Below are 57,671 nucleotides of genomic sequence, written 5' to 3'. Positions count from 1 at the left end.
CATTTCGCTGGCCACTTCTGAGAAATGGCGCGACCGTCAATCCAATGAGCTCAAAGAGCATGCGGAATGGCATCGGGTTGTTTTTCGAGATCGTGGTGGATTTAAGTTAGGGCTAAGGGCAAAAGATTTGATCCAAAAAGGAGCGAAGCTTTTTGTTCAAGGGCCTCAGCGCACGCGCTCATGGGAGAAAGATGGCATTAAGCATCGATTGACCGAAGTGGACGCGGACGAGTTTCTGCTTCTTGATAGTGTGAATAAAGCATCTGAGCCATCACCGGCGGATGATGCGAGCTCCCAAGCTAATTGGGCACAAACTTATCCTGAACCAGATTTTTAACCGAGCGAAAACGCTTTAACCCAGCCGGGAGTACTTTCCCGTCAGGGGCAGACTCCCACTTTGATTGTCGGAGTCCACAATGGAAAAACCAAAGCTAATCCAACGCTTTGCTGAGCGCTTTAGTGTCGATCCAAACAAACTGTTCGATACCCTAAAAGCAACAGCATTCAAGCAACGTGACGGTAGTGCACCGACCAATGAGCAGATGATGGCGCTCTTGGTGGTTGCAGATCAGTACGGCTTGAACCCTTTCACCAAAGAGATTTTTGCGTTCCCTGATAAACAAGCTGGAATTATTCCAGTGGTAGGTGTCGATGGATGGTCTCGCATCATCAATCAACACGACCAGTTTGATGGCATGGAGTTTAAGACTTCAGAAAACAAAGTCTCCCTAGATGGCGCGAAAGAATGCCCGGAATGGATGGAATGCATCATCTATCGGCGCGACCGTTCGCACCCAGTCAAAATCACTGAGTATCTGGATGAAGTCTATCGACCGCCTTTTGAAGGTAACGGCAAAAATGGCCCTTACCGGGTAGATGGTCCATGGCAGACGCACACTAAGCGAATGCTAAGACATAAATCCATGATCCAGTGTTCCCGCATTGCGTTTGGCTTTGTGGGAATTTTCGATCAAGACGAAGCTGAGCGAATTATCGAAGGCCAAGCAACACACGTTGTTGAGCCATCGGTGATTCCACCTGAGCAAGTTGATGATCGAACCCGAGGGCTTGTTTACAAGCTTATCGAGCGGGCGGAAGCTTCAAACGCTTGGAATAGTGCATTGGAATATGCCAATGAACATTTTCAAGGTGTTGAGCTGACGTTTGCGAAACAAGAAATATTTAATGCACAGCAACAAGCAGCCAAAGCGCTCACACAGCCTTTAGCTTCTTAGCGCCACGCATTTATTTTACTAACCCTGGCGGGATTATTCTCCCGTCAGGGGGAAGGTCTCGTCTTTTTTTGGAGATCTTCCATGACTAAATCAGCCTCACTTTTTCGCTTGGTATTGGTTGTTGCCCTTGTCTTAGGTTCGATTCAAGCCGGTAAAGCGGCAATTGATTCGGTTCAAGCAAGTGTTGTTCAGCACCAAACAGCGTTAGCACAAGCTGCAAAGTAACCACTTAACCCTGAAGGGGAGTTCTCTCCTTCGGGGGAGTCTCCCCTCAAAGGAGGCAATATGAAGGTTATCGACCTATCACAACGTACTCCTGCATGGCACCAGTGGCGCATTGCAGGGGTTACGGCATCTGAAGCCCCAATTATTATGGGGCGTTCACCCTACAAAACACCTTGGCGATTATGGGCAGAAAAAACCGGATTCGTATTACCGGAAGACCTGTCGAATAATCCAAATGTGCTTCGCGGTATACGGTTGGAGCCTCAAGCAAGGCGAGCATTTGAGAATGTGCATAATGACTTTCTTCTGCCGCTATGTGCAGAAGCCGATCATAACGCAATCTTTCGAGCCAGCTTTGATGGCATCAACGATGCGGGCGAACCCGTTGAATTGAAATGTCCTTGCCAGTCAGTTTTTGAGGATGTGCAAGCTCACAGAGAACAAAGCGAGGCGTATCAGTTGTATTGGGTGCAAGTACAGCATCAAATACTGGTCGCCAATAGCACGCGAGGTTGGTTGGTTTTCTATTTTGAGGATCAACTGATTGAGTTTGAAATACAACGAGACGCGGCGTTCTTAGCTGAATTGCAAGAAACGGCGCTTCAGTTTTGGGAGTTAGTACAGACTAAAAAAGAACCGTCAAAATGCCCTGAGCAAGATTGTTTTGTTCCCAAGGGTGAAGCCCAATACCGCTGGACATCGCTGTCTCGGCAATATTGCTCAGCACATGCTGAAGTTGTCCGACTGGAAAATCACATCAAATCTTTGAAAGATGAAATGCGAGAAGCTCAGTCAAAATTGGTCGCCATGATGGGTAACTACGCTCATGCCGATTATGCTGGGGTCAAACTCAGCCGCTACATGATGGCGGGTACGGTGGACTATAAGCAATTGGCCACCGATAAATTAGGCGAGCTGGACGAACAGGTTTTAGCCGCTTACCGAAAAGCGCCACAAGAGCGGTTGCGCATCAGCACCAATAAGCCAGATCAGCCCGTTGAAACACCAATCAAAATCAGCCTTGAGCAAGAGAACTTGGTTCTGCCAGGTGACTCGCCGAGCTCATTTTATTTTTAACGTTCACTTGGAGCCGATTTCGGCTCCTTTCTAATGCGCTTACATCGAGTGCATCATAAAGCAGTTTCACTCGTAGCCAATGCTGGATACGAATGATAGAGCGAGCTGAACTCTAACATACACAGCCATACCACAATCAACACACCACCCGACGGGGACTTCAGTCCCTGTTGGGGCATGGGGCCTCGTCAAAACAGATGAGGTTTACCATGACTGAACAATCCCCATTTTTGGTTCAAGTGAATCAAGCGTTTAATGTCCCGGCTCCTGATGCTTTCGTTCTGGAAGGATTTAGTGCCGACACTACCCATCCAAACATTCCCGTTCGCAAGGACGAGTATGTTTTTAGAAAAGAAGACTTACGTGACGTATTGGCGTTTTTGTCTAACCCAGACGGTGACGGTTTGTATATTACAGGCCCCACTGGATGCGGTAAGACCTCGCTAATTTGCCAAGTTGCTTCTCGATTGAATTGGCCTGTTCAGCAAATTACTGCTCATGGTAGATTGGAGTTGTCCGATCTTATCGGTCACCACACGCTGGTTAATGGCAACATGACCTTTGTGTATGGACCGCTGGCACTGGCTGTCAAGCATGGCCATATGCTGATCATTAATGAAATGGATCTTGCTGAGCCTGCTGAACTGGCTGGACTCAATGACATTTTGGAAGGTGCCCCGTTGGTCATCGCACAAAATGGCGGTGAGATCATCATGCCACATAACAAGTTTCGTTTTATCGCAACCGGCAACAGTGCGGGCAGCGGTGATCAAACGGGCTTGTATCAAGGCGTGCTTCAACAGAATTTGGCTTTCCTTGATCGCTTTAGAATCATTGAAGCGACCTATGCAGAGCCATCTGTAGAGGAAGCCATTCTGGAGAACGTTGCGCCGGGCTTGCCAGAAGTCTTTCGCCAAAAAATGGTGAAAGTAGCAGGTGACATCCGTCGTCTTTTTATTGGCGGCGCGGATGGCGGTGCTGAGCTTAGTATCACCATGTCCACAAGGACCTTGGTGCGCTGGGCAAAGTTAACACTTGCTTTCAAAGGTGCTCCTAACGCAGTGGAGTATGCACTGGTTCGGTCTTTGACGGCTCGTGCTGAGTTGGAGCAACGAGAAGCCATTCACCGTATTGCCGCTGATGTCTTCGGTGACCACTGGGAGGATTGATGATGGAAAAGTGCTTTGCTCTTTACCGTTACAGTCATTCTGATGGGACAGCCAAAGAATGGGCCATTTACGTTGGATCAGATTCCCGGACGATTGAAGTTCGGTTTGGAAAAGCTGGTCAATTGTCGCAGCAGCGATTGATTGACTCGACTGATCCTAACGCAGAAGCAGACCGAAGAATCAATGAGAAAATCAACAAGGGTTATCGATTGGTTGGACACGTCGGCATTGATCATCAAGGGCGGCCATTTGAACTCTCAAATGCGCTAGATAGTGTCGCGTGCGCCAATAACGTCAGTTGGGAGTTTCGTACTCGCAAGGACGTCAATGGCCAAATCTCGCTGGCGCAAAAAGCGTTGTTCGATATGGCAAAGCTGCTTGAAGCCTATGGCTTGGCTGTCATTGATGATAACCAGGTCAGGATTGGAGAATGGTCATTAGGGTTTTGCAAAAGCGGATTACCTAGTACCAATCAAATCAGCATGGTGTCAGGTGAAGGCGCTGGCATTGTTAACACTGATGATGGCCCTTGGCCGTTGTTGCTGTTACTGGCCTTTAAGCGTCAATTACCACCACTGTGTTCGCTCACAGTAGCGAGTCCTGAAGGGATAGAAGTATCCGACCAACTGAAGTTGGAAAAAGATGTATTGCGGTTGCTAGGCAGTGATTTAGAGCGGGTTCGCCCGATAGCTGAAGCACTGGACTTAATGCCTGCGAAAATCGATCTCAACCAATCGTCGCCTGATTCGCAAAATTACTATTTCTGATAGTGGTATTGCCATTAGCGCGTCAACTACTTCCACCCAAACGGGGGCCATTGCTCCTGTTGGGAGTGGTGTGTCCCCATCTCGCATGAGGATGCACTATGAGTATTCAAACCCTCGACAAACTTTTGATTTGTCACATCGACTGTTCCATCTGGAGCGGTAGAAAAAAACTAAGGCCTGAAGATTTCAGACTAGCCAATGGCAGCCAACTTCCACCGAAGGATGTTGCCAGCTTAGGGAGTAAAAAAATTTGCGACCCTGAGGCATTGGCGAACTTTGAAAGGCTTAAGAAAGAAGCGCAGCGCTTGTGTGAGCAAGTCGGTGTGCGGTTTTTAGGTGGCTATGCCGTCCCTGAAGACCGAATTGATCAGATTGTTCCAGAGCTTGACCGGATCGGTCAGGAGTTTGCGCAGTGCAAGCAGTTGTTCTTGGACAACTATGATCAGGTGACTTTTGACTGGGTTGCAAAACACCCGGATTTTGCAGATGCAATCCGGCGTGCATTATCACCCATCGAAGACGTGGAACAACGGCTTCAGTTCGATTATGCCATCTATCGAATGCAACCGGCTGAACAAGCTGGCGGCTTAGATGACAAGGTCAATGGCATGGGGCACACCCTCTTTAGGGAGGTGGCTCGTGATGCCAATGAACTGTTTGAGCGTTCCGTTGCAGGAAAGAATCAAATCAGTCAGCGTGCCCTTAATCCTCTGAAGCGGTTAAGAGACAAGTTGGATGGTTTGTCATTCCTGGATCACCGAGTTCAGCCAATGGTTGAAGCGATGGACAATTTATTTGTTCGTCTGCCGAAGGCCGGCCCTGTGACAGACAATCTCTATCACGAACTGATGGCGACCATTTTAATTTTGTCTGATCCAGACAAGATGAGAATGCACGGTGAAGGTCAATTGGATATCAGACAACTGATGCCCAAACCTGAACCTAAACCCGCACAGCCAGTATCTGCTCAGGCAGATAACTTGCGTGCAATACCCCAACCAACCGTCAGACCAAACCTTGGTTCGACTGTACCAAACTCATTTTATTTTTAACGTCCTTGAGGGCATGTTGCCCTGAAGGGCGCTTGTCCTCTGAACTAAGTAAGAGGAAATTATGCAATCAACCATCCATTACCCCAGCCAACTGAACCAGTTTGAACCGCATTTTCGTGGTGTGACTGATGCTGTTGAAAGTGAATCAATACCAGAAGTGGCGTGTTGTCGAATGTTAGTACAACGGTCGTACTCAACACATAGTGTCGTGATCCCCAAGAACCCTGTGCTGATCGCAGATGCGGACGCACAAGGAGCTTGGGTAACGGCCATGGTGTTTGTTCCAAACATGGCATTGCAGCAAACCGCTTTTGAGCGTGCCTGGCTGCAATATCAACACGAGGTGTCTACTCAGTTACAAGACCAGTACGGTCTGACATTGGATGACATCCTGAGTTTAGACCAGCTTAAAACGTCATTTGAGCAGCACGAGAGTCCAGCTCAATTGGTGGCTTGGTTAGGTCAAAAATACGACCTGGATAAGCTAAAAGCACAGGTTTAAACACTTACATTCCCAGCGGGGAAACGCTCCCGCTGAGGGAGTATTCCCCCTAATGATTAGGAGACTCCCATGAATCATCCATTAAAAAACGCACTGCCAATCGTTGCCGCAGCTTATGGCGAAAAGTTTGGTGTGAAGGTGCTTATTCAAGGACAAGATGCGTTTACCGATGGTGAGCGGATTGTGATCCCAACAGCAAACCCAGACGACCCACACTATCAACAGATAGCTTGGGGTTATCTGGCTCATGAAGCGGCGCATATTCGGCATACCAATTTTGACATGGTGCAGAAGGCGTCGTCCAAGCCGATCCGTAAGGCACTTCTCAATATCATTGAGGACGTTCGCATTGAAAACGAATTGGCAAAGGATTACCCCGGAACCCGGCGCAGTATTTCGCAAGTGATTGAGTACATGGTGGACACACAGCAAATGTGTGTACCTGAACAGCTTGAGCCTGCATCTAACTTGCAAGCATGGTTGTTGTTCCGCTTGAGATGCCATTTTCTGGGTCAGAAATCGCTGACACATCTGTATCAAGCGGTTGATGAAAGAGTGAGACAACTCTTTCCTGCCGCAGCGATGAGCCGGTTAAGCGCCATGCTGACAGCAGTGCCTAGCCTTGCATCTACAGGTGAAGTGCTGAAACTTGTCGATGCCATCGTTGCCATGTTGGAAGAAGAATCTCGTCCACCACAGGATGAGTCTGATGCTGATGGCGGTGATGACATTGGACAAGATGCGAGTAATGACAGCAATAGCAGTAGTGACAGTCAAACCCCGGAAACAGGTTCGTCTGCAACAGGGGATGCTGCTGAAACGGGGGATTCAGATAACTCTGATCAAGCTGACAATTTGCGACAAGCCCTAGAGGCCAGTGCCGCTCAGTTTGAACCCGATACCTTTGCCCAAGTGGCAGAAGTGTTGTCGGAACAAGCTGAAGGACATCAGGGCGTCACACCTCTCAGTTTGCCCCAAGCAGAGCAAGCTATGTTAGGTGATGAGGCCATCTTGACCTTATCGGCGTCTGAGTCGGCTCAAATTCGAGCCCGACTTAGAGGTATGGTTCAGTCCAGTCAGGACAATAGGAGTCATGCCAAACGGCACGGTCTTCGAGTTGCAACCCATCGTCTTGCCGCTTCCCAAGCAGGTGAGTCGAGATTGTTTATTCAAAGGCAGCCGCGCATTGCGCCCAATGCTGCTGTGCACTTGCTTGTCGATATATCGGGCTCAATGGGTAAACCCATTGGCGAAGGTAATCGCAAGTACTTTCATGTTGCCAATGAAGCCGCTTTGGCTTTGGCCATTGCATTGGAAGGTATACCGGGTGTTGTACCTGCGGTCAGTTATTTTCCTGGTATTCATCAGGAAGTTTCTATCGCGTTATTGCCCAAGCAATCGGTTCGACATCGGGCCGCCTGTTTTGACCAAAAACCACGAGGTTGTACGCCTATGGCACAAGCGATGTGGTTTGCGGCAAACAGTTTGTTAGCACAAAAACAGAAGCGAAAGCTAATGATAGTGCTAACGGATGGTGACCCAGATGATTGGGCTGCTACGCATGACATTGTTGATCGGTGCAGACGCAGTGGCTTTGAGCTGCTGGGGATCGGGATTCAAACACGCAGTGTTGAGAAATTCTTTCCTCAAAGCATCGTGATTAACGACGTCAAAGATCTGAAGCGTGAGTTATTCGAAGTAACACAACAACTGTTAATTCAGTAACCACATCAATTTTACCACCCTGCGGGGACGATTCCGTCCCCTTCAGGACATGGGTTCGTCTCCGTTTTTTTTGGAGACTCCTATGAAAAACAAAAAATTCTTAGCTGGCGAAGAAGCCGGTACTTACATCGTTCCTGAGCAAGTGACTGAAGCGGATATCTTAGATATGGCGCTCAAGCTTGCCCGTGGTCGATTGAGTAAAGGTCGCAAAATTGAACAGCCATCATCGGCGTTCTCATACCTGCAAACACTGATGCACGAGTATGAGCACGAAGTCTTTGGCGTGCTGTTTCTTGATACAAAGCATCGCGTTATTCGATTTGAAGAGCTGTTCAAAGGCACTTTAGATGCAGCGAGCGTGTATCCAAGGGAAGTAACAAAGCGGGCGTTGGAATTTAATGCGGCAGCAGTGATACTGGTTCATAACCATCCATCGGGTGATCCTGAACCCAGTGAAGCTGATAAACGCATCACTCATCGACTTCGTGACGCCTTGTCACTTGTTGATATTCGAACGCTTGACCATGTCGTGGTCGCATCCGAGGGCTGCGTTTCGCTTGCCGAACGCGGTTATCTGTAATGAATGGGCGTATTGCCCATTCTCCTACATCACAAAAGCAGTCCCATCAGCACACATCAGCACAGCTCGAATTTCTATTTGAGTTTGATGATGCCCCTGTCACTTGGTCTGACACGGAAATCTGGCAGTTACGCGAAGGCATTCTATTGGATGCGATCCGTGTATTGCTGGACGGTCGTGTCAGTACTCGATTGCGAAAGGATGTGTTGTCGTGGATTCAAAATGACGAATTAACGCCATTTTGCTTTCGTGTTTGCGCAATGGCTGCGGTTGTCGATCCTGATGTGCTTCGTGATTCCATCATGTGGCTATTAAGACGACATGGTATCCAGCTTGACTAACGTTCCTGCATTAACCAAACGGCTCAATGCAGGCCCAGATCTGACTTTTATCACTTGTGGTAGGAGTCGGCTTTTTACTTAAGGAGGTTATATGGCGTTACCTTTACAAATTGAAACTGTAAGGCCATATCTTAATGGCCAATGGCTTCAAATACTGGCGGCGTTGGTGCCAGAACTTGATGCCGCTATTGCTCGAAAAGGCCGTCATGTGGCTTGTCCTGTTCATGGCGGTCGTGATGGCTTTAGGCTGTTCAAAGATGCTGAATATACCGGAGGTGGCGTTTGTAACACCTGCGGGATCTTTCATGATGGCTTTGAACTGTTGTCTTGGATTAATGGATGGAACTTTGCTCAGTCTATTGAAGCAATCGGTCAAGCTCTAGGTATTCAACCCGGACAAGTACCAACTCGGGTAATACCGAGTAACGCTGTTGACTGGAAGGCTAGAAAGCAGGAAGAGGACAAAGCGATTATCCATCGCTTGAATCAAACCTGGGGAGAAACGTTATCTCTTACAGATACTCGTGCGCAACCAGTTTGGAACTACATGCATCGTCGTGGCATTGTTACCCGGCTTCGTCCTGAATGGGATTCGGTGCTGAGGTATCATCCAAACTTGCCTTACCATGATGAAGATGGCTTGTTTATCGATAGCTACCCAGCGCTGCTAGGTAAAATCGTTACTCAGCAAGGGCGTTCGGCCACGTTTCATCGGATCTACCTAAGTGAAGATGGATTCAAAGCGCCGGTTGAAAAGCCTAAAAAGATGATGCCGATACCAAGTGACAGAACAATCACTGGTGGTGCCATTCCGATAGGTGAGCCTGGTGAGGTATTAGGTGTTTCTGAAGGCATCGAAACAGCTTTAGCGGTTACCAGAGCTACGGGACAGACATGTTGGTCGGTTGTGAATGCAACGCTACTGGCTAGGTTTGAACCACCAAGTAATGTGAAAATGCTGTACATCTGGGCAGATCACGATCTCTCTGAGACCGGCCTGAATGCAGCGAATGAACTCAAGAAAAAAGCCTGGCAAAAAGGCATTCTGACACAAGTTCTGATCCCTCCGATACCAACGTCACTTGGCGTGAAAAGTTGGGATTGGAATGATGTGCTGAATGTTTACGGAGCCATGGGCTTTCCTAAAGTTCATATCTGATCGAAGGGGCTTCGGCCCCTTTTTTTGCGCCTTGCATATTTGAAAAAACATGGAGAATGAAAAATAGATAACCAGTAGGAGAAACAAACATGATGGTTTTAACCCTTTTGACAAAGCAGATTGATGGTGAATTTACGGTTTACTGGAAGACCGGCCTTCGAAGAGCTGGTGAGCTAAAGGTCGATTTAGGTGAGCAATACGACAAGTTACCTGAGCAGCAAAAGCTAATTGCAGCTGAGCTTTATGCTATTCACCACCTATTGTCAGTGAAAGAGGTGATGGGGAGTAACCGAAGCGGCAATGGGCTTCAAATCCGAGTCAGTAAAGGAGCCATCAAAAAGTTACAGAAACAACGCTCAACTCAGCATTCACTTTACAGCCTGACCAGGTTCTTGCTCACCCGTTACCAGGAAGCACAGATATCGGTAGAGAAACGGGAAGATTGGCTCTCATATTCCTTCGAAGAATACAGCGTCGATAATGCTACCGTGAGAGAAATCGATGAGGTCATCAACGTTCCGAACATTGGGCCTGTCGTGGTGACTCGTCATGCACTGGAAAGGTTTGTGGAACGGCTTTCAGGCGGTGTACCTAAGCATCCTTGGAAGGCTTTGTGCTCAAAGCTGCTATGTTCGGGGCTAACTAAAACTCAGTTGCCAGAAAACGTCGCTATCCAAAAAGCAAAAAAATATGCTCAAGAGGCCGAGTTCTGGCAGCATGTGGGGAGCAAAATGCACTTTGTTATGGTTCCCGGTGACTCAATGAAAACGTTGGTTACGGTTTTTGCAGTAAAGTGAGCTAACGTAGTATTCGAAGTTTCTGAATATTGCTTTATGTGCCAGAAGTAGACGTTAGAGGTCTACCTTGAGCACTGATCTGGTCGATTCATCTTTTCCTTTTTTGAACTGCACGATCCATACGTTTTCAGTTTTTCTTTGTGATGGTTGCCTGAATTTCAAAAATCCTATATATTTTTTAGTGGCGCTAGCCACACTTGCACACGAGTGAAAAACAGCAAATTGACCTGAAAAGGCGTATAGAGAACCCAATATTTACTTAAATTTTAATTATACATACATGGCTTGAGAGATCATGTTGTAATCGTGTGTAGCAATGATTGATAACGGTTAATAACTGTCTCAAGCATATGGATATGTATATGAAAAGTTTAAAACCCATCATTTTTACGGCTCATTCTGAGTTAAAAACAGCAATTCCATCAATAAAGAAAAGCCATTTATACGAAGCGTTCGCAGCATTTTGCGGCTTTAAAAGCTACGCGGCATTTCAAGTTGCCTCTGAATATAGAGTTGAAAACCTTGAGATCGCAAATAGACAGTGCTTTGAGCGCTTGCAAGCTTTGGATTTTGATGCAGGTGTTACGCTTCAAGTATGCCAGCGAATCCAGCAAGCTTGGGAGCAATTTAACATTATCTCTTTAGATGATGTTTATGCATTTTATGCTGAGGCTTCTTTTGAAAAAGCATTAGGTGAAACACGAATGCTAGGTGTTTTAACCTCATTCATAGATGCAAATGACTCAGAAGCGATATTGGTTGGTCTTGTTGTAGCTGCGACATTATTGGCTGAATATGAAGACAATCCGGATAACAGAAGTGGCGAGTTCTGGTATAACAAAAAACTAGCTGGTCATTCGCTTAATGTAATTCAGTCTGACGTTGCTGAGCAATACCAGAAAATCGTCCCTTATCGAGAGCTTTTAACGCTGGTATTAAAGAAATTTGAAAACAGTAATGATGCGGTATTTCCAATTCCTTCATCGTTGAAACCAATCTATGATCAATGTGGTGACGGCCATAGCCACTGCTGGAGTGGCTATTTTTATGATGATCCTTATGTTGTGATTGAGGCTATTGGATATGCTTTGCATTGTCATGACGAAGATGAGCCAGTAATCCCAATTAGTTTTTATCTTGATTGGCTAAAAGCTGAAATGATTGTTGCTCCGTCACGCGAAGGGTTGATTGAAATAATCGAAGCTACGATTAGTGAAACTGAAAAGTGGTTTTGGTATTACGTTGGTCTACAGGATGATATCGACGTAACCAAAGATTGTTACAGGGCAATCAATGCTGACACTGGTGAAGATTATGATGATTATGGGCCAGCAGTAGCTGTTGGCGATGACGGTGTAGCGCTTCCAATTATTTCTGACGACTTAAAACTTAAACTAAAAACTGTTGCTCAAAAGCTTATCTCTTAATCTTTGAGATAAAAGTGATGGCTATGCTGAGGCTTAGCCTTTCGCTCAAAGCGTAAAATCATATCTTTTGTTCATTAACGTTAGCTGTTGTTACTAGTCACAACAGCTAGTCAGAAACACTCACAATTCCTTCATCTATCTGGCCAATTGCTCTAGCGGGGATCTTTAGCATGTTAGCTCTATGAAATGTTCTGGAGCTGACAATGAGAACGCCTTTGTTACCTTGGTTCATCCTATGGGTGACCATCCCAATCATTATTTTCTTTCTTTTCATCTTGCCCGCCCATGCTAGTGATGGGCAATTCTATCAGCGTGGTCAGGAAGGCTGGTTTTGGTATCAGGTCATTCCTGAGCCAGCGGAGGCTGAAGAGCTTATTAAGCCGGAATCTGGTGCGGCAGAGTCGAGTCAGAGCGGGCTAAAGCCCTTCAGTGCTGCATGGTTTCGTGAGCACATGCAGTCGTTCATGGACAAGGCAATTGATGAGCCGACGAATGAGAACGTCAGAGCCTATCTGTATCTCCAGCGCGTCATGATGGATAAGGGCTCACAGTTTGCTGATGTTAGTCAGCAGGTGGTCATGGGCGATCCTGTTTTGGATGAAATCAGTCGCAGACCCTTGGCGACCTATGCTGCCAATCGGATGGATCGAGAAGCTGGCGCTCAACGGGATGTTGCTTTAGGTGAGGTAGCAAAACGGGCTGGATTGTTCTTTTTCTATCGTTCAGATTGCCCTTATTGCCATGCTCAAGCGCCTATCATCGAATCTATGGCCTTGAACTATGGGTTCGAGGTGTTTGCTATTGCTGTCGATGGCTTGCCTTTACCCGGTGGAGAGTTTCCCAATTACAAAGTCGATTCAGGACAAGCACAATCCTTGTCCGTTACGACTGTCCCTGCCGTGTTCTTAGTTGACCCGCCTAACGTCATTACTCCGATTGGCCAAGGCGCAATGAGCCTTGATGAGCTCAATAATCGAATTATTCTCGCAGCCCATCAAGCCGGTTGGATTGACGATCAAACTTACTATGCCACCAGACCTGTTCAGCCCGGCGTGTCACTCGCGATGTCAGCTCAAGAGCTTAACGAGAAAATATTACAGGACCCTGAGTTCCTTGTTCGCTATCTGCGTGCACAAGGAGGGTTATAACAATGAAAAAAGTATTCCAAGTATCGCTAATCGCCTGTGCGATTGGTTTTTCATCTATGAGCCAAGCAAGCTTGCAACAGGAGATGAACCAGTTGTTTGGTTCAATGACCAACACCACTGCGCCTGGTGTATTCGAGAGTCAGCGGCGTGGCGTTATATCTGGTGGAAGCGTTGTTGTCCGTAACAGGATCATGAACGAGAACCTCGTCTCAATGGTGCCTCCGTCATTCCAAGCAGGTTGTGGCGGCATTGATATGTTCGCCGGAAGTTTGTCATTTGTTAATGCAGATCAGTTTGTTCAATTACTTCGCTCTGTAGCGGCAAATGCCAAGGGATACGCATTCCAATTGGCGCTCAGTGCTATGTGTGAGAAATGTTCCCAGCACATGGAGACTCTGCAAAAGAAAATACAGCAGTTGAACGAATATTTTGGCAATTCCTGTCAAATGGCTCAGGGAGTCGTGAACGATACCCTAGCCGCCTTTGGTAAGAAGGGGCAAACAGAGGCCAGCATGTTGAGCTCACTTAAAGGGGCTGGAGACATTTTTACCAGTTGGAGTGAGTCCAATGGTAAGAACCCTTATGAGAACGCTTCAAGTGTCGCGGCATCTGATGTAAACAGAACAATTAAAGGTAATTTGGTTTGGCGAGCACTGAAACGTCATTCGGCATCAAGCTGGTTTGCATCGGGGGATGACCGTTTTCTTGAAGCGGTTATGTCGGTGACGGGTTCGATCATCGTTGGTGATTTAGCGAATGCGGCTGATGGCCAAGGTAAAGCCCCAAAGCTGACCAGACTGAATGGCAATAAAGTGACTATTGAGCATCTAATTCATGGCGGTAACGTCGCTATGTACCGATGTGACACAGTAACACAAGACGGCTGTCTGAATCCGACAATCACTAACTTGACCCTAACCGGGTTATCAACCCAGGTAGAAAATTTACTTCTTGGTACAGGTTCCAGTAACGGTATTATTTTTAAGTTTGCTCGAAATACAGGGGCTGCTAGCACCACCGAAAAGGCTTTTATGACCTCGGCTCCTGCAAGCATTGGCGGCATGATTCGAACACTTTCTGCATTAAATGAAGGGACTGCTAGGTCGTTTGCTTCAAGAGCGGCGCCATTTATTGCTGTTGAGATGGCCCGAGCATTGGTTGAAGACATGCTCAATGCAGCTAGAAGTACCTCCGGTGTGGAAGATCATGCCTATGCGAAGTTATTAACGGAAGACCTTGAACGTGCACGTCGCCAAATCAATGAGGAGTACGCTGCGTTGCAGCGAAGATACGGCTCAGAGCAAGAATTGCTGGCGCATTTTAACCAGGTGATTCAGACCATTCGCAAGCAGCGTTATTACACCGTTAAATCTACGGCACTGGGGGAATAGGTCATGTGGGAGATCTATTCCATCGGGGATTCGGCATTTTTAGAGCAGGTCTTGAACGCTGTCGCGATGATTACTGGTACAGGCGACTTTACTTCAATGGTTCGCATTGGCTTGCTCATTGGGGTATTGATGGTCTCTGTTCAGGCCTTAATGCAAGGCGGTCGTGGGATTAACTTTCAGCACGTTTTAGTCTCATGGCTAGTCTTTGCAACCATGTTTGGACCCAGTACCCGAGTGAGCATTGAGGATGCGTATACAGGGCAAGTTCGAGTGGTTGATAATGTGCCCATCGGTGTTGCTGCCGCAGGCAGTACGATTTCGACTGTTGGCTTTCAAATCACGCGATTGTTTGAAACGGCGTTCTCAACTCCCGCGATGACGGAATACGGCTTTGCATCCAGTTTGCAGTCACTGATTAAAGTGAGAAAACAGGTGATGGATCGCTCTGGGTTGGGTGATGCAAATCGTGTCGGCGGCTCAGACATCGAGCAATCATGGTTTAACTACATCAAAGAGTGCACCTTGATTGGCATCGACATCGGCCAAAAGAACCTAGATCAGGTGCTGAGTGATCCTAACCCGATGACAGCGATTAGGTTTGATTCGCGCATTTATGGCACGCGCATCATGCTCAGTGGTAGCAGTAGCGATCTGGACTGCACCGATGCCTATAGCCAACTGAAACTCATGACAGAATCAACCTTCATTCCAAGGCTTAAACAGGTTCTGTCAGCCTCATTGGGGACTTCGTCAGCAACGGACACTGATGACGTGATCCGAAATGCACTGAATAACCTTGGTTTGGCTTCGGTTAACACCCAAGAGTATATGACCGCGTCAGTGCTTTTGCCTATTTATGAGCAAAGCGTGACGGGCAAGTATATGGATGATCAAGCTTTCACCGCAGCCGTTATGGTTAACCAAGCGATTGAGCAGCGTAATACGCAATGGGCGGCGGAGCAGACCCTGTTCCAGAGTATCGTTCGTCCGATGATGACGTTTTTTGAGGGGTTCATTTACGCCATCACCCCATTGATGGCCTTTGTGATAGCCCTTGGCCAAATCGGGATGCGAATGGCTGGGAAGTACTTGTTAATCCTGCTTTGGATTCAACTTTGGATGCCTGTCATGGCCATCATTAACCTGTATATTCATTTAACCGTTGCAGGGAAAATGTCTGCTCTTGATGCCTTTGCAGGTACAGAAGTGCCATCTTTTGCTGGGATGATGCAGATGGATTCAGTGCTGCAAACCTGGATAGCTACTGGCGGCATGTTGGCGTCGAGTGTTCCGGCGATTTCGCTCATGCTCGTTTATGGCTCAGCAATAACCGCTACCCACTTGGCTGGGCGTCTACAAAACGGTGATGCCATTGATGAAAAGCTGGCAAGTCCAGATGTCGCGAAAAATGCCCCGGTAATGCAATCACAGTCAATGTTCCAAAATTCAGCCCTCACTGGTTCTGCTATGACCGGCGCGTCAAACCTACTAAGCAGTTTCTCTGTCGGAAACGCAGTGGGTTCAATGGTCGGCTCTGCAAAAGAATCCATGACTCAGGCAACTCAAGCCTTTAGCCGTCAGGTTGGCAATACCATGAGTCGAACCTTTGGTGAAAAGCTAAGTTACGACAACCTTTCTTCGGTTGGACGTCAGATTGGTTCTTCTAACTCCGCATCTAGCGCCGTTGTTAATCAGGTTACTGATGACCTGCAAACTCGGTATGGTTTTGGAGACGATAAAAAAGATGCTGTACGTGGCTTGGTATCGGGCGTGCTATCGGGAGGCCTAAGGGTCGGTGGCGATGGAACCATTACTAATCCCGGTGAGAAAGAAGTTGCTGATAAGGGCTTTCTTGGAAGGCTTCTTGGTACTGGCGGCAATGATTCTCCACAGGGCAACTTGCCAGGAGTCGATAAGCCAGACTCATCTCGTGTACCAAAACTATCAAGGGTACGAGCAGGGCTGGATTTAGGTGGTAACTTTAGTGGCCAAGTTGAGTCGTCAGAAGGCAGTTCTCGATCTACGACCGCAAATACGCTCACTGGGGAGATGCAAAGCTTGGCATCAAGTGATTCACGACGTGCTGAGTATCGCGATGCGATGGTTAAGGACCTTTCAGATTCAAGACGTTCTGGCGTTGAAATGTCGTTGTCTAACCAAGACTATCAGTCACTTCAGAGTTCAGCACAAGACGTTGTCACGGCATCAAATCGCTTTAGTGAGCTTGATCAGGCCAGCTACAGTCTATCAGGACAAAGAAATACTGATGGTGCGACGTTAACCCGATTAGCGGCGGACAATCCTGAAGTCATGGATTATTTAGGTCGCTATATGAACCAGCATGTTGAAGCAGGTAACCGTTTACGTGAAAACCTTCCAATGTATCAGCGCTTGCTACCTGATGATAATCAGGCGTATGTAGCGGCAGCTATGGAGTCTTTAACCTATAGCAACTCTTCAACGCCCGCTGAACGCGACAATGATTATCAAGCTGCAATGACGGTTATGGCCATGGCTACCGGAGCCGATTTACGATCAATTCAGCCGCGCTCAAATGAAGGCTTGTCATCAACTGCACCTACTTTTGGTGGTACTCAAAGCCAAGTTGAATCGGGTGTATTGGGCGGCTACGAGGATGCAGCAACAGTTCAAACTCAGTTCAACGCAGCTCAATCGGCTTACCAAACCAATCTGTCTGGTATAGATGGACAGTTGAATGCGCATCAGCAGCAAGCTCAGCAGGCCGTAGCTACTGACACAAGTACCTATCAATCTGGACTAAACAGTGAAGCTGGATCTCAGTGGCGATCACGCATTATGGCTGATGATAGCGGAGTTTCTGGTGCTGAAATGTTCTTCAACAGCGCCAGTGCTATTGGTGATTTCAGTGGCAAGCATACTGATGCAGCTCTGCATACCTTGAATCACTTTGGCGAAGACTATGAGAGTTACAAAGAACAAGCGCTTGAAGATCCTGGCTCACGAGGTTTCTTGCACAACGCAACGGTGGCCAGCAAATCAACCTGGGATGGGTTAAAAGCCGCCGTTGATGCCGGAACCTCTTTGGAAAATCCATTGACGGCGTTTAATGATGCATACAGTGGATCGAGTTCGCAGTATGCCTCCGAAGTAAACTGGGGCACTAAGTCTGAAGCCATGTTGGCGGGGGCATTTGGTGCGGCAGTTAACAATCGATATGGTGAGTTCTTAGAACAGTATGCCGATGATTTCAAACAGGAAGCATACAGCGAAGGGCAGAGAATGGGATTGACCCCGATTCAAAGTCAAGTGTTCGCTCAAGCTTTCAATGAAGGTTTGGCGGGACGCGTATTCAACTCTGAAGACTCATCGAGTTGGTCGCCTGAAATGCTAGGTCTAAGGGAGCAAATGCTAAATGAGTATCGTCAAAAGGATGAGAGTGGCGCTTACATTCCTGACAGTGTGTCCGAAGAAGATAAAGCATTTGTGGATAAGCAGATAGCGGTGATCTCAAATGCATCGCTTGCGGGAGATTATGCTCAGAACAACTTGATCGATATTAGGGCTTATAACCAGGCATCAGGAAGGAACTGAAAATAGAAGGTAGCCAGCTTGTGGTTGGCTGGCTATTTTTTTGGCTTTTTGGGATACCTTGGATAAAAGCCATCAAAAAACGAATGGAGCTTATACCAATACCATTTTTCTTCAATGCTCAAAGTTCTACCCGAATCTTTAACTTGGCTACTCAAGAATCTAATTCCAGTACAAATAGCTAAGAAAGAGAGTCCCAAACCAACAATTGTCCAACTAGTTTGCCAATATGCGATTGCTAAAAACATAGTGGTGATGGCTATAAGGCCGATGGGGTTGCAGGTCGCTTTGAATCCCAAGTAGCTGAAAAAAACGACGGTGCAGAACAGAAATGGCAGAGCCGCTAACTTGGCAGATGCCGTTAATATTTCTGATGGAAAAAAATGAGCCGCAGCCAAAGTCGCCAGAAAAAGCCCCAGTGATATAAACCAGCAGCGTGCTGGTAAAGATTTAAGTAAGTTTGTCATCTTCTTAGTACTCTCAAAGTGCACGGGAGGTGCACAATCAAATCATGCATCAGCATGTTAGTTCTCAAAAAGTGCTCTAGTGGTTTGCTCGGCCATAATCTCGCACACAGGGCATTTAAGCTGAATGCGCTGTTGAGATACCGTCAAATACAGACTACCGCATCGACACCGGTGTAAGGATGCAAGCTGTGATCTTAAATCACGAGCTAGAACCCAACCTTCATTGATGGTCAGTTTTTTCCAGGGGATCTCAGCTGGAAGATCTGCTTCTTCTCTTGCAACCAAGTACGCATCGTAAGCCTTCATCAAAGCATCGATATTTAATTGCTTGTAGACATTATCACCACCAATATTGACATAAAGCGCCATCAGCAGAGAGCCTTCAACTAATGCTCTTCTGCTTTTAACGATGGCATCAGATTCTGGCAATTGACCAGGACAAGGTGACTTGCCAGTCACTTCTTTGTGGAGCCTTCTGATAATGTGGATTGGCAAACCTGTATCGAGCGCGATAATGGTTGTTCTAAATCCGTATTTAATAAGCAGCGAGGCTCGGGTAAACAGCTCACTTTTGGACAGGTTATCAATCATGCATCCCCCTTGTTGTTTAGGGTTGATAATAAATAAGCGATTCTTGGGATACCTGTGCCTTTGCTCTTCACCATCTCAATCAGTTGGCTTTGGTTACCCCTTGGTTGAAACAGCATGAATGATGAGGTCGCCACTCGTTGCAGGTCGTCAACACCAGCATTAATCAGAGCATCAACCACGTCGCGTGTAAGTCCAAAGCGCAAGACCGCCTCTTGCGGATCAATTCGCGCTAATTCTCGTGCTGCGTGTAGGTACGCCAAATTTAATTGATAGAAGTCTTGTTGATTGGTTGTCATTGACGGACCTCCAGTTCATGTAAAATATTGCGATAAATAGAAAGCACTCTTTGCCCATACCAGCGTGCACGCTCTTCGTTCCAACTGTGATAGCGGCCTATGCCAAGCTCTAAATCATTTGGTGAAGACTTGATTGCTTCGGCCAAAATACTTGAGCCGACCGTAAGGTTGGTGATGGGGTCTAGCAGTTCCGCTGCTGAGCTCACCCGATGCCCATGCCAATGCAAATTGATTTGCATAAGGCCAATATCGAGCTGATATTTTTCAGTCTCTTGCAGTGCCTGGCTTAACAGTTGCTCTGCTTCTGTCTTAGATTTGGCGTAGGTTGCATTTGAACCATTGCGAATTGCGTATGGCCATGGACTGGTCATGTTGAGACCACGATGTGAGGCCGACTCAGCCAAGGCAACGGCGTAGAGCATGACTGGATCAATACCAACGCTTTGTGCTGCTTTTTCCCACTGATAGCCCGGAAACGCATAGACTGAAGTGCTTGCAGACATGGCTATCACTAGGGCAATGGTTTTTGCTTTAATCGTTTTCATTTTTGTCCTCTAATTCATTTCCGAGAAGCGCTTGAATGGCTTTCGGGCTTATTCTTTTTAAAGGCACTGCGCTAAAGTCGGCGATGCCTCTCGTATAAACTTGTGCCGCTTTTGACCAGTCACCCACGGCAACAGGCGCTTGCATATCAAATCCTTTTTGCTGGTTCTGATGGTCTGCAATACCCTGTAATAGCCTTGGGTATTCACCCACTTCGTCCCGCAGCAAGTAAGCCTGGTAGCGTGTTAAAAACTCTTTTTGCTTAAAGGGGTATTCCCTGTCATCAACTTTGCAGAGTTCAACCCATCCCCCCATGTCTGAAATCACGCGGTGGATAAGTGCATCGTCAAACATCACGGATGTCCAAGCACCAACCTGACGAACAGCCTTGTCAACTTTGTTCCAAGCAACCATGGCTCTTGAGCCAGAGTTGCCGTCGATATGCTTGATGACGTCAGCGGGCTTTGGAAAAAATTGCCCAGTATCCGGGGATTGAATATGCCGAGTCAGACCGATTCGTACCTCTTCAATGCTGTAAGCACGAAGGGCTTCAAATGCGATGGATAGCAATTGCGGTGATACGCTTTTGCCATACATGGCCCAAGCGGCTCCCCAAACATCAGCAAATTCGCGTTTATCAACCTCCTGCACTTGAACGAACCTCCCGAATACCTGGTCCGGCCCAGCTTTCAGCAATGCGGCGATTGCTTTCTTCAATATTCAATTGGTGATTGCTGACCTTTAGGCTCGTCGATGATTGCTGTACTTCATCAATGCGAACGTACTCGTCTTCCCATTGCCGGTTTAAAAGCCAGTTATGTGGCATAGGGGTCTTAGTTCGATCTTGATACTGCAACCGGTTGTCTCGTTGCTCTTTCCAGCGTGTTAGGACTTCCAAGGCGAGTTCATGATCTTCATTGAGGCCCATGCGCAGCCATTCTTCTTTGGCTTTCGCTTTTTTTTCTTTGCGTATTTGTACATCCCAGAAGTCTTCAAACTGTATGTGATCAACAGTTTTAACTGTTGGTTTATTGCTTCTCTCAGAGTCATCCGACCGTTGAGAGTCCCTTACCGGGTTGCCATCAGGCATAAACAATGATGAAAATTCTTCTGGAAGCCGAGCTTGAAAAGCGGCAAGAGATTTCAAAAGCGATGCCATACCAACGAAGTCGGCAGGTACATCTTTAAGCAACCGAAAGGCTGCCTTACCTTGGTTTGGGTTTTCGATTGGGTTGTGCTTCAGAAAGCTTCGAATCAAAGTCCAACCAGATTCCTCGCAACGAATCAGGAACTGATCTTGTTCTAACTCACTTAACGCCTTGGCAACCTGTTGCTCATCCCAGTTCAAGTCAGAAGCAACGTAACCAATCGGCAGTCGAAAGCAGCCAAGCAAATTACAATGCGGGCATGTAAGCAAATACAGTCCTAGCAACTTCGCTGAGTCACTCCAGGACAAAACATTTTGCTTTAGCCAAAAGCGGGTATAGACCTTGCCATAATCACGCATGGAGGTACTCGCTTTTGTGTTTACGTAAAATGCTGACCATTACTTGCCCTTAATCCTACTGGTTACTGGCTTTCAGCTCGCTTGGGCATTCGGGGTAGATGTCCGGTCTTAACTGAGATCGGGTTACCTGTCCTTGCGTAGCTTGTTCGATGGGTAAAACGAATTCAGCGGGAACACGCCCTGATTTATTCAACCAAAACCAGACGTTTTGCTGTTTTGAGTTGATGGCTCGTGCTAATGCTGATTGCCCGCCGACCAAGTCAATGGCACGGCGGAGATGTTTTTGTGTCGTGTTGAACACTTCCATACCGTCTCCTGTTACAATAATAACTGTTACAAGATTGAATGTTACAGTTTAAACTGTAGGTAAGTCAACAGTTAAAATTGTTGAAAGGCTACAGTTTTATTTGTAGAATACGGGCTTATGAAAACTTTATCCGAACGACTAAACCATGCCTTGCAGCTTACTGGGGTGACTCAGTCTGAGTTGGCTCGTCGCATTGGTATCAAACAGCAGTCGATCAGCCAGATTTGCTCTGGTAAATCGGCTAGGTCTCGTTACACCATGCAGATCGCGGAGGCGCTTCGCGTGAATGCTCATTGGCTCGCCACAGGTGATGGCGAGATTGGCTTGGGGGTCGGTAATGTAGAAGTAGGGCCTGACATTAAAGGGAGTATTCCTCTTATTAATTGGGTTCAGGCTGGGGATTGGACTGAAATAGCGGAGGGATTTGCCTTTGAAGATGCAGAGGAGTGGCGTGAAGTCACTGGGAAAGCACATGAAGGTTGTTTCGCGCTTCGCGTAAAAGGCGACAGTATGGAAAATCCAAGCGGCAAAAAATCAATACCAGAAGGTGCTGTTATAGTTGTAGATCCTGATGCTCCTTACTCATCTGGTTCATTGGTTGTAGCGCGGCTTGATGATTCAAGAGAAGCAACCTTTAAACAATTAGTCTTGGATGGTGAGCAAAAATATTTGAAGCCTCTCAATCCACAATATCCAGCAATACCGATCAACGGCAATTGCTCAATTATTGGCGTTGTTAAACAAGCTATCATCGATTTTTGGTAGCGAAGGAATTTGTGGTTTAGCCACAGTTGTTCATGAGCTGAAGAAGCAACGATTGCAAACAGCTACAACTGAGCATTGGCGCACGCTGAGAGTAAATGGTAACCGATTAGATAACCATTGATTGTTTATAAAGTCAAGATCAGCGAAAATAGCGACCAATTACGATTAACACGACGGATTTGACAAGCGAAGAACTGAAAAGAGAGTACTTCCAAAAGTGTGTACAAATCCGTGTACAAACTAAAAGAATTTATACATGGCAAACCAAGATTTTCTCAATGAAATCAATAAGCGAAGGACCTTTGCTATCATTTCGCACCCCGACGCGGGTAAAACCACCATTACCGAAAAAGTGCTGTTATTCGGAAACGCGCTGCAGAAAGCGGGTACCGTTAAGGGCAAAAAATCGGGTCAGCACGCTAAGTCTGACTGGATGGAAATGGAAAAAGACCGTGGTATTTCGATTACTACGTCTGTCATGCAGTTCCCATATGGCGGTGCGCTCGTTAACCTACTCGACACTCCCGGCCACGAAGACTTCTCGGAAGATACTTACCGCACCTTAACGGCGGTTGACTCTTGCCTGATGGTTATCGACTCGGCAAAGGGGGTTGAAGACCGTACCATCAAATTGATGGAAGTAACGCGTCTGCGTGATACGCCTATCGTCACCTTTATGAACAAACTCGACCGTGATATTCGCGATCCCATCGAACTGATGGATGAAGTTGAGGATGTACTCAATATCGCCTGTGCGCCTATCACTTGGCCGATTGGTAGTGGTAAAGAGTTTAAGGGTGTTTACCATATTCTGCGTGATGAAGTGGTGCTGTACCAAAGCGGTATGGGGCACACTATCCAAGAGCGCCGCGTGATTGAAGGCATCGATAACCCTGAGCTGGATAAAGCGATTGGTAGTTATGCTGCTGATTTACGTGATGAAATGGAACTGGTTCGCGGTGCATCGAACGAATTTGATCACCAAGCCTTCTTAAAGGGTGAGCTTACGCCCGTCTTCTTCGGTACCGCTTTGGGTAACTTCGGTGTTGACCATATCCTCGATGGTATTGTGGAGTGGGCACCAAAGCCGCTACCTCGTGAAAGCGATGTGCGGATGATCATGCCTGACGAAGAAAAATTCACCGGTTTTGTGTTCAAAATCCAAGCCAACATGGATCCTAAGCACCGTGACCGTGTCGCCTTTATGCGTGTTTGCTCGGGTCGCTATGAGCAAGGTATGAAGATGCACCACGTTCGCATCGGAAAAGATGTTAACGTCAGCGATGCCTTGACTTTTATGGCGGGTGACCGTGAGCGCGCCGAAGTGGCGTATCCTGGTGATATTATTGGTTTACATAACCATGGGACCATTCGTATCGGCGATACTTTCACCCAAGGTGAAAAGTTCCGCTTTACCGGTGTGCCAAACTTTGCACCTGAAATGTTCCGCCGTATTCGTCTGCGCGATCCGCTCAAGCAAAAACAATTGCTTAAGGGCTTAGTGCAGTTGTCTGAAGAAGGCGCTGTGCAGGTGTTCCGTCCATTAGACTCGAACGATTTAATCGTTGGTGCTGTAGGTGTACTGCAGTTTGAAGTGGTTGTTGGCCGCTTAAAGAGCGAGTACAACGTTGAAGCGATTTACGAAGGTATTAGCGTTTCAACTGCACGCTGGGTTTATTGTAAAGATGAGCGTAAGCTAGAAGAGTTCCGCCGCAAATGTAGCCAAAACTTGGCACTCGATGGTGGCGATAACTTAACTTATATTGCGCCAACTATGGTTAACTTAAATCTTTCAATGGAAAGATACCCTGATATCGAGTTCGCTAAAACACGCGAACACTAACAGGTAAGTGACTCTAGGGTAAAAGGCGGTGATTCACCGCCTTTTTTGTATCTAAAATTTGAGGGGTGACTGATGATAAGTTGGATAACTCGTGCGTGGCAGGCTTATATCCGTTGGTGCGACAAGATGGGGCTGACGCCAGAGAATCGCCGCTGTTGTATGCCTCGATTGGAGGACCCGCCATTAGCCCGCAATAAGCCGAATTGCCAAGAAAAGGCTGCTACATCCCATGGAGAGACAAAATCGGAGTAATGGATTGATGATGTTAGATACCCACGCGCACCTCGATTTTGTCGAGTTTGATAGTGAGCGCGATCAAGTCATACAGCGTATGCATCATGCGGGCATCGATAATCTGATTATCCCAGGAGTATCACCACAACACTGGACTAAACAATTGGCCATTGCTGAGCAATACCAGTGTTATTTTGCCTTAGGGATCCATCCTTGGTTTTGCCCGGAAGATGTTGATAAGGCCATCACAGAATTAACATTACAGGTTGCTCAGTTACGAGAATGTCCCCGTTTTGTTGCCATTGGTGAGTGTGGGTTAGACAAACTTTATGCTGACAATTGGAGCAACCAGTTAGCATTTTTTGACGCTCAGTTGGCGCTTGCTTATGAGCAAAATTTGCCTGTTATCGTCCATGCCGTCAAAGCACATCAAGAAGTATTGTTCCATTTAAAGCGCCATAAACTCCCAAAAGCGGGCGTAATACACGCCTTTTCTGGCAGTCCTGATATTGCACTCGAATACACTAAGCTAGGTTTTAAACTTGGCATTGGTGGTTTAGTGATGAATCCTAATGCGAAAAAACTGCTCAAAACTGTCAGTGAATTGCCCTTAGAAAGTTTCCTACTTGAGACTGATTCTCCAGCCATGACTCCACTAAATGTTACAGAAAAACGGAATCAACCCGCTAATGCTGTACTTTTTATAGACAAAATTGCAACTTTGCAAAAAAAATCTAGTGTTCTAATATCAGAACACTTGGTGTCGAATGCAATGCAACTGTTTGACCTTTAGTTGTTTTTGGTTAAACAGGTGTAGGTCGCAATAGCATTTTGCGCTAAGCGGTTGAAATTAAACTCCAAAATTTTGATCAAAACGACGATTTTCGACTTTCTCTCGGGTATAATCTGACTCGGAAATAGGTTGATTAACAACATAATTAAAAAGTGTTAACAATAGGGTGATGGTTAATGAATATATTGATGAGCTTAGTAGGGGTGGTCGTCCTACTTGCGATAGGTTTCCTCCTATCGAATAACAAAAAAGCAATTAACTTGCGTACTGTGGGTGGTGCATTAGCCATCCAGGCTGCCTTCGGTGGTTTTGTACTGTACGTTCCTGTGGGTAAAGATATCCTGAAAGGTGTATCTGACGCTGTTTCAAGCGTTATCGGTTATGCACAAAACGGTATCGGCTTCCTGTTCGGTGATTTAGCTAACTTCAAACTTGGCTTTATCTTCGCGGTAAACGTGTTGCCAGTTATCGTGTTCTTCTCTTCTTTAATCGCCGTTCTGTACTACTTGGGCGTAATGCAGTGGATCATCCGTATCATCGGTGGTGGTCTGCAAAAAGCATTAGGCACAAGCCGTACTGAATCTATGTCTGCGACAGCTAACATCTTCGTTGGTCAAACTGAAGCGCCGTTAGTGGTTCGTCCATTCATTCCTACAATGACTCAATCAGAACTGTTTGCGATCATGGTGGGTGGTTTAGCTTCTATCGCAGGTTCAGTACTGGCTGGTTACGCACAAATGGGCGTGCCTATTGAGTACTTAGTTGCTGCGTCATTCATGGCGGCACCAGGTGGTCTATTAATGGCTAAACTGATGCACCCAGAGACTGAAGTGGCTAAAAACGACATGGATGAATTACCAGAAGATCCTGATAAGCCAGCTAACGTATTAGACGCTGCTGCTGCGGGTGCTTCATCTGGTATGCACTTAGCGTTAAACGTAGGTGCAATGCTGTTAGCCTTCGTTGGTTTGATCGCAATGATCAACGGCATCATCGGTGGTGTAGGTGGTTGGTTTGGTGTTGAAGGTTTAACACTGGAACTGATCCTTGGTTACATCTTCATGCCTTTAGCTTTCTTAATCGGTGTACCTTGGAACGAAGCGCTGGTTGCTGGTTCTTTCATCGGTCAGAAGATCGTTGTTAACGAATTCGTAGCTTACCTGAACTTTGCTCCATACTTAAAAGACATCGCTGATGGCGGTATGGTTGTCGCTGAAACTGGTTTAGCTATGACTGACAGAACCAAAGCGATTGTTTCGTTTGCTCTGTGTGGTTTCGCTAACTTGTCATCAATTGCGATTCTGCTGGGTGGTTTAGGTGCTATGGCTCCTAACCGTCGTCACGATTTAGCTAAAATGGGTGTTCGTGCGGTTATCGCCGGTTCTTTAGCTAACTTAATGAGTGCAACAATTGCGGGTCTGTTCTTAGCTATCTAAGTGCAGAAACGTTGGGGAGTCTCTCCCCACTAACTGGGCCTTGACCATGCAGGGCAGGGCCTAAGTTAATTCAACCATTTTCCAATAGTGATTCCTGAAGTGAGTAGTTTCTCCGATTGTCTAAGGTAGATGACGGTTAAACTATAGCTGTAATGCTGCCTAAACTGTCGTGATGTACGGTTAAGTTAATTAGTCGTAAATAGTAAGTCGCGACTTTGTTCACAATTAAGAATTTTGTGTTCGTGATTTTACGCCAGATTATTGAGATTTTTTTTAATCGAGGTAAAATGCGAGCGCCACAAAAAGAACGCTACCCAAGACGGTAGCAACCAAAATAATGGGGTTGATGATGAAAAACGTTAAAACTTTAGCTTTAGCCGCTACAGCAGTAGCTGCAATCTCTGGTAACGCATTTGCTGCAGACCGTACAGACCTTCACGGTTCTGACTACAAGTGGATGCAGTTCAACGCTATGTACTCTATCGGCGAAAAGCCTGATAACCCAGCTACTGGCGACCAACACAACTACTTAGAAATGGAGTTCGGCGGCCGTTCTGGTGTATTCGACCTCTACGGTTATGTTGACGTATTTAACTTAGCAAACCAATCAAGCAGCAACGGTGACAAGAACCCAGGTTCTGGCACTAGCAAACTGTTCATGAAATTTGCTCCACGTGTTTCTATCGATGCATTAACCGGTAAAGATTTATCTTTCGGCCCAGTACAAGAAGTTTACTTCTCTACTCTGTTCAACTGGGACGGTCTGAACGGTGAAGGCGTTAACTCTACTTTCTGGGGTGTTGGTGCTGACGTAAACGTGCCTTGGTTAGGCAAAACAGGTATGAACCTGTACGGTTACTACGACATGAACGCGAAAGAATGGAACGGTTACCAATTCTCTGCTAACTGGTTCAAGCCTTTTTACTTCTTCGACAACAAGAGCTTCCTGTCATTCCAAGGTTACATCGATTATCAATTCGGTGCTGACGAAGACAAGACTGCTTTCGTACCAAAAACCTCTAACGGTGGTAACATCTTCTTCGGTCTATACTGGCACTCAGATCGTTACGCTCTGGGCTATGGCCTGAAAGGCTTCAAAGACGTTTACCTGTTAGAAGACGGTGCTGGTGCACTGGCTCTAGAATCAACAGGTTGGTCACACTACCTGTCAGCTACTTACAAGTTCTAATTTCTTGTAAGAGCCGTTGGAGCCGCGATGGCGGCTCCATCTTTTATGTGTCATGAATCTTTATCTAAACCCATTTATAATTCGAGCAGTGCGTTTATATAAAGGTTTGTGTTTTTCTCGCGCTAAAACGGATTTTTCGCGGAAAAGTAGGAACAAGACATTATTCGTATCCTCTCTTCCGGTCTTCAAGGATTCAAGTCGTGATCACTTATAGTCAATTTAAGTGTCAGGATGCCTAGTTATGTATAGGCAAGATTGAATACCTAATAAAAATGTAATTTGCCCTACACAAATTACTCGGCATCGCCTGAAGGCCCGGCCATATAAAAATAATCAAAATAATGCCACCTCTAAGCGTTGCTTATAAGCGACTGATTTCTGTTTATTTGTTTTTTCTTTTGGAGAGCTATTATGACTGATTTAAAAAAAGCAGCACAACGCGCCATCGAACTTATGGATTTAACCACCTTAAACGATGACGATACTGATCAGAAGGTGATCGACCTGTGTCACAAAGCGGTAACGCCAGCGGGTAATACTGCTGCCATCTGTATCTATCCTCGCTTCATTCCTATCGCACGTAAGACCCTCGATGAGCTGGGCGCCGAAGACATTCAAATCGCGACAGTAACTAACTTCCCACACGGTAACGACGATATCGCTATCGCGGTATTAGAAACCCGTGCCGCCGTTGCCTATGGTGCCGATGAAGTCGACGTGGTATTCCCTTACCGCGCGCTGATGGAAGGTAACGAAACAGTCGGCTATGAGTTAGTCAAAGCCTGTAAAGAAGCTTGTGGTGAAGTATTACTGAAAGTGATTATTGAATCTGGTGTATTAGCCGATCCTGCGCTTATTCGCCGCGCTTCTGAACTGTCTATCGATGCGGGCGCAGATTTTATCAAGACTTCTACCGGTAAAGTGCCAGTCAACGCGACACTTGAAGCGGCTGAAATCATGCTAACTGTGATCAGTGAAAAGAACACCAAAGTGGGCTTTAAGCCTGCTGGTGGCGTACGTGATGCTGCTCAAGCTGCAGAGTTTTTAGGTGTGGCTGAGCGTATTCTTGGTGCTGATTGGGTCTCTCCACGTACCTTTAGATTTGGTGCTTCAAGCTTACTCAACAGCTTGTTACACACATTAGAATTAGCCGATGCGCCTAAGCCGACTCAAGGCTATTAATCGAACATTGCATCTCGATTAATACTAAAATCGTATATCGAAACTAATTAAGTGTGACCTAAATCTAGTTGGAAACATCAAAACTTCGATAGCATGTAATTGTAATATTGCTACAGTTTTGATGTTTCATTGCAAAGCTAAATAACCGATATGTTGTATTAGTATTTAGCTTGGAGGCAGTATCATGTTTCTAGCTCAAGAAATTATACGTAAGAAACGCAATGGTTTAGCCTTGAGTACCGAAGAGATCCAGTTCTTCGTTAAGGGTATAACCACCAATGCAGTGTCGGAAGGTCAGATCGCCGCATTGGGCATGGCTGTGTATTTTAATGACATGAATATGGATGAAAGAATCGCTTTGACCACAGCAATGCGTGATTCTGGCACTGTACTCAATTGGCAATCACTTGGGCTTAATGGCCCTGTCATCGATAAGCACAGTACTGGTGGTGTCGGTGATGTGATTAGTCTGATGCTCGGCCCTATGGCTGCTGCCTGCGGTGGTTATGTACCGATGATTTCGGGTCGCGGACTCGGACACACAGGCGGCACGCTCGATAAGTTCGACGCTATTCCTGGTTATCAAACCGAACCTTCGAGTGAATTGTTCCGCAAAGTGGTTAAAGACGTTGGTGTGGCGATTATCGGCCAAACTGGCGATCTGGTTCCCGCCGATAAACGTTTCTACTCCATCCGTGACAACACTGCGACCGTCGAATCCATCTCCCTCATTACCGCCTCTATTCTCTCTAAGAAATTAGCTTGTAGTCTCGATGCATTGGCGATGGACGTTAAAGTCGGTAGCGGCGCATTTATGCCAACGTACGAAGCCTCTGAAGAGCTTGCTCGCAGTATTGCTGCGGTATCCAATGGCGCCGGCACTAAAACGACGGCCTTACTCACCGACATGAACCAAGTATTAGCCTCATGTGCGGGTAATGCGGTTGAAGTGAAAGAAGCCATCGACTTCTTAACCGGTGCTTACCGTAATCCTCGTCTATACGCTGTTACTATGGGCCTTTGCGCCGAGATGTTACTCCTTGGTGGCCTAGCTACTGATGAAGCGGATGCCCGTGCCAAGTTAAACCGCGTATTAGATAACGGCCGCGCTGCCGAGATCTTTGGCAAGATGGTTTCAGGCCTTGGTGGCCCTGTCGATTTTGTCGAAAACTACAGTAAGTACTTACCGCAATCGCAAATTATTCGCCCTGTCTTTGCTGATACCCAAGGTTATGCTCACAGCATGGACACCCGCGAACTTGGTTTGGCCGTGGTTACCTTAGGTGGTGGTCGTCGCAAACCTGGTGATGCACTCGACTACAGTGTCGGTTTGACGCAAGTCTGTGCCCTTGGCGATAAGATTGATGCTTCAACGCCGATTGCTGTTATCCACGCGCAATCCGAAGATGCCTTTGCTCAGGCGGAAGAAGCGGTGAAAAAAGCGATTCATATCGATGAAGTCGCTCCAGAAAAAACACCTGAGATCTATGCTTATATTCGAGCTTCGGATCTTTAAGGAAGAATTATGAAACGTACAGTTATAATGATGTTGGATTCCTTTGGCGTGGGCGCAGCAGGTGACGCCGCCAAGTTTGGGGATCTAGGTGCTGACACTTTTGGCCATATCGCTAAAGCGTGTGCCGAAGGTAAAGCCGATATTGGCCGTGAAGGTCCATTAATGCTGCCAAACTTGGCCCGTTTAGGGTTAGCACATGCGGCGATGGAGAGTACCGGGGCATTTGCACCAGGCTTTGCGGACAATGTTGAGCTGATTGGTGCCTATGGCCACGCTCAGGAATTAAGTTCGGGTAAAGATACCCCGAGCGGTCACTGGGAAATGGCGGGAGTACCCGTATTATTCGACTGGGGCTATTTCAGCGAGCACCAAAACTCGTTCCCTAAAGAACTGACAGATAAGATTTTAGCCCGTGCGGGACTCGATGGCTTTTTAGGTAACTGCCATGCTTCTGGCACTACGATTCTGGAAGAATTAGGCGAAGAGCATATGCGTTCTGGCAAGCCGATTTTTTACACCTCGGCGGATTCGGTATTCCAGATTGCCTGCCATGAAGGCACATTTGGTTTAGAAAACTTATATCGTCTTTGCGAAATCGCCCGTGAAGAGTTAGAGCCTTACAACATTGGCCGCGTGATTGCGCGTCCATTCGATGGTACAGGCCCAAGCGACTTTGCTCGTACAGGTAACCGTAAGGATTACTCCCTCGAGCCGCCAGCGAAGACAGTATTAGATAAGTTAAAAGCCGCTGGTGGTGAAGTGGTGAGTGTGGGCAAGATTGCCGATATTTACGCTTACTGTGGCATCACCAAAAAGGTGAAGGCAAACGGTTTAGAAGCGCTATTTGATGCGACGTTAGCCGAAGTGAAATCAGCGGGTGAAAATACTATCGTATTCACTAACTTTGTTGATTTTGACTCCCACTATGGTCATCGCCGTGATGTGGCAGGTTATGCGAAAGGGCTGGAGTATTTCGACTCGCGTTTACCTGAAATGCTCGCGCTGCTGGATGAGGACGATCTGTTAATCCTCACCGCCGACCATGGTTGCGACCCAACATGGCAAGGTACTGACCATACCCGTGAATATGTGCCTGTATTGGCCTATGGCGCAGGACTGAAAGCCGGTTCACTCGGTCGCCGCAACAGCTTCGCCGATATCGGCCAATCTATCGCAAGCTACTTCAAGCTTGAGCCGATGGAATACGGTGAGTCGTTTATCTAAGTAAACGTGCAAGATCTCGATTTGGCGGCCAGCATTGGGCCGCCAGTAAACAAAGACTTAAGTCTTAATAAAATAAACAGGGGTTATTTCGATGGCAACACCACACATTAATGCTGTAGAGGGCGCATTCGCTGAGACAGTTTTGTTTCCAGGCGATCCATTACGTGCAAAATATATTGCTGAAACATTCTTAGAAAATGTTGAGCAAGTGACTGACGTTCGAAACATGCTAGGTTTTACCGGTACTTACAAAGGTAAACGTATTTCTGTTATGGGTTCAGGCATGGGTATTCCTTCATGCTCAATCTATGCAACTGAATTAATTAAAGACTACGGCGTTAAGAACCTGATCCGCGTGGGTACTTGTGGCGCGATCAGCACTGACGTTAAAGTGCGCGATGTGATCATCGGCATGGGTGCTTGTACCGATTCGCAAGTTAACCGTTTACGTTTCAAAGGCCAAGATTTCGCTGCTATCGCGAACTACGAGCTGATGAATGCCGTGATCGAGTCTGCCAAAGTGAAAGGCACTAAGATCCGTGTTGGTAACGTTTTCTCTGCCGATCTGTTCTACACTCCTGATCCACAAATGTTTGACGTGATGGAAAAAATGGGCGTGTTAGGCGTAGAAATGGAAGCCGCTGGTTTATACGGTGTTGCCCATGAATTCGGTGCCCGTGCACTGTGTGTGGTAACTGTATCTGACCATATCCGTACTGGTGAAAAAACCACTTCTGAAGAGCGTCAAACCACGTTCAACGATATGATCGTGATGACATTAGACGCAGCAATTACGCTGTAATCTGTCGCTAATCTCGTCATAAGAAAAGGGTTCGCACTGCGAACCCTTTTCTATTGTCTCTGACCCCAAGACGCTTCAGTTTGGGCTGATACGTCTCAATTAACCCGTAGAATCGGTATCTAAATCGCTCGGTTGAGTTAGGGTTTTCTCTGTGTTGGATTTCGCCGAATTGGTTTTCACGCGGCGTACCGATTTTACCTTAGGTTTATTTGGTGCGGGCGTTGAGCTTTGCGGCTCAGTTGTTGAAGCTGTCGCTTGGGTCGCATGTTCCTTGGTATCCACTTTAGACTGCGACAGAGACGTAGACTCAGATGATGACTTGTCCTTAGTATCTTTCTCTGGTTTAAGCTCCGGTTCCGTATCAAGCGCTTTCTCTGATGCAACTCTTTCTGGCGCAAGCACAGCTTTTGTTTCTGCGTTTGTTTTGGTTTTCCTTGCTTTAGGTTCGGCAATGGCTTCATTGATGTCTTCATTTGGCGCTTTACCTGCTGCCGATTTCTCCAAGGGCTGAGTGTCAAGGTCTGTTGCTTCTTTGCTTTCTTTGGCCTTCTTAGCTTCTATCGGCTTTTGAGCGGTCCCAGTGTCACTTGCGATAAAAGCATCTTGCTGCGTATCTTGATTACCCGTGGCAGTCGGTTCCTCGGTTGCTTTTATAGCTTTATTCTTCTTAGGGTTTTTACGCAATTTGGCGCGGGTGCGACGGCGGTCAAAATCGGCGCGCTTAAAGGACAAGGCGCGTGATAACAACATGCCGATAAGGCCAGCAACCAGAAGCATCATTTGCTGCTGCTCCATATTCAGGTTATGCGCTTCTTTGATTTCATTAAAAAATAGTTTGGTATCGAGCCTAACCTCGACATAGCCTAAATTCTTTCCATCTTGGATCACGGGTTCGACATAGGGCGGATATTTACTCAGGAGCAAACTCATGTCTTCGGATTCGGGGTCTAAGGTTTCCTTGGTAATACTTTGGGCGAAGGCTAAGCGTATACCTTGGTCGCTGAAAATGGCCGCCGAAATCACCTTAGGATCTTCGACTAATGCGCTAGCCAGCCATTGGAGCTGTTCATCGTTTTGCAATTGTAGGGCGGGCGCCGCGCTGTAGGCCGTTTGTTGCACCAGTAATCTGGCCATCTTTTGCGTTTGGGACTTTAGAAGCAGCTGACCTTGTAGTAGGCTTGTCTGCCACAATTGCACTAAGCCGACCATCAAGGTCAAGGCGATGGCGATTTGGAGCAGTCTACTGATTTTATGGCTTTTCTTTAGCCCTTTAAGATATAACACTTTGACCCTTAATAGTGAGAGCGCTTGCCTAATCATAATTGATTCTGAGTGAGCCCGATAGTTGGAGAACACGAGTCCTATGGAAAGCTTGAACCAAAATGCGCTGTTTGTATGGTTAGCTGCTAGCCCTTCACCTCGCTTTGAATATCAGGGGCTTGGTTTCGAGGCTTATCAGGAATCGTCTACGCGGCCATCCCAGAGCGGATGTGCTATGCGTCTGATTTACGAAGATTTAAGCATTGAAGACTCATTAGCGGCTTGGATTGTTTCTCTGGCTAAAAGCCTTAAATTAACTTCGCTCTCCATCGCACCTATTCGCCGTCAAGTGGCGCTACATTGCGTTGAAGTTGTGCTTCCCGTGGAGCCGAGTGCCGAGCTGTTAGCTACTTGTCCATCGCAGGTGGAGTTACACCTTATTCGCGGCCCATTACCTAAACTGAGCGAGCCGGGTTTACTGGTGATGGATATGGATTCTACCGCGATCCAAATTGAATGTATCGACGAACTTGCCGCAATGGCAGGGGTAGGCGAGCAAGTGGCGGCAATCACGGAGCGCGCCATGCAGGGCGAGCTGGATTTCGAGCAGAGTTTGCGCCAAAGGGTTGCCCAGCTTCAGGGCGCCGATGCCAAGATCATCCAAACCTTGTGTGACACTTTGCCACTGATGCCGGGCCTTGAGGCCATGCTGACCGAGCTTAAGTCGCACCATTGGCGTTTGGTTGTTGCGTCAGGAGGCTTCACGCCGTTTGTTGGCTACTTAAAACAGCTGTTGAATTTAGACGCGGCATTTGCCAACGAATTAGTGATTGCGGACGGCAAGCTTGCTGGAACCGTGACGGGGAAAGTCGTCGATGCCCAGTTTAAGGCCGATGTGGTTAACCGTTGTAGCCAAGACTGGCAGATCCCAGCTGGGCAGCGTGTCGCCATCGGTGACGGTGCCAACGATATTCCTATGGTGCAGGCGGCGGACTTTGGCATAGCCTTCCATGCTAAGCCTAAACTTGCGGCAGCGGCGGATGCGCGGATCCGCAGTTTAGATCTGCGCGTACTGCCTTATCTGCTGCAGTTTTAACTCATCCTCTGTATCAGAGTCGTTTACATTAGAGTAATGACTCTTGTTTTTTGACGCTTAGCTGGTAGTTTAGTGTTCATTAATGGACTACCAGCGACTGACTTTGACTTCCTCTGCATCCCAACACTCGGCGCCAACGCCTGCACAAACTTCCCTCTATATTCCGTACCGAGATGGACAGCTGCATCTGCGTCAGTTGTTGCCTGCTAATGCGGATTTTTCGAAGCCACCGATCTTGATGTTACATGGTGCCATGTCCAATGGCCGGGTATTTTACAGCCAAAGTGGCCGAGGCTTAGGATGCTTTCTCGCTCAGGCGGGCTTTGTGGTGTATGTGCTGGATACGGCGGGCAGAGGTTTGAGTCTACCCAAAATTGCGCGTGGGTTTACTCTCGGGCAAGGGGAGGTGATCCGCGAGCAGCTGCCATTAGTGCAGCAGCATATTTTGAATATGCATCAACAGCTTTGTCAGGAGCTGGGGAAACTTGCTTCATCGCAGCTGCATTGGTGTGCGCATTCTTGGGGTGGCGTGTTGATGGCGAGCGCCTTAGCGCGTTACCCAGAATTACAGCAAAGTGTGCGGTCACTACTGACTTTTGGCAGTAAACGCACGATTCGAGTGAAGTCCTTTAAAAAATGGTTGATGGTCGATGTGTTTTGGAATCGTCTCGCCCCGAGTTTAGCCGTGGGACAGGGGTATCTCGCCGCAGATAAGCTGCGTGTCGGTATGGATAACGAGAGCCGCGCATCGTTAACTCAAAGCATAGATTGGGTGCGTGGAGAGTGGCTCGACCATGATGATGGCTTCGATTACGGCAAGGCGGCGAAGGCGGCCAATTGGCCCGTCGCGTGGTTTATTGCCGGGCAAAATGATACTGTGCTTGGACATCCCGAAGATGTCGCCGATATGATCTCTGAGTGTGGTTTTCGCCAAGTGAAATACACTCTGCTCTCAAAGGCGAATGGCTTTAAACACGATTATGGTCATGCGGATATGCTGACCCATCTGGATGCGATGGGGGACCATTTTCCAATGATCCGCGATTGGTATCTCGGATTTGAATTGGCGGTGTTAAAAGACTAGGGCGACGTGCTCTCACTTATTTTTGCAGCGCAGGGTAGCGCAGCTCCACCTCTTGGGTGATATCGAGTAGTTCACCTACACCGATAATTCGCCAGAGTTGTTCCTCGAGTTGTTTCGCCCTGTGGTTGGCGTGGATATTGATGTATTCCAATTCGCGGCGCAGATAACCCATATCCGGTTTCTCGGTCGCTCCACGGTAAATCCGCAGCGCCATAAAGCGTCCCGCCAGTTTGCTTTGGTTGATAAAGGCGATTTTGGCCTGCGCATCCCCAAGTTCGGTGGCAGGAACACATTTTAAATGGAATTGGCCGCGGGACTGGCGGGTCAACTGGATAAACACCTCAATAAAATCCATATCCTGCTGTGGCTTCATTTGGCGAATAGGATCGAGAATATCCCGTTTAAAGAATCCATCTTTTAACAGCGGAGCGAGATTATATTGCAGGGTATCCGAGGAGCCTGCGGCAAAAATATCGCTAATTTCATCATGTTCAGTGCTGACACCTAGGCAGGCGACTTGGGCTGATTTTGTTGTTTTCTCAACAAAATAGGGGACTGAGTGTAGCTCGCGTAAAAGGATGTTTTTTAAGCCATCAGAAAGTTCGTTTGCTTCACTATTATTTTCAGTGAGTTGCTCGAGTTTTTCGCGATTGTGAGCGATCAGCTTATTTAAAAACTCAACGCCAACATGGGGGGTATGTCCCATGACCGCGGCTAAATGAAGAGTCACGCCATTTTTACGGGTACGCACTAGGCGATAGGGCAAATTATCTAGTTGGGTTTTACCCGCAATAGTCTGCAACTTAGGCAAACTAATCATTAATGGTTTATTCGCAACAAACGCTGCGGGATTATCTAAGGTGAGTTGCATGCCGCGCCCAGAAATATCTAAGGTAATCCCAGTCGCTTTTATGCCTCCTTGTGACACATTCACTAAGGTTTTAAAGGCGAAACGCGCTTCCTGCCTGCGCTCACTAAATTGCATCGAAATTGGCTTAATTTGATGTGCGGTGAGGCGCTGCTGACCAAAGGTCTTGAGCGCATTGGCATTACTATCGTCTTGCCAGGCTTTATAGGTCGCTCTTTCATCCTCGTTGGTCAGATCGATAAGTTGCAGCATATGGCTGAACTGGGCTAATTGTTGCTCTACCAGCGGGCTGTATTTAGCTTCATCCCCTGGCAAGGTCGCACGGCGATAGCCTTTCGCATGGTAAATCTTATCGGGAATAAGCTTAAAAATACGCCAGCTTGGTTTTGTTGAGGCAAAACCTAGGAATAAGGGCATCATGCCCTTGGATTTTAATTCGGCTAAGGTGGCGGAATAAAAATATAACGCGCCTTGGGCATTGTAGGTAAAACTAAAAAACAGTCCGTAATCCGGATTTTCAGGGTGGCTGAGCAGCGCAGAGAGCCGCGCGGGTGTCAGCATGGCGGGCAGCTGGCTGATATCATTCTCATCTTGAAAATAATGTACTATCTGCTGATTGTCGCGGCTTAGCAGCATATGGCTAATCGATTGCGTTTGTTGATTAAAAAACAAAGGTAAATGCGGCAAATGTGGAAGATAGTGGCGTTCAAAGCCTAGGCCTGATGCTGTCACCAAGACATCGTTCACATCGAGTTTGTAGCGGAGTTTGTAGCCCCTAATCAAATTACCTAGCATTTCACCTAGGGCGTCAGTGCCACTAATTCGCTTTAACCTTAGCCAAATAAACTCACCGTTGGCTTGGCTGTCGACAATTTGATAATCGACCCCGAGTTGCAGATCGGGATAGTAATATTCCTCGCTCAGCTCGAGCAGTTTGACCTTGAGAGGCTTGTCGAGATCGAAGGGATGATTCGCCCCCAAGCGAATACGCGCACCACCAATGGATAAGTCCACGGTGATCCCCGGCATTTCGGTTCGCCCGGGTTGCGAAACTGCAATACGGATACTGTAATTCATCCGCTCTTCGGCGCGGTTAAAATAGCTGCCGAGCACTACACCCGGAACCATAAAAGGTTCGGGTTCAACGCCGTCCGTTTGTTGTGTCACCTGACGTAGCTTTTGTCGCCGTTGTTGATGAGCGGCGATGACGTATTCATACACGCCCAGCGTATATTTATTACGATATAAGGACATCGCTTCTTGCAGGCTATGTTTGGCAGGCTCATCTAGGAAATGACGTTGTTGGCCAAGCATGACTTCGGTGCAGGGTAACTCAGATTTGTCCCTAAGATCGATAATCCGAGTGCAGGGCGAGGCCAAACGATTCAACTCCATTTTCAACAGAAAACGGGTGGAATTGTTTTCATCGGCAGTCAGCTGCTGAAAAATCTCTTGGAAATTGGGTTCCATGAGTAGCGGCTTGAGCTGTTCTATGAGCGCATTATGGTTATCTAAACTCATGTAGGGATCTTTTCTAATGCTTATTTCATCTCAAGCTAAGTGAAACTCATGTCTTCAGATGGTTTGGGTATATGCCGTGCTGTGTTAGTCTTATGTCGGCAGTATTCATAGTTACTTAAATTGATTTTATACAGATTTTAATAAGTTATGGCAAAGAATAAAACCGCGTACGTGTGCAATGAGTGTGGACAAGATTTTCCTCGTTGGCAAGGGCAGTGCAGTGCTTGCCACGAGTGGAATACCATAACCGAAGTGCGTTTAGGTGCCGCTTCGCCTGGACGGGGAACGAAGTTTGCGGGTTATGCCGGTGCTGGCAGCAGCGAGGTTAAAACCTTAGATCAAATAGATCTCAATGCTTTACCTCGTATCGTGAGCCATTTTGGCGAGCTCGACCGCGTACTTGGGGGCGGCATAGTCCCAGGCTCCGCCATTCTGATTGGTGGTCACCCCGGTGCTGGTAAGAGTACGTTGTTGCTTCAAACACTTTGTTATCTTGCCGAGCAAATGCCAGCGCTTTATGTCACAGGGGAAGAATCCCTGCAGCAAGTCGCTATGCGGGCCCATCGCTTAGGGCTGCCGACCAATAAATTGAGGATGTTATCCGAGACCAGTGTGGAGCAGATTTGCGAAGTGGCCCTGCAAGAATCGCCAAAAGTCATCGTCGTCGACTCTATTCAAGTTATGCACATGAGCGATGTGGCTTCGAGTCCGGGCAGTGTATCGCAGGTACGTGAATCGGCCTCCTATTTAACTCGCTTTGCTAAGCAAAACGGTATTGCCGTGATTATGGTAGGGCATGTCACCAAAGACGGCAGCCTCGCTGGGCCTAAAGTGCTCGAGCACTGTATCGATTGCTCAGTGATGTTTGAAGGGGATAGCGACAGCCGTTATCGCACCCTGCGCTCCCACAAGAACCGTTTCGGAGCGATTAACGAGTTAGGCGTATTCGCCATGACCGAGCGCGGTTTGAAGGAAGTGGCTAACCCTTCGGCGATTTTCCTCTCCCGCGGCGAGGAGGAATCCTCGGGCTCCTTAGTCATGGTGGTGTGGGAAGGCACGCGTCCGCTGTTGGTTGAATTGCAGGTGCTGGTGGACAATTCAGCCATGTCGAACCCGCGACGTGTCGCGGTGGGGATGGATGCGAACCGTTTGGCCATGTTACTTGCTGTGATGCATCGCCACGGTGGTTTACAAATGTCGGATCAGGACGTGTTTGTGAACGTCGTTGGTGGGGTTAAAGTGACGGAAACCAGTGCCGACTTAACCTTACTGCTGGCCATGGTGTCGAGTTTCCGTGGCGATATTTTACCGAGCGATTTAGTGGTGTTTGGTGAGGTGGGGTTATCTGGGGAAATTCGTCCCGTGCCAAATGGTCAAGAACGCCTCGTCGAAGCCGCCAAGCATGGCTTTAAGCGGGCGATAGTGCCCCGTGCGAATGTGCCGAAAAAGCCGCCCGCAGGCATGGAAGTCGTAGGGGTGTCGAAACTATCGGAAGCGCTTGAAGCGATTTAATTTTCAATAAAAAAAACAGCGCCCAATGGCGCTGTTTTTTTATGGATTCTTCGGCGGTGCAGCCTGTTTCACACTCAACTTTTTCACTTAATCAGCGCTGTTGTGTTTTTCGATAAATAGCGCTAATTCACGATTCAGTATCGACGCATCGCCCAGGTTCAACTCAACGATGCGTTTCAGATGGCTGATACTATCAACATCAATAAAGTTACACTTCAATCCCAACTGTTGATTGCGTTGATGCACTAACTCGGTTTCCATTTGCAGCTCAATATCCGAGCCCTGCAAGCTAAAACTAAGGGTGATAGGCTCTCCTGCATGGCTGAAACCTGCGGGCTCTTCCACTAAAGCGCCATTCAGGCTGAGGTCAAGAATGGTGGTTTGCCATTGTTTATCGCCTTGGTGTAGCGACGCACTTGCGGCAAACAAGATCCGTGAAAAATTGCGTCTTTCATCAATCACTAATTCTTTATCTTTCATAGTTTGTTAGTGCTCACCCCAGTCAATATGCCTAAGCATATGTCATATTCAGGTCGCTGTAAAAGCCCGGCAGTTTTTTGTGCAATAAAGCAACGCAGATCGCACATTTCACCTTTTCCTCATATGCAAATATGAAAAAGTATGAATAATTCAGTTAAGCAAAATAAGAGATGTTGAACATGGCCTATAGTGTGCTCGTTGTCGATGATGAAGCAGTGATTCGTGCGCGATTGAAAGGATATTTTGAAAAAGAAGGTTACCGCGTTGTCGAGGCGGCCGATGGCGAGCAGATGTGGCATGAGTTTAATCGTCAACATATTGATTTAATTATGTTGGACATTAATCTGCCTGGGGTGGATGGCTTAAGTTTAACACGTGAGTTACGTAGCCGTTCCCATGTGGGGATTATCTTGGTCTCGGGCCGTGATGAATCAATTGATAAAATCGTAGGTCTCGAGATGGGCGCCGATGATTATGTGACTAAGCCCTTCGAGCTGCGGGAGCTATTGGTTAGGGTTAAAAATCTACTGTGGCGGATTTCTCTGGTAAAACAAGCCGAACAAGCGCTGGTGCAGGAATTATCAGAGCCCGACGATGTGATGAGTTTTGAAGGTTATCGGCTTGAATTAAACAGCCGTAAGTTGCGCCAAGGGGAGGAGCTTATCAAGCTCACTAAGGCCGAGTTTGAGTTGTTAACCGCCTTTGCTTTGCATCCGCAGCAGGTACTTTCCCGCGAGCGCTTAATGCAGCAAACCAGTCATCGCAATCAGGATGTGAATGACAGAACCATAGATGTGATCATCCGCCGCCTACGTAATAAGCTTAATCCCGAACTCTTTGTCACTGTCCATGGTGAGGGTTATTTATTTGCCGCTAAGGTGGAGGACTAGGGTAAAGATTAAGGCCGTACTTGATATAAAGGATAAAAATCCGCTTCAGCGAGGCTAACGCTAAGATCCGATAGGGTATTTGGTGAAGTCGTGCGCTCAACGATAGCAGGACCTATATCGCCAAAAGGCGCAGCGCCTTCGAGCTGTTTTACCGTGACATCGATGGCGAGTTTGCCCTGTAACACGACCAAGTCATCATTGCTGTATACCACTTTTTGGCGTTTCAAGCCGCGTAGAATCGCAGGAGATAAGTAACTGCTCACCAGCTTAATGTCTTGCGTCAGCTGTTTTTGTTTGAGGGTGCTGACGGCGGCTTCTATCGCCACGGCACTGCCGAGAATATAGTTGGGGCGCTGAGCCTTAAGCAGTATCTGTAATTGGTCGCGGTAGAGATTGCGATTGTTATCGGCATGCTGAATCGCACTGATGCTGACATTGCTGCCCTCGAGGGCATGGCGAATGCCTTGTTCGACTAAATCTGTGCCGCCTAGGTTTTCAGGGCCCGCTAAGAGGGCCAAGGTGGTCGGCTGGGTTGGGGAATGCGCCTTGGCATCTGCCTTAATAAAATTGCCTGCGCTTAGCCCCATTTGATACCAGTTAACGCCGATATGGGTCTGCACTTGCTCTGCATTGAGTTTATTGACTAGGGCGAGCACGGGTTTGGTTAACGGCTCGGAGAAATGTTCGAGCAGATTGGGACTCACGGCGCCAAGCAAAATCGCGTCGTAATCTCCCTTCATACAGGCGCTTAATTGCTCGAGCTGTTTATCTTGATGGTAGTAGCTGCCTGCTTCGAACAGATCCAGCGACACGCCGAGGTGTTTCGCCTGTTGGATCAGGCCGTAGTTGATGCCAATCCAATAGGCGTCCTTAAGATGAGGCACTAAGGCACAAATGCGCCAAGCCTGTTGTGCTTTACTCAGGGGATGATAATCAAGCGCCTGCGCCTGTTGAATTTTGGCATTAAAGGGATGGCGTTGCTCTAATGGCCAAGTTTGGCTGTTGGCGTCAGCAGTCGGTAAACATAACAGCCCAAAAGTGGTGAGTGTGAGCAAAGCTTGCCAAAATTTTCCCATTGTCTCGTATCATCCACAGTGATTATCTCGAAGGCATTGTAACAGAAGGAACAAGTGTGGCGCCTTTATCTTTATCGCGAAGTAGTTTAACCGGCAGACTCATGCTCGCCTTCGGCGTGCTTGGGGTATTGCTGTTGCTACTGGTTAGCTTAGGTAGCCTGAGTTTGCATTGGCTCAAACAGGCCGACAGTTACCTGTATGAAGAATCCTTACCCGCCTCTCAAGCCGCGCGCCAATTAGTGCAGGCCTCTAATGCCTTATCCGATGGCGTGACCCAGTTAGGCCAAGTGGAGGATGAGCGGCAGCGGGAATTTATCGGCCGTAAGCTCAGCCTTGAAAGCGCCACAATGTTAAATAGCATCAAAGTGTTACTAACACTGGATGTGAACGAAGATAATCATTTATCCGTATTAGCTGGGCAAATCATCGAGCAATTAACCTTACTGGGTAAGAGCGTGGGCCAGCGCCTTACCTTGGGCGATGAGTTGCAGCTCAGGGCCCGCGAATTATCGGTTGCCGCAGGCCGAGCCTCTGAGCTATTGCAATCCGAATTGGCGGTTGTCGATTCGGCGATTTTGGCAAAACTCAGCCAAGCCTATCCGGATATGGCGGGAGATAAACGCAGTGGCCAATTGCTCGATGATGTGATTGAGCGAGAGTTAGATGTGCAGGAGCAGCTCAACCGTGCGCTCAAGTTAGTACATCAAATTGCGCTGCTCAGTCAGTTATTTGAGGCATCCGAACTACAGTCTGAGCTGCAATTGAGTGTTCCCCGTTTATTGGCAACCTTTGCCAGTACTGCACCATCGCACCCCATGGCGCAGCATCATCCAACGCAAGGGATGGCTATCGAGCTGGCGACCACTGAGGCGCCAGTGGCAGAGGTGGGTATCGATTTAATGGCGCTCACCACTGTGGCTGAGCTTATCCGCGACCCCGGCAGGCTCAATGCCCTAAAAACGGAGCTGGCTATTCTTCTCCATACCCCAAAAATCATTAAATTACAGCGAGAACTGAGCCAAAGCCTGCAGCGCCAACAGCGGCAGCAGCAGGAGTTAGCGGAAAAACTCTATAGCCTCAATACGCGGGTGGACAGTGCACTTAATCAACAGCAGCAGCGGGCGGAGCTGGCGCGCAGTGATTATTTAATGCAGTTGTCTTACGCCCGCTTGGGACTGTGGGGCACGGGCATATTAATGTTGGTTATCATAGCCGTAGTGGTTTATCGGGTGATCTATCGCGGCATTGCCTTGAGGTTAAATCAGGCAACCGAGGCCATGTCGCGCTTAAGTTTAGGGGACACCAATGTGAGCCTCGATGCCCACGGTGACGATGAGTTGACCGCCATGGCCAATGCCATCGAGGCATTTAAGCGAAAAACCGCCCACAACCTGAAATTACAGACGGATTTACGTCAGGTCGCCGATGAGCTGACCGAGCATAAAAAAGCCCTCGAACAAACCGTGGCCACGCGCACACAGGAATTGGCCGAAGCCAACCTGCGCCTCGATGCGGAGGCCAAAGGCCACGCTAAGGCAAGAATCGTTGCCGAGGAGGCGAGTCAGGCAAAATCCCAATTCTTGGCGACCATGAGCCATGAGATTCGCACCCCGCTCAACGGCTTACTCGGGACGCTTACCTTACTCGGCCATAGTCAGTTACCGCCCGCGCAGCAACAGATGCTCGCGCTGTCGCAATACAGCGGCACGCTGCTGCAAACTGTGCTCAACGATATTCTCGATTTCTCCCGCCTCGAGCAGGGCAATCTAACCAATGAACCGCGGCCAACGGATATTAACGCCTTGCTTGATGAAGTGCTGGCGATCATGGTGGCGGGCGCTAATTTGGCAGGATTGAGCCTAAGGCTGAATCGTCCCCAGTTACCCGCGTGTATTCATATCGATGGCCCTAAGTTGAGGCAAGTGCTGTTTAACTTGATTGGTAACGGCATTAAATTCACCCCAGAAGGCGGCGTGAGTCTTAATGTCAGCGTGCGAGGCGATAAGTTGGCCTTTGTGGTGGCCGATACCGGCGTGGGGATTGCGCCCGAGGTGCGCGAGCAATTATTTATGCCTTACTGCGTATTGCCTAATCAGGGGCGCAGTCGTGGGACGGGATTGGGGCTTGCCATCTGCAAACAGTTAGTTGAACTGATGGATGCACAGGGGCCGGGAATTTGGGTTAAGAGCGAACCTGGCAAGGGCAGTGAGTTTGGTTTTGAGCTGAGCTTTACCCAATGTGATAAGGCATTGGATACGCAAACTCAGGAGCAAAAACAGGTTAATCCCCTACGGGTGTTAGTGATTGAAGACAACAAGGTTAATGCCATGGTTGCGCAGGGATTTTTGGCGCATTTAGGCCACAGTTCCTGCTTGGCCGTCAGTTGTCAGCAGGCGCTGGCGCATGTGAGTGGCGATAAGGCTTTCGATGCCGTGATGCTCGATATTCAGCTGAGTGATGGCTCGGGCCTCACCCTATTACCCCAGTTAAAGGCGTTATTCACCAATGACAAGGTGAAGTTTGCCGCCTTTACCGCGCAGATGCAGACGGAGGAGCTTAGCCTTTATCGGGAGGCGGGGTTTGATACTGTGTTAGCTAAACCCTTGAGCCTGCAAACCCTGACAGAATGGTTAGGTGTTGCTTCGTTGCCAGCGTTTGCGCCATCTTCTTCTGGGAGTGAGAGTCCTGCGTTGTCAGCGAGTCCTTCCTTAACCTTCGCATTTGCGGAACCATTGGCGCAATCGGCTGAAACCTTGTTAGATCTTAACCAGTTACAGCAAGATCTTGAGGTCTTGGGCGTGAAAGCCGTGAGTGATATGTTGACGCTCTATCGAACATCCAGTACTGAGCAAATGGAGCAACTCTCGGTGCTAAGCTCTGTGGCGCATATCAGCGAGGGCGCAAAACTATTGCACGCGCTTAAGGGCAGCAGTGCCAGCATGGGGCTAAAAGCACTGACTCAGTGCTGTCAGCAGTGGGAGAAAGCACTAAACACCACAGGGGAAAATGGATTGGATAGCAAAGCCGTCACTGAATTAACAGCCTGCTGGCAGGCATCGATAATAGCGCTTGAGCACTGGCTAACAAGACAGAATTAGCAACACAGGGCTAGCAACACCGGATTAGCAGCAAAGGCTTATCGATAAGAGGTTAGCACTAGGCGTGAGCCGTCCTGAGTCGTACATAAGCAAAACGTATTTCTGCCTAATCAATGCAAATCGAGTGATAAAAAGGCGGCTCCCATGGGAGCCGCATTTCGTTAACTTATTCCAGGACGAGACATGAGTTATTACTTTGAGTCTTAATGCGACTCAGGTTTAACGCGACTCAGGTGTAACGCTAATCGGGCTTTACGCTTATGGCGATCAATGCATTGCCTGTTCTAACTGCTGTTTATCTTGCTGCACCCAAGCTAGGGTGAGTGTGGCGAGGGCGCTGTAAAAGCCATTGCTGTGCTTGCTATCGCACTCAACGACCTTGGCGACAAACTTGGCTAACCATGAGTCGATACAAGCATTGAGGAAGTTTAACTGGGCGGCATCTTCACTGTGACAAGTTAAGTGTCCCATATAGGCGAGGATCACGGCTAAGTGATCGGCAGGCTCAGGGAAGTGACTCTGCACTTGCAGCTTGCTCTGGTGTAAAAACTCGCTCATTTGTTGATGCTGCTGCCCAAAGAGCAAGGGTTCTTCCTCGCGACTCAAGTACAGGCTGGCATAGGGCGAGGCACTGTGCTTTGTGCCTACAAGGAATAAACCGCAATAATCGGCGGCAAGTTCGAGCAAGGCTTCATCGCTCGTTAAGCCATTTAGCACCTTCTGTATGCTGGCCACTGGCGCACTTAACTCGGGCGCATAGCCCAGTTGTGTCCAGAATTGCTGCGCTTGATCACTGGTGAGTTGCTTAAGGCGCTGCTCATCAATTTCACGGGCAAACAGAGAAGATAGCAGCTGATACACTAAGGCTCTGGCATGATTGATATCGACGTTGCTCATCGCATGTTCCTCAAGATTAACAGTGGCATGCACCTAGTTAACTAGGCGCATAGCCTTGTGGGCTCGGTTAGATTTCGACTTCGATAGGGCCATCGAAGGAGCTGACCTTAGGGACTTTGCCTTGGTATTTCTCAAACTCGACCAGACAAGTATAGGCTGAACAGGCTTGAGCTAACTTAGAGGTGCCAATGTCTAAGGTCAGTGTATTTGGGTCACCATAGCTACACAGGGCACCGATTTCGGCGCCACCTTCGACGCTGCCATCTTTACCCACTGGGCCATACCATGCGCCTTCATGAATTCGCACAACGCCTTTAGGGAAGCGTTCCGATACCACGGCGCCTGCTAACAGTTGGCCACGGTCGTTAAAGACGCGCACTATATCGCCATCTTTAATGCCGCGCGCTTTGGCATCCACAGGGCTGATGTAGATGGGTTCGCGGCCGTTGACTGTGTAAGTTTCGCGGTATTCCTTCGATTCACACATCTGTGAGTGCAGACGTTTATCCGGATGGCAAGATTGTAGCCACACAGGATATTTGTCTGAACCCGGGCCACCATGGCTACGCTCGGCTTTTTCCATCCAAATTGGGTGGCCTTGGCAGTCGTCATAACCGAACTGTTCAATCTTACGGCTGAAGATTTCAATCAAACCAGAAGGCGTGCCTAGTGGGTTGATTTCAGGATCGTTTCTAAAGTCGGCGTGGCGTGTCCACAGCTCGCCATCACCAAAGTGCACATAACCTTGCTTCCAGAAGGTGGCAAAATCTGGCATCTCATACTTACCCGCGTTCGCGGCTTTACACTCGTTATAGAGGGTTTCTATCCACTCCATTTCGCTCATATTGCGGGTGTATTCTTTCTCTTTACCCATCAGCGCGGCAAAGCGAGTGAAGATTTCAAAGTCTGACAAACTTTCAAACAGCGGCTCCACCATCTTCTGCATCGCCAAAATACCGCGGTTAGCATAGGCGCCGTATACGTCGATATCGTTGCGCTCATAGGTTGTGCAGGCGGGCAGCACTATGTCGGAGAAGCGGCAAGTCGCCGTCCAGTTCACATCGATAGTGACCACGCATTCCAGTTTATGGAAGGCTTGCTTCATGCGGTTACGGTCTTGATGGTGGTTCCATGGGTTATTGCCCGAGAAAATCATCATCTTAATATCGGGATACACCACTTTCGAACCGTTGGCATCAATGGTTTTGCCGGGTTCGAGGATCGCATCAATCCAACGGGCGACGGGAATCGTGCTGCTCGCGCCTTTAAAGTCGGTGCTATCGAACAGGGGTTTTTGGTTCTCGTCTAAGTTACGTGGGAAGGCGCCGGGCGCCGCCGCATTGGTTGCAGGCACACCAATACTGGAGTAGTGGTGACCATAGCTGATGCCGCCGCCTGGTAAGCCAATTTGACCTATCATGGTCGCGAGGACTGCGGCCATCCAGTAAGGTTGCTCACCGTGTTGTTGGCGCTGAATACACCAACCCATCATGATTTGAGTGCGGCCCTTAACTAAGGTTTTCGCCAGATCGCGAATGATGTGTGGCTCAACCCCGCAGATTGGCGCTGCCCACTCTGGCGTTTTGGCGATACCGTCTTTAGTGCCCATCACGTAAGGCACAAACTCTTCAAAGCCTAAGCTGTAGCCTTGGATGAATTTATCATCGTAAAGCTTTTGGCTGATCATCTCATGGGCGATGGCCAGCATCAGCGTCACGTCAGTCTGTGGGTTAACATACAACTGCTCACAGCCAAGGTAGGCCTGAGTTTTGGTGACCACAGGGTCGATGCTGATCACGCGGATCTTGCCCTGTTTGACCTTCTCTTTTAACTGAGCGAGGTAAGCGAAGGCCTCATGGGTTTCGGCGTTCCAACCCACTTGCAGGTTTTTATATGGATCGTTTGACCAGAGCACAATAGTGTTGCTGTTTTCTAAGATCAGCGGCCAAGAGGTGCCTTGGGCATACACTTCGGTTGAACCTAACACATAGGGCAGAATGGTTTGGCCGGCACCAGTGGAGTAGTCACCGATTTTCTTCACATAGTTGCCGTGCATCCCCACCGCACGCTGCATATGGCTGGTGCTGGAATGCAGTTGCCCGGTTGCGCGCCAGCCGGTTTGCCCCGCGTGTAAGCCCGATGGACCGTATTTGGTTTGGACTTCATCGAGTGAGTGTTTAAACAGCTTTAATGCTTTATCCCAGGTCACGCGAACGAAGCGGAAGTCCCCCCGTTGCTGGGTATTGCTCTTATGGCCTTTCAGTAAAAAGTCTAAGCGAACCATAGGGTAACGCACGCGGGATGGGTTATAGACCATGCCGCGGATACCGTTAATCATGTCCGTTGGATATTTATCTAAATCGAAAGCTTTGACCTCGGCAATCACACCGTTTTTACGTTTGATTTTAAAGGCGCCAAAGTGTGAGCCCGTGGTCAGCCATTCGTCTTCATTTAAGCCCGTGCTGGCCAGCGCGTTTAAGGGCGCTAACACTGAGCAGCCACCTAAAGCAACGAAAGAGGTTGAGGCTAAGCCTTTTAAAAAGTCTCTTCTGTTCATGGTATTACTCCCGAATTAGTGCTCTTTTTTCACGAAGGTTGACGAATGTTCCTGCAGGTATTTCTGCACTAGCGCTTGGGTGTCTTGGTCCATGTTCACGAAGGCCAACATGCCTTGGAACATGCCAGGCCAGGTATTGGCATCGAAATGCGCTTCATCTGGCTGGGTGTGGCACACACTACAGCTTGAGCGGAACGTGTCGCGGGCATAGCCCCAGAGTGGTTGCAGCTCGGTGAGCAGGTAATCCTTATCGGTCCAGATTTGGGCTTCAACCCGTTGCCATTTCAGGCCTGTCATTGGGTCTTCTTCCTCTTCAAAGGTTTGGATAACACCTTCGGTTTCGGCTGCATCTTTGCTTAACTGCGCCGACAGAATGTTTACGCCAAAGTCCATGTAGATCACGCGGCCTGCGCCGATTTTCTTACGCCAGCCATCGATACCAATTTTGATGCGCTTACCTTGAGTTTCGAGCACTTTGACCTTGGTAGCGACGTTTAAGGTACCGGCTTCAACATCACCTTTTTCACTAAAGAACAGGGGTTTAGTCAGGGCGCTGTAGTAGGTTTGGTTGGTTTCGACTGAGCTGACGCCAGCACCGACTTCTGCGATGAGTTCGGGTGCACGGGCCGTGCCCATTTCAGGTAAATGGTGGGCAATGCCTTTGTGGCAATCGATACAGCTTTGGTCGATTTCGGCGGCGCGTTTCATTTGTTTTTGCGCCAGTGGTGACATGCTTTCCCACTTCATCGATTTGTAGTTGTGGCAGTTTTTACAGGCCAGCGAATTGTCGCGATCGAAACGTTTCCATTCGCGGCTCGCCATTTCGAGGCGTTTAGCTTCAAATTTTTCAGGGGTGTTGACCGTGTTAAATAACCAGCCCCAGACATCGTGGGAGGCTTCCATCTTACGGGCAATCTTACGGCTCCAGTTGTGGGGCACGTGGCAGTCGGGGCATGTGGCGCGCACACCAGAGTGATTCGACCAATGCACAGTCTCCTGCAGCTCTTGGTAGGGCTTGCTCTCCATACTGTGGCAGCTGATACAGAAGGCTTCGGTGTTGGTAGCTTCCAATGCGGTGTTAAATCCGCCCCAGAAGATGATGCCCATGATAAAAGCACTGATGCTGACAGCGCCTAAGGTCAGCGCTTTTGTGGGTTTGTTTAGTGTGCGCCAGAGGTTGATTAACCACTTCATAATAGCGTCCTCAAAAGTTACAGTGAATTAGTGGCCGACAACGCCGCCGAAGGCTTGGATCATCCAAATGATGAAACCGTAGAGACTGATCCCCGCGATAGTCAGTGCGGGAAAGAGTATGAAAATGATGAATCCCAGCGCCTTTAACTCATTGCTGCGTGTGGACTTATCCGATGTTTGCATGGTGGGCTTTGTCATTGGGAAGAGCTCCGTTCGAAAGCGATTTTTGATAGGAGCACTATAAAGGGGAGATGTGAATGGACTTGCCTGCTGGGATGAATGGGCTTTGACAATATATGAAAAATTATGAAAATTTTAAAAAGCCAATAAGTTTTGCTTTTACTGACAGAGAGTTAATTGTATTTCTGTGATCTAACTCGGCAGTTTGTTGTGCGGTTTAGGCGTTTTTTTGAACACTGATTTTGAATTTATTCGCTAATTATTTACTGAAGTGCAGGCGAGGTCTTAGCTATCTGGCGGCGTTTACAGTATTATCCGCGCCCAACAAAGGCTGCGTTTGTGTCGTTGAAGCCATTTTAACGATGCAAAGCGTCACTGCTTGCAGATCATAGATTTTTCCCGATGTAGGAAAATGAAGTGGATCTCTCACCCAAGTCGTTGGATTTGGGGCTCTAATCTGCCGCAGCCGGCGTCGCCAATGGCTAAGCCAATTGGTATCGACCCTATTTTAAGAGATCACAAGGTATAACAAGATATGTCTGAGCAATTGAGTTCAACAGCCGTACCCTCTGGTTCGTTTCTGGACCGTTTTTTTTTAATTCAACAACGTGGTAGCACAGTTCGCCAAGAAGTGATTGCAGGGTTAACCACCTTCCTCGCTATGGTGTACTCAGTGATTGTGGTACCCAATATGTTAGGCAAAGCGGGATTCGATCCCGGTGCCGTGTTCGTCGCCACCTGTTTAATTGCCTCCTTTGGCTCGCTGCTGATGGGACTCTGGGCGAATCTGCCTATGGCCATTGGTTGTGCAATTTCACTCACCGCCTTTACCGCCTTCGGCTTGGTGTTAGGTCAGGGCATGAGTATTCCTGTGACCTTAGGCGCCATCTTTTGGATGGGGGTGATTTTTACCGTCGTGAGTGTCACTGGCGTGCGTCAATGGGTGCTGGCTAACCTACCCAAGGGGATTGCGCACGGTACAGGTATCGGTATTGGCTTGTTTTTACTCTTAATTGCCACTAACAGTGTGCAGTTGATTGTGGCCAATGACGCGGGTCTGCCTGTGAAGTTAGGCGACATTAACAGCCTGCCCGTTATCGCCACCGTGCTGGGGTTAGCGGCCACTATCGGTTTAGAGCGTCGCGGTGTACCTGGTGGTATCTTGCTGGTGATTATCGGCCTCTCCCTGTTCGGTTTAGTGTTTGATCCTAGCGTGAAATTCCAAGGTTTATTCGCCGTGCCTGATTTTACCTCTGAGCACTCGCTAATTGGCCAAATGGATATTATGGGCGCTTTAAATCCTGTGGTATTACCGATTGTGCTGGCGCTGGTGATGACGGCGATTTTTGATGCCACGGGCACCATTCGCGCGGTAGCGGGGCAAGCCAATCTACTGGATAAAGACGATAATATCGTTGGCGGCGGCAAGGCATTAACGTCAGATTCTGTCAGCAGCATGTTTGCGGGTATTGTCGGCGGCGCTCCTGCGGCGGTGTATATCGAATCGGCGGCAGGGACAGCGGCGGGCGGTAAGACAGGCTTAACGGCGACCATAGTCGGTGGATTGTTCCTGCTGATGGTGTTTTTAGCGCCGCTCAGCTATTTGGTGCCTGCCTATGCGACGGCGCCTGCGCTGATGTATGTGGGGCTATTGATGCTCAGCAATGTGACTAAGTTGGACTTTAACGACAAGGTCGATGCGATGGCGGGCTTAACCTGCGCCGTGTTCATTATCCTTAGCTGTAACATTGTGACCGGTATTATGCTCGGCTTTGTAACCTTAGTGGTTGGCCGTATTTTTAGCGGCGAATGGCGTCAACTTAAGTTAGGCGTGCTCGCCATTACGCTGGGCCTGGTGGCCTTCTATATGGGCGGCTGGGCAATCTAGGTTACTCTATAAAGTTGAAAGCGAGTGCTGCTAGCACTCGCTTTCATTCACCTCATTGTGTTCACAATAGGCTCGCAGTAAATCCTTCCAAGTCACTATCCCGACCAAATCGCCATTATCGAGCACAGGCAAACAGCCAATATTGTGTTCCAGCAGAGTGTGCGTCGCGGCATCGAGCGACACATGCGGCGCAACGGTCACCGGATTACGGGTCATCACCTGATGGACGCGTTTTTGTAGGGTTTCGAGATCTTTCGAGGTTTCGGCGCTGCTGCCTAGATTCGGGCTGATGGCACGCAGCAAGTCGCGCTCCGACAACACGCCTTCGAGTTTATATTCATCCACCACCAGTAGATGGTGGAAGTTTGCCTGCTCGAAAATCTCCTTCGCCACGGTTAAACGATCGTCCATTTCGACCGTAACGACTCGGGTACGCATAATATCGGCGATAATGATCGGCATGATAAACCCTTCCAAGGATATGTATCCTTAATGCACTGTATTACAGATACTTATAACAGACCGATGTTTATTTAGCCAATATCTTAGACAGGATTATTCCTAATCCTGCTCGTCGGTTTCGTCTTCCGTCATCAAGGGGTTGCGTAAGTCTTCGGGCAAATGGGCGCCGATATAACGTTGGTACTTTTTCCCTTTGAGTTTATGGGTATCGACCAAGACTAAGCCATCGACACAGTCGCCGAAATCGGCATCGATCCCGAAGGCGAGAAACTTGACCCCATCCTGCTTACACAACTCGCCATACTGCTTGTACAGGGTAGGCACTGCGGCGCCCATACTCGCCAGCATTTGTTTGAGTTGCTTAAAGTGGCTTGGGTAATCCTCGCCGGAATAGAGTTCATCCAACTGCAACTTGCGCTGCTTGGACAGGCCAAAAGGCGACATAGACACCGCGAGCGGCTCTGCTGGCGCAAACTCCTTGGAGTAGAAATGCACTAACATCTCGCGTGCGCTGCCAGGCAGTTGATTACTGATAGAAACGGGACCAAACAGGTAGCGATATTCGGGATGTTTAGCGAGGAAGGCGCCAATACCAAACCAGAGGTAGTCGAGACTGCGTTTGCCCCAATATTTGGGCTGCACAAAGCTGCGGCCAAGTTCTAAGCCTTGTTTGACAAAGGGCATAAAGCCGTCGGCATATTGGAACAGAGATTGGCTATAGAGGGCGTTGTCGCCGTAGCGATTTAGCACTTGCTCACCGCTGGCGAAACGATAGGCGCCGACAATTTCAAACTGTTCTTTATCCCACAGCACCAGATGTTGGTAGTAGGAATCGTATTTATCGATATCGCGGCGCTTGCCCGTGCCTTCACCGACGGCGCGAAAGGCGATTTCCCGCAGGCGACCAATTTCACGCATGATGGGATTGCTGTCCTGATGCTGATACAAATAAATCAGCTTGTTATCTTGGGTTTCACCGAGGAGTTCACATTGTTGCAGCGCGGCTTGTAGCTCTCGGCGCGACTCAGGGTGAGCGATGGCGCTTTGGGTGATAAACAGTGGATCTTTATCTTTGCCGATACGATATAGATGATTTTTAAGCAGTTTTATCTTGGTTTTTAGCGGAAAATCCATCGAGCGCACGGCTTCATTCGGGATAAGCTCGCCGATACGAATGGGCATATTGCGTTTGGCCTGCTTAAACATCTCCTTGACTAGTAGCAGTGTGGCTAAGGGTTTGTAAATCATTGAGGCACCGTAGAAGGTGGCCGAGTTTTTGGCATCCAAAAAGATTGGCAGCAGCGGCGCATTACAGGAAATCGCCATCTTTAAAAAGCCCGAATGCCACTGGGTATCGCGCACGCCGCTCGGGCGCAGGCGAGAGACTTCTCCTGACGGGAAAATCAGTACCGCGCCTTCATTACGTAAATGCTGGTGGATTTTTTCGAGGTGCTGTTTCGGCGTGCCGCCCGTCATATTACGTACTGGCAGCAAAATGGAATGCAAAGGCTTAAGTGCCATCAATAGTTCGTTAGCCACGACTTTAATATCGGGGCGGATCTCACTAATCAGTTTTATCAATGCGAGGCCATCGAGAGAACCAATCGGATGATTGGCGAAGATTACCACACGGCCTTCGCAGGGTATATTTTCGACCTCGTTGGCGGGCACGGTAAAGCTAAAATCGAAGCTGGCGAGCACTTGCTCGACAAAATCGACCCCTTGCAGATAGGCAAATTGATTGGCGATATCGTTACATTGTTTTTCATTCAACAGGTAACGCAGCATGGCCTTAGTCGGCTTGGCTAACCAAGGTTTGTCCTTGAGGGCGGGTAGGTTTTGCTCCACCACATTATCGACGGTAAAGATCATCGAACTGGCTTTTAAGGCGGGCAGTGGCATGGCCGCCGATCCAGTGCCTGTGCTCTGACTTAAAGCATTGGCGCTTAATGACTCGGTATTTGGGGTTTGAGGAGTTAATTGATTCATGATTAGGCGACATCCCTTGGTTGGATTTCTGCTTGTTTGGGGCTGTGCGTGGCCGTTTGTGGAATAGGTTTTGGGGCGTTAACAGGCGCTTTAGGCGGCGTTTGCGCCAGAACAATACTGCTCAGAATATCGAGGTTTAAGCTTTGCTCGTTCCAGCGGCAGAGCTGTAATTCCCCGCTTAAGGTTTCGGTGATTAGGCTGCAGTTTTCGACCCAGTCGCCATCATTGGCGTAGATTATCTGGCGCTTATCCGGCGTGCTGTATTGGTTCTCTCGAGGGTGAATCGATAGCTCTGGCTGGTGGATATGGCCGCAGATCACGCCATCTACATCATAGTGCTGGGCATAATTCACCACGGCTTGGCGGAAACGGGCGATCGCCGTCTGCGCCTTGCCAACGCGGGATTTGATATAGCTGGCGAGAGACCAATACGGGTAGCCTAAACGCTCACTCAGGCGATGGAGATTGCGGTTGAGGAACAGCAACAAGTCGTAGAGATGATCGCCTAAGATGGCGTAGAAGCGCCCAACGCAAACATCGGCATCGAACTGATCGCCATGCAGCATTAACAGTTTGTGGCCGCTAATCCCCTGATGAATATGTTGGCGAGCAATCTTGATATTCAGTAGTGTCAGTTCGGCATAGGGCTTGATTAACTCATCGTGGTTACCCGGCAGATACATCACCTGAGTGCCGTTTTGTGCCAGTTCAATCAGCTTTTGCAATACCTTATTGTGGCTCTCGGGCCAGTGCAGGCGGCGTTTGAGCGCCCATAAATCCACAATATCGCCGACCAGATACAAGTGCTGACAACGCACGGTATTTAATAGGCTTAACAGATAGTCGGCTTTGCAATCCTTACAACCTAGATGGATATCCGATAGCCAGAGGGCGTTGACTGTGATGGTTTGGTTATTTACGGCGTTGCTGGCGTTGGCAATATGTGATGTTGAGAAGGAAGTAGTGTTAACACTGGATGTAGCATTGTAGGAAGAGTTGGAAGGAGTGTTACGGGAAGAGTTGCGGGGAGCCTTGAGTGCGTCGATAAGCGTGCGATCAAGTCCCCTGTAATTAGCTCCAGTCATCTCATATTCACCCTATGCGGCTGTTGACTGCCTTAGAGATTAGTGACGGGCTTTGACTGAATGATGAAGCTTAAGTGACATGCAGATGACAACAGGGTTGATTAGTCGGGTGTTAACCCGTCAATATTTGTTCTGGATGCAAATCTAATCGACAGTTTGATGGTTCGACTTAGAAGTTATGTGCCCATCTTTTTTATAGTTTGAATGCTCTAATCAAAATCAAAGTTGTGTGGTTTAACCCACTGATTTTTAATCAAGAGTCGACCAAGGAGGACTGCTCGTCTTATCAAAAACGTCCATGTTAAACTGACAGCTCGATATCCCTATCTCGCGCTCAAAACGACCGTTGGCCTTCGCCCTTGGATGCTCCAAGACGTCCCTAACGGAGTTGAAAGCCCCTTGTGCTCATTGCCAAATTTGCTATCGCTTCCGCACTCTTTATTAAATCAAGATCTCTATTCGCCCTGTGGCAACTCCGAGGGGAGGTGTATTCCTTGGCGTTTTGAGTCGTTAGATAGCGATTTACCTGCAAAAATAAGTGTGAAAAAACAAGAAAGGTAAAATGATATCAAGTGATTAGCTATCAAACTGTATAAAAAAACGCTACCGCCAAAAAGCAAATTCCTATAGCATCATTTATACAAATTGATATGGATGTGGCAGCGGCCATATTTGAGATTTAGTGAACAAGCGATTTATGCCTTGCAAACAGCGCAGCGCATAAATACTTAGACGTTAGGGCTACTAAGGAGTATCTGTGAAATATTTAGTAATTGTTACTTTGATTCTTTTGTCTGGGTGTGCTTCCCCACCAAAGGATATCAATGAGTTTTATAGCGGAAAATTTGCAGTGAGAGATCTTTCTACTCCTTATAGCCCAGAGCAAACTCACAATTTATTGTTCACTGAGCTAGTGAAATGTTATCAACGAGAAACATCTTCGATCATCCCTATTCCTGCAGTTGGAGCAGCAGTCAAAGTAAGCCAGTCGTCGTATGTTGAATATAACGTTCTGGAAAATGGTACTAGACAACTTGCTCTGGTAGGCGAAGCAGGTTGGAACCGTTTTTATCAGCAGTTAGTAGAAATAAAAGCAGCCCCAAATAACACCACTTTAGTGCAGGTTTATGAAATCAGTTCTGGCTGGGAAAAACACACTGCAAGAATAGCTGGTTGGCTAAAAGGTCAAGAAGCATCGGGGTGTGGTTTGTGGTAGCCCTAGTAAGCGCTAGTAAGCGAATACCGAAAAGTACCGAAACAGGACACCCAACCTTAATAGCGCGAAAGTAAACCTCCTACTATGCTTTGGTTAAGCATTGAACAAGGAGGTTTGTATGCCGCGCCCTCGCAGAACCCAGATAAGCCTTGAAGACACACCCTATTACCATTGCTGTAGCCGCGTGGTTCGGCGAGCATTTTTATGTGGTGATGATAGTTACTCGGGTAAAAACTATGACCATCGCCGTGGTTGGGTAGAATCGCTACTGTTTGAACTTGAAGCTGTTTTTGCTATTGATGTGGCGGCGTTTGCGGTGATGTCCAATCATCTGCATGTGGTGCTGCGAGTCGACATCGAGACGGTCAATCGTTGGACAGACCGCGAAGTGCTTGAGCAGTGGCATAAGTTGTTTAAAGGCGATGAATTAACGCATAAATTCGTGAAAGGTGAGTTAG

At 48.0% G+C, this 57,671-nt stretch carries 53 protein-coding genes (1 of these 53 running past the window's edge); 35 read left to right on the top strand and 18 right to left on the bottom strand.

The window, feature by feature from the left end:
- From SHD_RS08175 to SHD_RS08100, 17 genes are all read left to right on the top strand, one after another.
- Nucleotides 1–337, top strand: partial view of a single-stranded DNA-binding protein gene (locus tag SHD_RS08175; RefSeq protein WP_023266674.1) — the 3' portion only. It extends 83 nt beyond the left edge of the window; the window shows 337 of its 420 coding nt (coding positions 84–420); its start codon lies beyond the left edge, outside the window; its stop codon occupies nt 335–337.
- 79 nt (nt 338–416) lie between these two features.
- Nucleotides 417–1,235 (top strand): phage recombination protein Bet, encoded by an 819-nt coding sequence (gene bet / locus SHD_RS08170; RefSeq protein ID WP_000414662.1) that lies wholly within the window; start codon nt 417–419, stop codon nt 1,233–1,235.
- 81 nt (nt 1,236–1,316) lie between these two features.
- Nucleotides 1,317–1,460, top strand: a complete 144-nt coding sequence (locus SHD_RS22030; protein WP_015066581.1) for a hypothetical protein — start codon at nt 1,317–1,319, stop codon at nt 1,458–1,460.
- 60 nt (nt 1,461–1,520) lie between these two features.
- Nucleotides 1,521–2,537 carry a YqaJ viral recombinase family nuclease gene (locus SHD_RS08165; RefSeq protein WP_023266673.1) on the top strand — a complete coding sequence of 339 codons (1,017 nt, stop codon included), beginning with the start codon at nt 1,521–1,523 and terminating at the stop codon, nt 2,535–2,537.
- Between the two features lie 209 nt (nt 2,538–2,746).
- Nucleotides 2,747–3,706 (top strand): AAA family ATPase, encoded by a 960-nt coding sequence (locus SHD_RS08160; protein ID WP_023266672.1) that lies wholly within the window; start codon nt 2,747–2,749, stop codon nt 3,704–3,706.
- Nucleotides 3,707–3,708: 2 nt separating this feature from the next.
- Nucleotides 3,709–4,473, top strand: a complete 765-nt coding sequence (locus SHD_RS08155; protein ID WP_431312090.1) for a hypothetical protein — start codon at nt 3,709–3,711, stop codon at nt 4,471–4,473.
- Between the two features lie 98 nt (nt 4,474–4,571).
- Complete coding sequence (locus tag SHD_RS08150; RefSeq protein WP_023266670.1) at nt 4,572–5,525, top strand: DUF3150 domain-containing protein; 954 nt, start codon at nt 4,572–4,574, stop codon at nt 5,523–5,525.
- A gap of 61 nt (nt 5,526–5,586) precedes the next feature.
- Nucleotides 5,587–6,027 carry a hypothetical protein gene (locus SHD_RS08145; protein ID WP_023266669.1) on the top strand — a complete coding sequence of 147 codons (441 nt, stop codon included), beginning with the start codon at nt 5,587–5,589 and terminating at the stop codon, nt 6,025–6,027.
- A 69-nt stretch (nt 6,028–6,096) separates the two neighbouring features.
- Entirely contained in the window at nt 6,097–7,752 is a 1,656-nt protein-coding gene (locus SHD_RS08140; protein ID WP_023266668.1) for a VWA domain-containing protein, read from the top strand.
- Between the two features lie 82 nt (nt 7,753–7,834).
- Complete coding sequence (radC, locus tag SHD_RS08135; protein WP_012368361.1) at nt 7,835–8,332, top strand: RadC family protein; 498 nt, start codon at nt 7,835–7,837, stop codon at nt 8,330–8,332.
- A complete protein-coding gene (locus tag SHD_RS08130) occupies nt 8,332–8,673 on the top strand; it encodes a hypothetical protein (RefSeq protein ID WP_023266667.1) in 342 nt (113 codons plus the stop codon). The genes radC and SHD_RS08130 overlap by 1 nt, the downstream gene beginning before the upstream one ends.
- Nucleotides 8,674–8,764: 91 nt before the next feature.
- Nucleotides 8,765–9,832, top strand: coding sequence for a DUF7146 domain-containing protein (locus SHD_RS08125; protein ID WP_023266666.1), 1,068 nt, complete (start codon nt 8,765–8,767; stop codon nt 9,830–9,832).
- 89 nt (nt 9,833–9,921) lie between these two features.
- Nucleotides 9,922–10,629, top strand: a complete 708-nt coding sequence (locus SHD_RS08120) for a hypothetical protein (RefSeq protein ID WP_023266665.1) — start codon at nt 9,922–9,924, stop codon at nt 10,627–10,629.
- A 362-nt stretch (nt 10,630–10,991) separates the two neighbouring features.
- The gene (locus tag SHD_RS08115; RefSeq protein WP_039977871.1) at nt 10,992–12,056 is read left to right on the top strand and encodes a hypothetical protein; all 1,065 of its coding nucleotides are present in this window, start codon (nt 10,992–10,994) and stop codon (nt 12,054–12,056) included.
- Nucleotides 12,057–12,259: 203 nt separating this feature from the next.
- Nucleotides 12,260–13,204, top strand: a complete 945-nt coding sequence (locus SHD_RS08110; RefSeq protein WP_023266663.1) for a thioredoxin family protein — start codon at nt 12,260–12,262, stop codon at nt 13,202–13,204.
- A gap of 2 nt (nt 13,205–13,206) precedes the next feature.
- Nucleotides 13,207–14,595 (top strand): conjugal transfer protein TraH, encoded by a 1,389-nt coding sequence (locus tag SHD_RS08105; RefSeq protein ID WP_023266662.1) that lies wholly within the window; start codon nt 13,207–13,209, stop codon nt 14,593–14,595.
- 3 nt (nt 14,596–14,598) lie between these two features.
- On the top strand, nt 14,599–18,168 hold the full coding sequence (locus SHD_RS08100) for a conjugal transfer protein TraG N-terminal domain-containing protein (protein WP_023266661.1): 3,570 nt from the start codon (nt 14,599–14,601) through the stop codon (nt 18,166–18,168).
- 32 nt (nt 18,169–18,200) lie between these two features.
- Here the strand turns inward: SHD_RS08100 and eexS are convergent, their stop codons facing one another.
- Genes eexS through SHD_RS08065 form a run of 7 tightly spaced genes read right to left on the bottom strand, consistent with a single transcriptional unit; the run spans nt 18,201 to nt 21,876 of the window.
- Nucleotides 18,201–18,632, bottom strand: a complete 432-nt coding sequence (eexS, locus tag SHD_RS21580; protein WP_023266660.1) for an entry exclusion protein EexS — start codon at nt 18,630–18,632, stop codon at nt 18,201–18,203.
- Between the two features lie 57 nt (nt 18,633–18,689).
- A complete protein-coding gene (locus SHD_RS08090; RefSeq protein WP_000566753.1) occupies nt 18,690–19,223 on the bottom strand; it encodes a FlhC family transcriptional regulator in 534 nt (177 codons plus the stop codon).
- Nucleotides 19,220–19,519, bottom strand: coding sequence for a flagellar transcriptional regulator FlhD (locus tag SHD_RS08085; RefSeq protein WP_000210563.1), 300 nt, complete (start codon nt 19,517–19,519; stop codon nt 19,220–19,222). The genes SHD_RS08090 and SHD_RS08085 overlap by 4 nt, the downstream gene beginning before the upstream one ends.
- Nucleotides 19,516–20,064, bottom strand: a complete 549-nt coding sequence (locus tag SHD_RS08080; protein WP_023266659.1) for a lytic transglycosylase domain-containing protein — start codon at nt 20,062–20,064, stop codon at nt 19,516–19,518. Before SHD_RS08080 ends, SHD_RS08085 begins: the two co-directional genes overlap by 4 nt.
- The gene (locus SHD_RS08075; RefSeq protein ID WP_023266658.1) at nt 20,051–20,713 is read right to left on the bottom strand and encodes a DUF6475 domain-containing protein; all 663 of its coding nucleotides are present in this window, start codon (nt 20,711–20,713) and stop codon (nt 20,051–20,053) included. Before SHD_RS08075 ends, SHD_RS08080 begins: the two co-directional genes overlap by 14 nt.
- Nucleotides 20,700–21,569, bottom strand: a complete 870-nt coding sequence (locus tag SHD_RS08070; RefSeq protein ID WP_023266657.1) for a hypothetical protein — start codon at nt 21,567–21,569, stop codon at nt 20,700–20,702. Before SHD_RS08070 ends, SHD_RS08075 begins: the two co-directional genes overlap by 14 nt.
- 55 nt (nt 21,570–21,624) lie before the next feature.
- A complete protein-coding gene (locus tag SHD_RS08065) occupies nt 21,625–21,876 on the bottom strand; it encodes a helix-turn-helix domain-containing protein (protein WP_000451746.1) in 252 nt (83 codons plus the stop codon).
- Between the two features lie 117 nt (nt 21,877–21,993).
- On the opposite strand from SHD_RS08065, the gene SHD_RS08060 reads away from it, so the two are divergent.
- From SHD_RS08060 to deoD, 10 genes are all read left to right on the top strand, one after another.
- Nucleotides 21,994–22,641: a LexA family protein gene (locus SHD_RS08060; RefSeq protein WP_015066602.1), complete on the top strand. Its 648-nt coding sequence runs from the start codon at nt 21,994–21,996 to the stop codon at nt 22,639–22,641.
- 256 nt (nt 22,642–22,897) lie between these two features.
- Nucleotides 22,898–24,484, top strand: a complete 1,587-nt coding sequence (prfC, locus tag SHD_RS08055) for a peptide chain release factor 3 (RefSeq protein ID WP_023266656.1) — start codon at nt 22,898–22,900, stop codon at nt 24,482–24,484.
- A 69-nt stretch (nt 24,485–24,553) separates the two neighbouring features.
- Nucleotides 24,554–24,736 (top strand): hypothetical protein, encoded by a 183-nt coding sequence (locus tag SHD_RS08050; RefSeq protein WP_327221380.1) that lies wholly within the window; start codon nt 24,554–24,556, stop codon nt 24,734–24,736.
- 10 nt (nt 24,737–24,746) lie between these two features.
- Nucleotides 24,747–25,511: a TatD family hydrolase gene (locus SHD_RS08045; protein ID WP_023266655.1), complete on the top strand. Its 765-nt coding sequence runs from the start codon at nt 24,747–24,749 to the stop codon at nt 25,509–25,511.
- A 176-nt stretch (nt 25,512–25,687) separates the two neighbouring features.
- Nucleotides 25,688–26,947, top strand: a complete 1,260-nt coding sequence (locus tag SHD_RS08040) for a NupC/NupG family nucleoside CNT transporter (RefSeq protein ID WP_023266654.1) — start codon at nt 25,688–25,690, stop codon at nt 26,945–26,947.
- Nucleotides 26,948–27,296: 349 nt separating this feature from the next.
- Nucleotides 27,297–28,136, top strand: a complete 840-nt coding sequence (locus SHD_RS08035) for a nucleoside-specific channel-forming Tsx family protein (protein WP_039977866.1) — start codon at nt 27,297–27,299, stop codon at nt 28,134–28,136.
- Nucleotides 28,137–28,547: 411 nt separating this feature from the next.
- The gene (gene deoC, locus SHD_RS08030) at nt 28,548–29,318 is read left to right on the top strand and encodes a deoxyribose-phosphate aldolase (RefSeq protein ID WP_011625501.1); all 771 of its coding nucleotides are present in this window, start codon (nt 28,548–28,550) and stop codon (nt 29,316–29,318) included.
- Nucleotides 29,319–29,502: 184 nt separating this feature from the next.
- Nucleotides 29,503–30,834, top strand: a complete 1,332-nt coding sequence (deoA, locus tag SHD_RS08025) for a thymidine phosphorylase (protein ID WP_023266652.1) — start codon at nt 29,503–29,505, stop codon at nt 30,832–30,834.
- Between the two features lie 9 nt (nt 30,835–30,843).
- Nucleotides 30,844–32,058, top strand: coding sequence for a phosphopentomutase (locus SHD_RS08020; RefSeq protein WP_039977863.1), 1,215 nt, complete (start codon nt 30,844–30,846; stop codon nt 32,056–32,058).
- Nucleotides 32,059–32,149: 91 nt separating this feature from the next.
- Nucleotides 32,150–32,860: a purine-nucleoside phosphorylase gene (gene deoD / locus SHD_RS08015; RefSeq protein ID WP_011071449.1), complete on the top strand. Its 711-nt coding sequence runs from the start codon at nt 32,150–32,152 to the stop codon at nt 32,858–32,860.
- A gap of 99 nt (nt 32,861–32,959) precedes the next feature.
- Here deoD and SHD_RS08010 read toward each other — a convergent pair whose 3' ends face one another.
- Nucleotides 32,960–34,144 carry an AhpA/YtjB family protein gene (locus SHD_RS08010; RefSeq protein ID WP_084294860.1) on the bottom strand — a complete coding sequence of 395 codons (1,185 nt, stop codon included), beginning with the start codon at nt 34,142–34,144 and terminating at the stop codon, nt 32,960–32,962.
- 79 nt (nt 34,145–34,223) lie between these two features.
- Between SHD_RS08010 and serB the strand changes: the two genes are divergently transcribed.
- Both serB and SHD_RS08000 read left to right on the top strand, forming a co-directional pair.
- Nucleotides 34,224–35,216, top strand: a complete 993-nt coding sequence (gene serB, locus SHD_RS08005; RefSeq protein ID WP_023266649.1) for a phosphoserine phosphatase SerB — start codon at nt 34,224–34,226, stop codon at nt 35,214–35,216.
- 82 nt (nt 35,217–35,298) lie between these two features.
- Nucleotides 35,299–36,300 (top strand): alpha/beta fold hydrolase, encoded by a 1,002-nt coding sequence (locus SHD_RS08000; protein WP_023266648.1) that lies wholly within the window; start codon nt 35,299–35,301, stop codon nt 36,298–36,300.
- A gap of 16 nt (nt 36,301–36,316) precedes the next feature.
- Here the strand turns inward: SHD_RS08000 and SHD_RS07995 are convergent, their stop codons facing one another.
- Nucleotides 36,317–38,689: a PilZ domain-containing protein gene (locus tag SHD_RS07995; protein WP_023266647.1), complete on the bottom strand. Its 2,373-nt coding sequence runs from the start codon at nt 38,687–38,689 to the stop codon at nt 36,317–36,319.
- 147 nt (nt 38,690–38,836) lie between these two features.
- Between SHD_RS07995 and radA the strand changes: the two genes are divergently transcribed.
- Nucleotides 38,837–40,201 carry a DNA repair protein RadA gene (gene radA, locus SHD_RS07990; RefSeq protein ID WP_023266646.1) on the top strand — a complete coding sequence of 455 codons (1,365 nt, stop codon included), beginning with the start codon at nt 38,837–38,839 and terminating at the stop codon, nt 40,199–40,201.
- An 87-nt stretch (nt 40,202–40,288) separates the two neighbouring features.
- On the opposite strand, the gene SHD_RS07985 is transcribed toward radA, so the two are convergent.
- Nucleotides 40,289–40,660 (bottom strand): PilZ domain-containing protein, encoded by a 372-nt coding sequence (locus tag SHD_RS07985; RefSeq protein WP_039977896.1) that lies wholly within the window; start codon nt 40,658–40,660, stop codon nt 40,289–40,291.
- A gap of 200 nt (nt 40,661–40,860) precedes the next feature.
- Here SHD_RS07985 and torR point away from each other — a divergent pair, with 200 nt between their 5' ends.
- Nucleotides 40,861–41,571 (top strand): two-component system response regulator TorR, encoded by a 711-nt coding sequence (gene torR / locus SHD_RS07980; RefSeq protein WP_039977861.1) that lies wholly within the window; start codon nt 40,861–40,863, stop codon nt 41,569–41,571.
- An 8-nt stretch (nt 41,572–41,579) separates the two neighbouring features.
- Here the strand turns inward: torR and torT are convergent, their stop codons facing one another.
- Nucleotides 41,580–42,647, bottom strand: coding sequence for a TMAO reductase system periplasmic protein TorT (torT, locus tag SHD_RS07975; protein WP_023266643.1), 1,068 nt, complete (start codon nt 42,645–42,647; stop codon nt 41,580–41,582).
- A gap of 56 nt (nt 42,648–42,703) precedes the next feature.
- On the opposite strand from torT, the gene torS reads away from it, so the two are divergent.
- Complete coding sequence (gene torS / locus SHD_RS07970) at nt 42,704–45,745, top strand: TMAO reductase system sensor histidine kinase/response regulator TorS (protein ID WP_039977860.1); 3,042 nt, start codon at nt 42,704–42,706, stop codon at nt 45,743–45,745.
- A gap of 267 nt (nt 45,746–46,012) precedes the next feature.
- On the opposite strand, the gene torD is transcribed toward torS, so the two are convergent.
- The 4 genes from torD to torE all read right to left on the bottom strand — a co-directional run bounded on the left by torD (nt 46,013) and on the right by torE (nt 50,591).
- Nucleotides 46,013–46,642 carry a molecular chaperone TorD gene (gene torD, locus SHD_RS07965; RefSeq protein ID WP_039977858.1) on the bottom strand — a complete coding sequence of 210 codons (630 nt, stop codon included), beginning with the start codon at nt 46,640–46,642 and terminating at the stop codon, nt 46,013–46,015.
- A gap of 67 nt (nt 46,643–46,709) precedes the next feature.
- Nucleotides 46,710–49,199, bottom strand: coding sequence for a trimethylamine-N-oxide reductase TorA (torA, locus tag SHD_RS07960; protein ID WP_023266640.1), 2,490 nt, complete (start codon nt 49,197–49,199; stop codon nt 46,710–46,712).
- Between the two features lie 15 nt (nt 49,200–49,214).
- Complete coding sequence (gene torC, locus SHD_RS07955) at nt 49,215–50,393, bottom strand: pentaheme c-type cytochrome TorC (RefSeq protein ID WP_023266639.1); 1,179 nt, start codon at nt 50,391–50,393, stop codon at nt 49,215–49,217.
- A gap of 27 nt (nt 50,394–50,420) precedes the next feature.
- On the bottom strand, nt 50,421–50,591 hold the full coding sequence (torE, locus tag SHD_RS07950; RefSeq protein ID WP_023266638.1) for a trimethylamine N-oxide reductase system protein TorE: 171 nt from the start codon (nt 50,589–50,591) through the stop codon (nt 50,421–50,423).
- A 517-nt stretch (nt 50,592–51,108) separates the two neighbouring features.
- Here torE and SHD_RS07945 point away from each other — a divergent pair.
- The gene (locus SHD_RS07945; protein ID WP_023266637.1) at nt 51,109–52,461 is read left to right on the top strand and encodes an NCS2 family permease; all 1,353 of its coding nucleotides are present in this window, start codon (nt 51,109–51,111) and stop codon (nt 52,459–52,461) included.
- A gap of 30 nt (nt 52,462–52,491) precedes the next feature.
- Here SHD_RS07945 and SHD_RS07940 read toward each other — a convergent pair whose 3' ends face one another.
- The 3 genes from SHD_RS07940 to SHD_RS07930 all read right to left on the bottom strand — a co-directional run bounded on the left by SHD_RS07940 (nt 52,492) and on the right by SHD_RS07930 (nt 55,997).
- Nucleotides 52,492–52,923 carry a CBS domain-containing protein gene (locus SHD_RS07940; protein WP_023266636.1) on the bottom strand — a complete coding sequence of 144 codons (432 nt, stop codon included), beginning with the start codon at nt 52,921–52,923 and terminating at the stop codon, nt 52,492–52,494.
- Between the two features lie 99 nt (nt 52,924–53,022).
- Complete coding sequence (olsF, locus tag SHD_RS07935; protein WP_459538777.1) at nt 53,023–54,795, bottom strand: bifunctional ornithine lipid synthase OlsF; 1,773 nt, start codon at nt 54,793–54,795, stop codon at nt 53,023–53,025.
- Nucleotides 54,796–54,914: 119 nt separating this feature from the next.
- Entirely contained in the window at nt 54,915–55,997 is a 1,083-nt protein-coding gene (locus SHD_RS07930; protein ID WP_023266634.1) for a UDP-2,3-diacylglucosamine diphosphatase, read from the bottom strand.
- A 757-nt stretch (nt 55,998–56,754) separates the two neighbouring features.
- Between SHD_RS07930 and SHD_RS07925 the strand changes: the two genes are divergently transcribed.
- Complete coding sequence (locus tag SHD_RS07925; RefSeq protein ID WP_023266633.1) at nt 56,755–57,213, top strand: hypothetical protein; 459 nt, start codon at nt 56,755–56,757, stop codon at nt 57,211–57,213.
- Nucleotides 57,214–57,331: 118 nt separating this feature from the next.
- Nucleotides 57,332–57,671, top strand: a 340-nt coding sequence (locus SHD_RS07920) for a hypothetical protein (protein ID WP_039977856.1), incomplete at its 3' end; no start/stop codon positions are given.

Source organism: Shewanella decolorationis S12, from assembly GCF_000485795.1.
In the GTDB taxonomy this organism is placed as follows: domain Bacteria; phylum Pseudomonadota; class Gammaproteobacteria; order Enterobacterales; family Shewanellaceae; genus Shewanella; species Shewanella decolorationis.
Note: the sequence above shows the minus strand (reverse complement) of the source record. Positions and strands in the feature narration are given on the sequence as shown.

Bases quoted from the DNA above. Each gene is read 5' to 3' on its own strand.
- bet (WP_000414662.1), top strand. From the start codon at position 417: ATGGAAAAACCAAAGCTAATCCAACGCTTTGCTGAGCGCTTTAGTGTC.
- SHD_RS22030 (WP_015066581.1), top strand. From the start codon at position 1,317: ATGACTAAATCAGCCTCACTTTTTCGCTTGGTATTGGTTGTTGCCCTT.
- SHD_RS08165 (WP_023266673.1), top strand. From the start codon at position 1,521: ATGAAGGTTATCGACCTATCACAACGTACTCCTGCATGGCACCAGTGG.
- SHD_RS08160 (WP_023266672.1), top strand. From the start codon at position 2,747: ATGACTGAACAATCCCCATTTTTGGTTCAAGTGAATCAAGCGTTTAAT.
- SHD_RS08155 (WP_431312090.1), top strand. From the start codon at position 3,709: ATGGAAAAGTGCTTTGCTCTTTACCGTTACAGTCATTCTGATGGGACA.
- SHD_RS08150 (WP_023266670.1), top strand. From the start codon at position 4,572: ATGAGTATTCAAACCCTCGACAAACTTTTGATTTGTCACATCGACTGT.
- SHD_RS08145 (WP_023266669.1), top strand. From the start codon at position 5,587: ATGCAATCAACCATCCATTACCCCAGCCAACTGAACCAGTTTGAACCG.
- SHD_RS08140 (WP_023266668.1), top strand. From the start codon at position 6,097: ATGAATCATCCATTAAAAAACGCACTGCCAATCGTTGCCGCAGCTTAT.
- radC (WP_012368361.1), top strand. From the start codon at position 7,835: ATGAAAAACAAAAAATTCTTAGCTGGCGAAGAAGCCGGTACTTACATC.
- SHD_RS08130 (WP_023266667.1), top strand. From the start codon at position 8,332: ATGAATGGGCGTATTGCCCATTCTCCTACATCACAAAAGCAGTCCCAT.
- SHD_RS08125 (WP_023266666.1), top strand. From the start codon at position 8,765: ATGGCGTTACCTTTACAAATTGAAACTGTAAGGCCATATCTTAATGGC.
- SHD_RS08120 (WP_023266665.1), top strand. From the start codon at position 9,922: ATGATGGTTTTAACCCTTTTGACAAAGCAGATTGATGGTGAATTTACG.
- SHD_RS08115 (WP_039977871.1), top strand. From the start codon at position 10,992: ATGAAAAGTTTAAAACCCATCATTTTTACGGCTCATTCTGAGTTAAAA.
- SHD_RS08110 (WP_023266663.1), top strand. From the start codon at position 12,260: ATGAGAACGCCTTTGTTACCTTGGTTCATCCTATGGGTGACCATCCCA.
- SHD_RS08105 (WP_023266662.1), top strand. From the start codon at position 13,207: ATGAAAAAAGTATTCCAAGTATCGCTAATCGCCTGTGCGATTGGTTTT.
- SHD_RS08100 (WP_023266661.1), top strand. From the start codon at position 14,599: ATGTGGGAGATCTATTCCATCGGGGATTCGGCATTTTTAGAGCAGGTC.
- eexS (WP_023266660.1), bottom strand. From the start codon at position 18,632: ATGACAAACTTACTTAAATCTTTACCAGCACGCTGCTGGTTTATATCA.
- SHD_RS08090 (WP_000566753.1), bottom strand. From the start codon at position 19,223: ATGATTGATAACCTGTCCAAAAGTGAGCTGTTTACCCGAGCCTCGCTG.
- SHD_RS08085 (WP_000210563.1), bottom strand. From the start codon at position 19,519: ATGACAACCAATCAACAAGACTTCTATCAATTAAATTTGGCGTACCTA.
- SHD_RS08080 (WP_023266659.1), bottom strand. From the start codon at position 20,064: ATGAAAACGATTAAAGCAAAAACCATTGCCCTAGTGATAGCCATGTCT.
- SHD_RS08070 (WP_023266657.1), bottom strand. From the start codon at position 21,569: ATGCGTGATTATGGCAAGGTCTATACCCGCTTTTGGCTAAAGCAAAAT.
- SHD_RS08065 (WP_000451746.1), bottom strand. From the start codon at position 21,876: ATGGAAGTGTTCAACACGACACAAAAACATCTCCGCCGTGCCATTGAC.
- SHD_RS08060 (WP_015066602.1), top strand. From the start codon at position 21,994: ATGAAAACTTTATCCGAACGACTAAACCATGCCTTGCAGCTTACTGGG.
- prfC (WP_023266656.1), top strand. From the start codon at position 22,898: ATGGCAAACCAAGATTTTCTCAATGAAATCAATAAGCGAAGGACCTTT.
- SHD_RS08045 (WP_023266655.1), top strand. From the start codon at position 24,747: ATGTTAGATACCCACGCGCACCTCGATTTTGTCGAGTTTGATAGTGAG.
- SHD_RS08040 (WP_023266654.1), top strand. From the start codon at position 25,688: ATGAATATATTGATGAGCTTAGTAGGGGTGGTCGTCCTACTTGCGATA.
- SHD_RS08035 (WP_039977866.1), top strand. From the start codon at position 27,297: ATGAAAAACGTTAAAACTTTAGCTTTAGCCGCTACAGCAGTAGCTGCA.
- deoC (WP_011625501.1), top strand. From the start codon at position 28,548: ATGACTGATTTAAAAAAAGCAGCACAACGCGCCATCGAACTTATGGAT.
- deoA (WP_023266652.1), top strand. From the start codon at position 29,503: ATGTTTCTAGCTCAAGAAATTATACGTAAGAAACGCAATGGTTTAGCC.
- SHD_RS08020 (WP_039977863.1), top strand. From the start codon at position 30,844: ATGAAACGTACAGTTATAATGATGTTGGATTCCTTTGGCGTGGGCGCA.
- deoD (WP_011071449.1), top strand. From the start codon at position 32,150: ATGGCAACACCACACATTAATGCTGTAGAGGGCGCATTCGCTGAGACA.
- serB (WP_023266649.1), top strand. From the start codon at position 34,224: ATGGAAAGCTTGAACCAAAATGCGCTGTTTGTATGGTTAGCTGCTAGC.
- SHD_RS08000 (WP_023266648.1), top strand. From the start codon at position 35,299: ATGGACTACCAGCGACTGACTTTGACTTCCTCTGCATCCCAACACTCG.
- SHD_RS07995 (WP_023266647.1), bottom strand. From the start codon at position 38,689: ATGAGTTTAGATAACCATAATGCGCTCATAGAACAGCTCAAGCCGCTA.
- radA (WP_023266646.1), top strand. From the start codon at position 38,837: ATGGCAAAGAATAAAACCGCGTACGTGTGCAATGAGTGTGGACAAGAT.
- torR (WP_039977861.1), top strand. From the start codon at position 40,861: ATGGCCTATAGTGTGCTCGTTGTCGATGATGAAGCAGTGATTCGTGCG.
- torT (WP_023266643.1), bottom strand. From the start codon at position 42,647: ATGGGAAAATTTTGGCAAGCTTTGCTCACACTCACCACTTTTGGGCTG.
- torD (WP_039977858.1), bottom strand. From the start codon at position 46,642: ATGAGCAACGTCGATATCAATCATGCCAGAGCCTTAGTGTATCAGCTG.
- torA (WP_023266640.1), bottom strand. From the start codon at position 49,199: ATGAACAGAAGAGACTTTTTAAAAGGCTTAGCCTCAACCTCTTTCGTT.
- torC (WP_023266639.1), bottom strand. From the start codon at position 50,393: ATGAAGTGGTTAATCAACCTCTGGCGCACACTAAACAAACCCACAAAA.
- torE (WP_023266638.1), bottom strand. From the start codon at position 50,591: ATGACAAAGCCCACCATGCAAACATCGGATAAGTCCACACGCAGCAAT.
- SHD_RS07945 (WP_023266637.1), top strand. From the start codon at position 51,109: ATGTCTGAGCAATTGAGTTCAACAGCCGTACCCTCTGGTTCGTTTCTG.
- SHD_RS07940 (WP_023266636.1), bottom strand. From the start codon at position 52,923: ATGCCGATCATTATCGCCGATATTATGCGTACCCGAGTCGTTACGGTC.
- olsF (WP_459538777.1), bottom strand. From the start codon at position 54,795: ATGATCTTTACCGTCGATAATGTGGTGGAGCAAAACCTACCCGCCCTC.
- SHD_RS07930 (WP_023266634.1), bottom strand. From the start codon at position 55,997: ATGACTGGAGCTAATTACAGGGGACTTGATCGCACGCTTATCGACGCA.